This window comes from Pseudomonas sp. B3G-3, from assembly GCF_028640915.1.
Classification (GTDB): domain Bacteria; phylum Pseudomonadota; class Gammaproteobacteria; order Pseudomonadales; family Pseudomonadaceae; genus Aquipseudomonas; species Aquipseudomonas chlororaphis_I.
The window spans coordinates 1-55,999 of record NZ_JAQZAB010000054.1 but is presented as its reverse complement, the minus strand read 5'-3'; the positions used below and the strand labels follow the sequence as shown (position 1 = coordinate 55,999).

The 55,999-nt window shown below is 64.7% G+C and carries 49 protein-coding genes and 1 pseudogene (1 of these 50 cut by a window edge); 18 read left to right on the top strand and 32 right to left on the bottom strand.

All coding sequences use genetic code 11. The features are described 5' to 3' along the window. Together galU and gorA are read left to right on the top strand one after the other, a co-directional pair. On the top strand, positions 1-665 hold the 3' portion of the coding sequence (galU, locus tag PVZ80_RS00780) for a UTP--glucose-1-phosphate uridylyltransferase GalU (RefSeq protein ID WP_025129986.1). 175 nt of this gene lie to the left of the window's left edge; 665 of the gene's 840 nt are visible here — the last part of the coding sequence; the start codon falls outside the window, past its left edge; the stop codon is at positions 663-665. 131 nt (positions 666-796) lie between these two features. After that, positions 797-2,155, top strand: a complete 1,359-nt coding sequence (gene gorA, locus PVZ80_RS00775; RefSeq protein WP_273863313.1) for a glutathione-disulfide reductase — start codon at positions 797-799, stop codon at positions 2,153-2,155. Here gorA and PVZ80_RS00770 read toward each other — a convergent pair. Further along, positions 2,152-3,186, bottom strand: coding sequence for a DNA-binding protein (locus PVZ80_RS00770; RefSeq protein WP_028682534.1), 1,035 nt, complete (start codon positions 3,184-3,186; stop codon positions 2,152-2,154). The genes gorA and PVZ80_RS00770 overlap by 4 nt on opposite strands. Before the next feature lie 179 nt (positions 3,187-3,365). On the opposite strand from PVZ80_RS00770, the gene PVZ80_RS00765 reads away from it, so the two are divergent. The 3 genes from PVZ80_RS00765 to ahpF all read left to right on the top strand — a co-directional run bounded on the left by PVZ80_RS00765 (position 3,366) and on the right by ahpF (position 6,708). Further along, positions 3,366-4,304: a site-specific integrase gene (locus PVZ80_RS00765; RefSeq protein ID WP_038632844.1), complete on the top strand. Its 939-nt coding sequence runs from the start codon at positions 3,366-3,368 to the stop codon at positions 4,302-4,304. 151 nt (positions 4,305-4,455) lie between these two features. Beyond that, entirely contained in the window at positions 4,456-5,019 is a 564-nt protein-coding gene (gene ahpC, locus PVZ80_RS00760) for an alkyl hydroperoxide reductase subunit C (protein WP_273863312.1), read from the top strand. 123 nt (positions 5,020-5,142) lie between these two features. After that, a complete protein-coding gene (gene ahpF / locus PVZ80_RS00755; protein WP_009049338.1) occupies positions 5,143-6,708 on the top strand; it encodes an alkyl hydroperoxide reductase subunit F in 1,566 nt (521 codons plus the stop codon). A 150-nt stretch (positions 6,709-6,858) separates the two neighbouring features. Here the strand turns inward: ahpF and gloA are convergent, their stop codons facing one another. Further along, complete coding sequence (gene gloA, locus PVZ80_RS00750; RefSeq protein ID WP_009049337.1) at positions 6,859-7,380, bottom strand: lactoylglutathione lyase; 522 nt, start codon at positions 7,378-7,380, stop codon at positions 6,859-6,861. Positions 7,381-7,580: 200 nt separating this feature from the next. Here gloA and PVZ80_RS00745 point away from each other — a divergent pair, with 200 nt between their 5' ends. Next, positions 7,581-8,108, top strand: coding sequence for a DUF4946 domain-containing protein (locus PVZ80_RS00745; protein WP_009049336.1), 528 nt, complete (start codon positions 7,581-7,583; stop codon positions 8,106-8,108). 223 nt (positions 8,109-8,331) lie between these two features. Here the strand turns inward: PVZ80_RS00745 and PVZ80_RS00740 are convergent, their stop codons facing one another. The 3 genes from PVZ80_RS00740 to PVZ80_RS00730 all read right to left on the bottom strand — a co-directional run bounded on the left by PVZ80_RS00740 (position 8,332) and on the right by PVZ80_RS00730 (position 11,465). Beyond that, a complete protein-coding gene (locus PVZ80_RS00740; RefSeq protein ID WP_009049335.1) occupies positions 8,332-8,697 on the bottom strand; it encodes a histone-like nucleoid-structuring protein, MvaT/MvaU family in 366 nt (121 codons plus the stop codon). A gap of 245 nt (positions 8,698-8,942) precedes the next feature. Next, positions 8,943-10,481: an EAL domain-containing protein gene (locus tag PVZ80_RS00735; protein ID WP_028682537.1), complete on the bottom strand. Its 1,539-nt coding sequence runs from the start codon at positions 10,479-10,481 to the stop codon at positions 8,943-8,945. Between the two features lie 108 nt (positions 10,482-10,589). Beyond that, positions 10,590-11,465, bottom strand: coding sequence for a LysR family transcriptional regulator (locus PVZ80_RS00730; protein WP_273863311.1), 876 nt, complete (start codon positions 11,463-11,465; stop codon positions 10,590-10,592). Positions 11,466-11,544: 79 nt separating this feature from the next. Here PVZ80_RS00730 and PVZ80_RS00725 point away from each other — a divergent pair, with 79 nt between their 5' ends. From PVZ80_RS00725 to hpaR, 3 genes are all read left to right on the top strand, one after another. Beyond that, a complete protein-coding gene (locus PVZ80_RS00725; RefSeq protein ID WP_135006667.1) occupies positions 11,545-12,492 on the top strand; it encodes a DMT family transporter in 948 nt (315 codons plus the stop codon). Between the two features lie 252 nt (positions 12,493-12,744). Further along, positions 12,745-13,821, top strand: coding sequence for a 4-hydroxyphenylpyruvate dioxygenase (hppD, locus tag PVZ80_RS00720; RefSeq protein WP_038578556.1), 1,077 nt, complete (start codon positions 12,745-12,747; stop codon positions 13,819-13,821). A 144-nt stretch (positions 13,822-13,965) separates the two neighbouring features. Then, positions 13,966-14,388: a homoprotocatechuate degradation operon regulator HpaR gene (gene hpaR, locus PVZ80_RS00715; protein ID WP_007921772.1), complete on the top strand. Its 423-nt coding sequence runs from the start codon at positions 13,966-13,968 to the stop codon at positions 14,386-14,388. A 123-nt stretch (positions 14,389-14,511) separates the two neighbouring features. Here hpaR and rarD read toward each other — a convergent pair whose 3' ends face one another. The 3 genes from rarD to PVZ80_RS00700 form a co-directional block, all read right to left on the bottom strand. Continuing rightward, on the bottom strand, positions 14,512-15,393 hold the full coding sequence (gene rarD, locus PVZ80_RS00710; protein ID WP_009049329.1) for an EamA family transporter RarD: 882 nt from the start codon (positions 15,391-15,393) through the stop codon (positions 14,512-14,514). A 185-nt stretch (positions 15,394-15,578) separates the two neighbouring features. Beyond that, complete coding sequence (locus PVZ80_RS00705; RefSeq protein ID WP_273863310.1) at positions 15,579-16,586, bottom strand: aldo/keto reductase; 1,008 nt, start codon at positions 16,584-16,586, stop codon at positions 15,579-15,581. Between the two features lie 103 nt (positions 16,587-16,689). Further along, positions 16,690-17,589 (bottom strand): LysR family transcriptional regulator, encoded by a 900-nt coding sequence (locus tag PVZ80_RS00700; protein ID WP_273828294.1) that lies wholly within the window; start codon positions 17,587-17,589, stop codon positions 16,690-16,692. Between the two features lie 161 nt (positions 17,590-17,750). Here PVZ80_RS00700 and PVZ80_RS00695 point away from each other — a divergent pair, with 161 nt between their 5' ends. Continuing rightward, positions 17,751-18,161: a hypothetical protein gene (locus tag PVZ80_RS00695; RefSeq protein WP_009049326.1), complete on the top strand. Its 411-nt coding sequence runs from the start codon at positions 17,751-17,753 to the stop codon at positions 18,159-18,161. A 258-nt stretch (positions 18,162-18,419) separates the two neighbouring features. Here the strand turns inward: PVZ80_RS00695 and PVZ80_RS00690 are convergent, their stop codons facing one another. After that, positions 18,420-20,321, bottom strand: coding sequence for an acyl-CoA synthetase (locus PVZ80_RS00690; RefSeq protein WP_038632834.1), 1,902 nt, complete (start codon positions 20,319-20,321; stop codon positions 18,420-18,422). A gap of 216 nt (positions 20,322-20,537) precedes the next feature. Then, positions 20,538-21,848 (bottom strand): MFS transporter, encoded by a 1,311-nt coding sequence (locus PVZ80_RS00685; protein WP_041983437.1) that lies wholly within the window; start codon positions 21,846-21,848, stop codon positions 20,538-20,540. Positions 21,849-22,029: 181 nt separating this feature from the next. Between PVZ80_RS00685 and PVZ80_RS00680 the strand changes: the two genes are divergently transcribed. Both PVZ80_RS00680 and PVZ80_RS00675 read left to right on the top strand, forming a co-directional pair. Next, complete coding sequence (locus PVZ80_RS00680; protein ID WP_273863309.1) at positions 22,030-23,175, top strand: sugar diacid recognition domain-containing protein; 1,146 nt, start codon at positions 22,030-22,032, stop codon at positions 23,173-23,175. A gap of 251 nt (positions 23,176-23,426) precedes the next feature. Continuing rightward, entirely contained in the window at positions 23,427-24,569 is a 1,143-nt protein-coding gene (locus tag PVZ80_RS00675) for a glycerate kinase (RefSeq protein WP_198918992.1), read from the top strand. Between the two features lie 152 nt (positions 24,570-24,721). On the opposite strand, the gene hpaI is transcribed toward PVZ80_RS00675, so the two are convergent. From hpaI to PVZ80_RS00635, 8 genes are all read right to left on the bottom strand, one after another. After that, a complete protein-coding gene (gene hpaI / locus PVZ80_RS00670; RefSeq protein WP_101282635.1) occupies positions 24,722-25,522 on the bottom strand; it encodes a 4-hydroxy-2-oxoheptanedioate aldolase in 801 nt (266 codons plus the stop codon). 11 nt (positions 25,523-25,533) lie between these two features. Continuing rightward, complete coding sequence (gene hpaH, locus PVZ80_RS00665; RefSeq protein WP_273863308.1) at positions 25,534-26,337, bottom strand: 2-oxo-hept-4-ene-1,7-dioate hydratase; 804 nt, start codon at positions 26,335-26,337, stop codon at positions 25,534-25,536. A gap of 2 nt (positions 26,338-26,339) precedes the next feature. Continuing rightward, a complete protein-coding gene (locus tag PVZ80_RS00660; RefSeq protein WP_273863307.1) occupies positions 26,340-27,647 on the bottom strand; it encodes an MFS transporter in 1,308 nt (435 codons plus the stop codon). 168 nt (positions 27,648-27,815) lie between these two features. Continuing rightward, a complete protein-coding gene (locus PVZ80_RS00655; protein ID WP_009049318.1) occupies positions 27,816-28,205 on the bottom strand; it encodes a 5-carboxymethyl-2-hydroxymuconate Delta-isomerase in 390 nt (129 codons plus the stop codon). Between the two features lie 90 nt (positions 28,206-28,295). Continuing rightward, positions 28,296-29,153: a 3,4-dihydroxyphenylacetate 2,3-dioxygenase gene (gene hpaD, locus PVZ80_RS00650; protein ID WP_016702468.1), complete on the bottom strand. Its 858-nt coding sequence runs from the start codon at positions 29,151-29,153 to the stop codon at positions 28,296-28,298. A 155-nt stretch (positions 29,154-29,308) separates the two neighbouring features. Further along, the gene (gene hpaE / locus PVZ80_RS00645) at positions 29,309-30,769 is read right to left on the bottom strand and encodes a 5-carboxymethyl-2-hydroxymuconate semialdehyde dehydrogenase (RefSeq protein WP_273863306.1); all 1,461 of its coding nucleotides are present in this window, start codon (positions 30,767-30,769) and stop codon (positions 29,309-29,311) included. After that, positions 30,770-31,570 (bottom strand): fumarylacetoacetate hydrolase family protein, encoded by an 801-nt coding sequence (locus PVZ80_RS00640; RefSeq protein WP_016702470.1) that lies wholly within the window; start codon positions 31,568-31,570, stop codon positions 30,770-30,772. 9 nt (positions 31,571-31,579) lie between these two features. After that, complete coding sequence (locus PVZ80_RS00635; RefSeq protein WP_273863305.1) at positions 31,580-32,263, bottom strand: fumarylacetoacetate hydrolase family protein; 684 nt, start codon at positions 32,261-32,263, stop codon at positions 31,580-31,582. A 224-nt stretch (positions 32,264-32,487) separates the two neighbouring features. Between PVZ80_RS00635 and hpaA the strand changes: the two genes are divergently transcribed. Both hpaA and PVZ80_RS00625 read left to right on the top strand, forming a co-directional pair. Further along, the gene (gene hpaA, locus PVZ80_RS00630) at positions 32,488-33,399 is read left to right on the top strand and encodes a 4-hydroxyphenylacetate catabolism regulatory protein HpaA (RefSeq protein WP_009049313.1); all 912 of its coding nucleotides are present in this window, start codon (positions 32,488-32,490) and stop codon (positions 33,397-33,399) included. A gap of 71 nt (positions 33,400-33,470) precedes the next feature. Further along, positions 33,471-34,565, top strand: a complete 1,095-nt coding sequence (locus tag PVZ80_RS00625; protein WP_273863304.1) for a DUF1176 domain-containing protein — start codon at positions 33,471-33,473, stop codon at positions 34,563-34,565. Between the two features lie 6 nt (positions 34,566-34,571). Here PVZ80_RS00625 and PVZ80_RS00620 read toward each other — a convergent pair whose 3' ends face one another. From PVZ80_RS00620 to PVZ80_RS00595, 6 genes are all read right to left on the bottom strand, one after another. Beyond that, complete coding sequence (locus PVZ80_RS00620; RefSeq protein ID WP_101282629.1) at positions 34,572-35,546, bottom strand: bifunctional helix-turn-helix transcriptional regulator/GNAT family N-acetyltransferase; 975 nt, start codon at positions 35,544-35,546, stop codon at positions 34,572-34,574. A 239-nt stretch (positions 35,547-35,785) separates the two neighbouring features. Next, positions 35,786-37,465: a GMC family oxidoreductase gene (locus PVZ80_RS00615; protein WP_101282628.1), complete on the bottom strand. Its 1,680-nt coding sequence runs from the start codon at positions 37,463-37,465 to the stop codon at positions 35,786-35,788. A gap of 32 nt (positions 37,466-37,497) precedes the next feature. Then, positions 37,498-38,799 carry a carbohydrate porin gene (locus PVZ80_RS00610; RefSeq protein WP_101282627.1) on the bottom strand — a complete coding sequence of 434 codons (1,302 nt, stop codon included), beginning with the start codon at positions 38,797-38,799 and terminating at the stop codon, positions 37,498-37,500. A 168-nt stretch (positions 38,800-38,967) separates the two neighbouring features. Then, on the bottom strand, positions 38,968-40,032 hold the full coding sequence (locus tag PVZ80_RS00605; RefSeq protein WP_028682551.1) for a 2,3-butanediol dehydrogenase: 1,065 nt from the start codon (positions 40,030-40,032) through the stop codon (positions 38,968-38,970). Further along, complete coding sequence (locus tag PVZ80_RS00600; protein WP_150085430.1) at positions 40,029-41,294, bottom strand: MFS transporter; 1,266 nt, start codon at positions 41,292-41,294, stop codon at positions 40,029-40,031. The genes PVZ80_RS00605 and PVZ80_RS00600 overlap by 4 nt, the downstream gene beginning before the upstream one ends. Before the next feature lie 39 nt (positions 41,295-41,333). Next, positions 41,334-41,867 carry a 2,4'-dihydroxyacetophenone dioxygenase family protein gene (locus PVZ80_RS00595; protein WP_009049306.1) on the bottom strand — a complete coding sequence of 178 codons (534 nt, stop codon included), beginning with the start codon at positions 41,865-41,867 and terminating at the stop codon, positions 41,334-41,336. A gap of 285 nt (positions 41,868-42,152) precedes the next feature. Between PVZ80_RS00595 and PVZ80_RS00590 the strand changes: the two genes are divergently transcribed. Then, the gene (locus PVZ80_RS00590) at positions 42,153-43,115 is read left to right on the top strand and encodes an AraC family transcriptional regulator (protein ID WP_009049305.1); all 963 of its coding nucleotides are present in this window, start codon (positions 42,153-42,155) and stop codon (positions 43,113-43,115) included. A gap of 113 nt (positions 43,116-43,228) precedes the next feature. Here the strand turns inward: PVZ80_RS00590 and PVZ80_RS00585 are convergent, their stop codons facing one another. The 6 genes from PVZ80_RS00585 to hpaB all read right to left on the bottom strand — a co-directional run bounded on the left by PVZ80_RS00585 (position 43,229) and on the right by hpaB (position 50,217). After that, positions 43,229-44,347, bottom strand: a complete 1,119-nt coding sequence (locus PVZ80_RS00585) for a class II histone deacetylase (RefSeq protein ID WP_009049304.1) — start codon at positions 44,345-44,347, stop codon at positions 43,229-43,231. A gap of 147 nt (positions 44,348-44,494) precedes the next feature. After that, complete coding sequence (locus PVZ80_RS00580) at positions 44,495-45,655, bottom strand: MFS transporter (protein ID WP_028682553.1); 1,161 nt, start codon at positions 45,653-45,655, stop codon at positions 44,495-44,497. A gap of 39 nt (positions 45,656-45,694) precedes the next feature. Further along, positions 45,695-46,570, bottom strand: a complete 876-nt coding sequence (locus tag PVZ80_RS00575) for a transporter (RefSeq protein ID WP_053269205.1) — start codon at positions 46,568-46,570, stop codon at positions 45,695-45,697. A 136-nt stretch (positions 46,571-46,706) separates the two neighbouring features. Then, the gene (locus PVZ80_RS00570; protein WP_273863302.1) at positions 46,707-47,684 is read right to left on the bottom strand and encodes a helix-turn-helix transcriptional regulator; all 978 of its coding nucleotides are present in this window, start codon (positions 47,682-47,684) and stop codon (positions 46,707-46,709) included. A 291-nt stretch (positions 47,685-47,975) separates the two neighbouring features. Further along, complete coding sequence (hpaC, locus tag PVZ80_RS00565) at positions 47,976-48,488, bottom strand: 4-hydroxyphenylacetate 3-monooxygenase, reductase component (RefSeq protein WP_009049300.1); 513 nt, start codon at positions 48,486-48,488, stop codon at positions 47,976-47,978. A gap of 166 nt (positions 48,489-48,654) precedes the next feature. Then, complete coding sequence (hpaB, locus tag PVZ80_RS00560; protein WP_009049299.1) at positions 48,655-50,217, bottom strand: 4-hydroxyphenylacetate 3-monooxygenase, oxygenase component; 1,563 nt, start codon at positions 50,215-50,217, stop codon at positions 48,655-48,657. A gap of 373 nt (positions 50,218-50,590) precedes the next feature. On the opposite strand from hpaB, the pseudogene PVZ80_RS33900 reads away from it, so the two are divergent. From PVZ80_RS33900 to PVZ80_RS00550, 3 genes and pseudogenes are all read left to right on the top strand, one after another. Then, positions 50,591-51,358 (top strand): annotated as a pseudogene (locus PVZ80_RS33900) (MCP four helix bundle domain-containing protein); the annotation flags it as partial. Continuing rightward, a complete protein-coding gene (locus PVZ80_RS33895) occupies positions 51,353-52,216 on the top strand; it encodes a methyl-accepting chemotaxis protein (RefSeq protein ID WP_371919074.1) in 864 nt (287 codons plus the stop codon). The pseudogene PVZ80_RS33900 and the gene PVZ80_RS33895, both read left to right, overlap by 6 nt. A 37-nt stretch (positions 52,217-52,253) precedes the next feature. Then, positions 52,254-53,450, top strand: a complete 1,197-nt coding sequence (locus PVZ80_RS00550) for a pyridoxal phosphate-dependent aminotransferase (RefSeq protein WP_028682555.1) — start codon at positions 52,254-52,256, stop codon at positions 53,448-53,450. 155 nt (positions 53,451-53,605) lie between these two features. Here the strand turns inward: PVZ80_RS00550 and PVZ80_RS00545 are convergent, their stop codons facing one another. After that, entirely contained in the window at positions 53,606-54,598 is a 993-nt protein-coding gene (locus PVZ80_RS00545) for a 2-hydroxyacid dehydrogenase (RefSeq protein ID WP_273863301.1), read from the bottom strand. 19 nt (positions 54,599-54,617) lie between these two features. Further along, positions 54,618-55,913: an MFS transporter gene (locus PVZ80_RS00540; protein WP_135006651.1), complete on the bottom strand. Its 1,296-nt coding sequence runs from the start codon at positions 55,911-55,913 to the stop codon at positions 54,618-54,620. Between the last annotated feature and the right edge of the window lie 86 nt (positions 55,914-55,999).

The window sequence follows — 55,999 nt, the reverse complement described above, 5'->3', positions numbered from 1 at the left end:
AGCGCGCCCTGGAAGACCACTTCGACATCAGCTACGAGCTGGAAAACCAGATCAAGGGCACCGACAAGGAAAAATACCTGGTCGGCATCCGCAAGCTGCTGGACGAGTGCTCGTTCTCCTACACCCGTCAGACTGAAATGAAAGGCCTGGGCCACGCGATCCTGACCGGCCGTCCACTGATCGGCGACGAGCCGTTCGCCGTGGTCCTGGCGGACGACCTGTGCGTGAACCTGGAAGGCGACGGCGTCCTGACCCAGATGGTCAAGCTGTACAAGCAGTATCGCTGCACCATCGTCGCGATCCAGGAAGTCGACCCGCAGGAAACCAACAAGTACGGGGTGATCGCCGGTGACCTGATCGGTGACGACCTCTACCGCGTGCGCAACATGGTCGAGAAGCCGAAGCCGGAAGACGCTCCGTCGAACCTGGCGATCATCGGTCGTTACATCCTGACCCCGGACATCTTCGGCCTGATCGAACAGACCGAGCCAGGCAAAGGCGGCGAGATCCAGATCACTGACGCCCTGATGAAGCAGGCGCAGGACGGTTGTGTGATTGCCTACAAGTTCAAGGGCAAGCGTTTCGACTGCGGTGGCGCCGAAGGCTACATCGAAGCGACCAACTTCTGCTTCGAACACTTCTACAAGACCGGCAAGGCTTACTGATAGCCCGCTTGGTCCTTGTACTGAAAAGCCACCTTCGGGTGGCTTTTTCGTTTTATGCCCCTATGTAAATCCTCTAGCGCTGACCGCATGCGCATCTGCGGTTATGCTGTCAGCCTGCCTGGGAGAGTGAAATGGCCTACGATTTTGATCTTTATGTAATTGGCGCCGGTTCCGGCGGTGTGCGTTCGGCGCGGTTCGCCGCGGGCTTTGGCGCGAAAGTCGCGGTCGCCGAAAGCCGCTATCTGGGCGGTACCTGTGTCAACGTCGGCTGCGTGCCGAAAAAACTGCTGGTGTACGGCGCCCACTTCGCCGAGGACTTCGAACAGTCCGCAGGCTTCGGCTGGAGCCTGGGCGAGGCCGATTTCGACTGGGCCACGCTGATCGCCAACAAGGATCGCGAGATCAATCGCCTGAACGGCATCTATCGCAATCTGCTGGTCAACAGCGGCGTGACCCTGCACGAAGGCCACGCCAGGCTGATCGACCCGCACCAGGTGGAGATCAATGGCCAGCGCTACAGCGCCAAGCACATCCTGATCGCCACCGGCGGCTGGCCGCAGATCCCGGATATTCCGGGGCGCGAACACGCCATCAGCTCCAACGAGGCGTTTTTCCTCAAGGAACTGCCCAAGCGCATCCTGGTGGTGGGCGGCGGTTATATCGCGGTGGAATTCGCCGGGATCTTCCACGGCCTGGGCGCGGACACCAAGCTGCTGTATCGCGGTGAGCTGTTCCTGCGTGGCTTCGACGGCGCGGTGCGCAAGCACTTGCAGGAAGAGCTGACCAAGCGTGGGCTCGACCTGCAGTTCAACGCCGATATCGAGCGTATCGAAAAGCAGGCCGATGGCAGCCTGAAGGTCACCCTCAAGGATGGTCGCGAGCTGGCCACCGATTGTGTGTTCTACGCCACCGGCCGGCGGCCGATGCTCGACAACCTGGGGCTGGAAAATACCGGGGTGAAGCTCGACAAGCGTGGCTTCATCGAGGTCGATGAGCAGTACCAGAGTGCCGAGCCGTCGATCCTGGCGATTGGCGACGTGATCGGGCGTGTGCAGTTGACGCCGGTGGCCCTGGCAGAAGGCATGGCCGTGGCGCGGCGTCTGTTCAAGCCGGAGCAGTATCGTCCGGTGGACTACAACATGATCCCGACCGCGGTGTTCAGCCTGCCGAATATCGGCACCGTCGGCCTGACCGAAGAGCAGGCGCGTGAAGCCGGGCACAAGGTGCAGATTTTCGAAAGCCGCTTCCGGCCGATGAAGCTGACCCTGACCGAGTGCCAGGAGCGCACGCTGATGAAGCTGGTGGTGGATGCCGACACCGACAAGGTACTGGGCTGCCATATGGTCGGCCCGGACGCTGGCGAGATCGTCCAGGGCCTGGCGATTGCCTTGAAGGCCGGCGCCACCAAGCGTGACTTCGACGAAACCATCGGGGTGCACCCGACGGCCGCCGAAGAGTTCGTCACCATGCGCACGCCGGTCGCCGGTTAAGCCTGTTCTGGCGGCTCCGGCCGCTGTTCTTCTGTTGCTGGCTGCGCCTCGGCCTTTGCGGCGGTAGCCAGTTGCAGGGCCTCCAGGCTGGCCTCGGCCTTGGCGGCGCGCAGTTCCAGTTGTCGGTTGTCCTGCAGCTGTTGCTCCAGGTTCTGCTTGAACTCATGACTCTCCAGCAAGGCGACGCGCAGGCGTTCCTGGAGGAGGGTGTGTTCGCTGTTCAGGCGGCTGGATTGCTCCATCAACTGGCCAAGCTTGCTGTCGGTCTTCTGTGCCTGCTCCTGCGCCTGGCGCAGCTCCTTCTGGGTGGCGCGCTGCTCGCTGGTCAGGCGTTCGTTGTCGCGGTGCAACTGGGTGATCTCGTCCTGGCGCACCAGGGCGCTTTGCTGGGCCTGGCGCAGTTCCTGTTGCACCTGTTGTAGCTGGCCTTCATGGCGGCGCTGATCCTGTTCGCGCTGTTCCTTGACCGCGCTGCGGTAGTGCTCGAGGGCGTCCCGGGCGTGCAGGTGCTTTTCTTCCAGCGAGCGAATCTGCTCGTCCTTGTCTTTCAGGCGCAACTCGAAGTCCGCCAGGGCCTGGTTCAGCCCGGCATTGCGCGTCTGTTCGCTCTGCAGCATGGAGCGGGTCTCCTGCAGCAGCGCGCTTTCGCTGGCCAGGGCTGACGTCTGGGTCTGCAGTTGTTGCCGAAGTTGGGCCTGTGCCTGCTCGGCTGTGGCCTGCTGCGCCACCAGCTCCCGATTCATTTCCTCCACCTGTGCCTGTGCCTGCTCCACAGGCTCCTGGGCTTGTTCGCGCAGGCGTTGGGCCATGCGCTGGACCAGTTCCGTCAGCTCTTCTTCCAGGGCTTCCTGGGGCGCGGCGCGGCGGGCTTCGCTCTGCTCCAGCTCCTTCAGGTAGCGATGGATGGTGGTCTTCGAGCCGGTATTGCCCATTTCGATGCGCACCGCATCGATGCTGGGGTGTTCGCCGCGGGCGAGGATTGCCGAACGGGCGATTTGCACCACCGCCTTGTTAACGCCGCCACGAGCCATGGGATCTCCTACGATTACGTACTTTTTTACGTGGTATGTATAAAGTGTAATTGTACAATAAAAACAAAGATAAATATTCGAATTATTGACATGGGATATACTGGTATTACCCCGTGTCATAGCTAGATCGCCCTGTTTCAGCCCGCCATTTCCGTACCGCAACACGAGTCGAGCAAGCCATGAGTGAACTGGATCGTTACCTGCACGCCGCGACCCGCGACAACACCCGGCGCAGTTACCGGGCAGCCATCGAGCATTTCGAGGTGACCTGGGGCGGGTTTCTGCCGGCGACCAGCGACAGCGTGGCGCGTTATCTGGTGGCGTACGCGGGGGAGCTGTCGATCAACACCCTGAAGCTGCGGCTCTCGGCCCTGGCGCAGTGGCACAACAGCCAGGGTTTCGCCGACCCGACCAAGGCGCCAGTGGTGCGCCAGGTGTTCAAGGGCATTCGCGCGCTGCACCCGGCCCAGGAGAAACAGGCCGAACCCTTGCAGTTGCAGCATCTGGAGCAGGTAATCGCCTGGTTGGAGCAGGAAGCCAGCCAGGCCCGGCTCGATGACAATCAACCGGCCCTGCTGCGCGCGCGGCGTGACAGTGCGCTGATTCTCCTGGGGTTCTGGCGCGGCTTTCGCAGCGATGAGCTGTGCCGGCTACAGATCGAGCATGTGCAGGCGGTGGCGGGTTCCGGCATCAGCCTGTATCTGCCCCGCAGCAAGAGCGACCGCGACAACCTCGGCAAGACCTGGCACACCCCGGCGCTGCGCCGGCTATGCCCGGTCCAGGCCTATATCGAATGGATCAACGTCGCCGCCCTGGTGCGCGGTCCGGTGTTCCGTGGCATCGACCGCTGGGGCCATCTGAGCGAGGAGGGCCTGCACGCCAACAGCGTGATCCCGTTATTGCGCCAGGCGCTGGAGCGCGCCGGGGTCGCCGCCGAGCAATACACCAGCCACTCCTTGCGCCGCGGATTTGCCACCTGGGCCCATCGCAGTGGCTGGGACCTCAAGTCGCTGATGAGCTATGTCGGCTGGAAGGACATCAAGTCGGCTATGCGTTACGTCGAAGCCAGTCCGTTTCTCGGCATGGCCCTGACCCAGGAAAAGCCGGTCGCCGAGTAAATACGCATTTCTTCTATTAATACTGCGCTCTAATAGCGAAACCTAATCAGCAGCATCAGCTTTGCCAATGAGCCTCGGCTGGGATCATTGGTTAGGATTCTCCCCATCAAGTTTTCAACCCAAGTTTTTACCCACTGATGGAGAATCACCGATGCCTATCATCAACAGCCAAATCAAACCGTTCAAAGCAACCGCTTTCAAAAATGGCGAGTTCATCGAAGTGTCGGACGCCACTCTGAAAGGCAAATGGTCCGTCGTGTTCTTCTACCCGGCCGACTTCACCTTCGTTTGCCCAACCGAGCTGGAAGACCTGGCAGACAACTACGCCGAATTCCAGAAACTGGGCGTGGAAATCTACAGCGTTTCGACTGACACCCACTTTGCCCATGCCGCCTGGCACAACACTTCGCCAGCCATCGGCAAGATCCGCTACACCATGATCGGCGACCCGACCCTGGCCATCTCCCGCAACTTCGACGTGCTGATCGAAGAAGCCGGTCTGGCTGACCGTGGCACCTTCGTGATCAACCCGGAAGGCCAGATCAAGATCGTTGAAATCAACGACGGCGGTGTCGGCCGTGACGCTTCCGAGCTGCTGCGCAAGATCAAGGCCGCTCAATACGTCGCTGCCCATCCAGGCGAAGTCTGCCCAGCCAAGTGGAAAGAAGGCGAGGCTACCCTGGCTCCTTCCCTGGACCTGGTCGGCAAGATCTAAGCCTGTGACTCGCTACAGCAGGGCGGACCGCCGCACCTAAGTCAGCTGCACCGCCCTCAAGAACGCCCGGGCGAGATTCGCTCGGGCGTTTTTTTTCGATCTGAATAAAAGGAAATCGCCCGTATGTTGGACGCCAATCTTAAAGCCCAGTTGAAGTCATACCTGGAACGGGTCACCCAGCCGATCGAGATCGTTGCCTCTCTCGACGACGGTGCGAAATCCCAGGAAATGCTCGAATTGCTGAAAGACGTTGCCAGTCTTTCCAGCCAGATTACCTTGCTCGACAACGGTAACGATGCACGTAAACCATCGTTCTCGATCAATCGCCCGGGTGCCGACATCAGCCTGCGTTTCGCCGGCATCCCCATGGGCCACGAATTCACTTCCCTGGTGCTGGCCTTGCTGCAAGTCGGCGGCCACCCCTCGAAAGCCAGTGTCGAAGTGATCGAACAGATCCGCGCCCTCAAAGGCGAGTTCAACTTCGAGACTTACTTCTCGCTGTCCTGCCAGAACTGCCCGGACGTGGTCCAGGCGCTGAACCTGATGGCGGTGCTGAACCCGAACATCCGCCACGTCGCCATCGACGGCGCGCTGTTCCAGGACGAAGTCAACGATCGCAAGATCATGGCGGTCCCCAGTGTCTACCTCAATGGCGTGAACTTCGGCCAGGGCCGCATGGGCCTGGAAGAAATCCTCGGCAAGCTCGACACCGGCGCCATCGAGAAGCAGGCGGAAAAAATCAGCGCCAAGGACGCCTTCGATGTCCTGGTGGTCGGCGGTGGCCCGGCCGGTGCGTCGGCGGCGATCTACGCGGCCCGCAAAGGCATCCGCACCGGTGTCGCGGCCGAGCGTTTCGGCGGCCAGGTGCTGGACACCATGGCGATCGAGAACTTCGTCTCGGTCCAGGAAACCGAAGGGCCGAAACTGGCCAGCGCCCTGGAAGAGCACGTTCGTCAATACGACGTCGACATCATGAACCTGCAGCGCGCCAGCGCGCTGGTGCCGGCCAAGGAAGTCGGCGGCCTGCACGAAGTGCGTTTCGAAAGCGGCGCGAGCCTCAAGGCCAAGTCGCTGATCCTGGCCACCGGTGCCCGCTGGCGCGAGATGGGGGTGCCCGGCGAGCAGGAATACAAGGCCAAGGGCGTGTGCTTCTGCCCGCACTGCGACGGTCCGCTGTTCAAGGGCAAGCGTGTGGCGGTGATCGGTGGTGGTAACTCCGGCGTCGAAGCGGCCATCGACCTGGCGGGTATCGTCAGCCACGTGACCCTGCTGGAGTTCGACAGCAAGCTGCGCGCCGACGCCGTGTTGCAACGCAAGCTGTACAGCCTGGCGAACGTCAAGGTGATCACCAGCGCGCTGACCAGCGAAGTCAAGGGTGACGGCCAGAAAGTCACCGGCCTGGTGTACAAGGACCGCGATTCGGGCGAGTTCAACACCGTCGACCTGGAAGGGATCTTCGTGCAGATCGGTCTGCTGCCGAACACCGACTGGCTCAAGGGCACTGTCGAGCTGTCGCCCCGTGGCGAGATCATTGTCGATGCCCGTGGCGAGACTTCGCTGCCCGGCGTGTTTGCCGCCGGTGACGTGACCACCGTGCCGTACAAGCAGATCGTGATCGCGGTAGGCGAGGGCGCCAAGGCTTCGCTGAGTGCCTTCGACCACCTGATCCGCACCTCCGCGCCGGCCTGAGTCGACAGCGGAAAAAACAAAACCCCATGAGCCTTGGCTCATGGGGTTTTTTGTTGGTGGCTTCTGTAGGAGCGAAGCTTGCTCGCGATCAACGATAACGCGGTGAGTCAGGCAAACCGCGTTGTGCCTATCGCGGGCAATACAGGTGGGTTACAGCGGCGCTGGCTGGATGATCTCCACCCAGTAGCCGTCCGGGTCCTTGATAAAGGCCAGGCTCTTCATGCGGCCGTCGTTCAGGCGCTTCTGGAAATCGCAGCCCAGGGCTTCGAAGCGCTCGCAGGCGGCGACGATATCCGGCACCGAAATGCAGATATGGCCAAAGCCGCGCGGGTCGGTGTTGCCGTTGTGATAGGCGAAAGCCGCGTCGTTCTCGGTGCCGTGGTTGTGGGTCAGCTCGAGGATGCCAGGGATCGATTTCATCCATTCGGTACGGGCCGCGGCGTCGGCCGGGATCTGCGCCTTGTCCACCAGGGCGAGGAAGTACAGGCTGAATTCGGCTTCGGGGAAGTCGCGTTTTTCCACCAGCGAGAAACCCAGGACGCGGGTGTAGAAATCCAGGGACTGGGTGATGTCCTTGACCCGCAACATGGTGTGGTTGAACACAAAGTTGGTAGTGGCGGTGTCAGGCTGGGCAGTCACGCCGGGGAAAGTATTGAGTTCGTGCAGGCTCATGGGCCCTCCGGAAAAGAAGTGGGGCAAACGGCGCTCGCGCTGACGAGCAGTCCCTTGGCTTGCAGGGCTTCGGGCGTCCTTGCGGTCGGGCAATGATACGCAAGAGCGGCAGGGCGCACCAAACACAAAGCTACGAACCTGTTGCTCGATACTCCTGCCAGCCTCAGACTTCAGGGCCCGCCCCCTACGTGTTCATGACCATGCGCTTATCGTTCAAAACCCTGTGCCTGCTTGCGTCCTGGCTTCTGCTTCCGGCCCTGGCCGAGGCGGCGGACCCGGTGATCACCTGGCCCAGCGGCTGGCAGATCGAAGAGTTGCCACAGGCGCAAGAACAACCGGCCAAGGTATTCCGCCAGCGCGCGGTGAAGAACGATGCCGGCGGTACGCCGTTGATGGTCATGGAGTTGACCATGACTCAAGTTGAAAGCGGGCATCAGGTCAATTTGCAGGCGGTCTTGCTGGAGATGCGCAAGTCGGTGCAGAAGGACTTTGGGCGCGGCGGTTATCAAAGTGTGTGCACGCGCATTCATGACACGACATTGAGTCGTCTGGCGGCGCTGGAAACCACTTGCACCATTACCGAAAACGGCCGCCATGTGTTGTCGCAAACACTGGTGGCGGCTGTCGATGGCGATAAGGCCTATGTATTGTCTTATGCCGGACAGGCTGCGGTTTATGCCGAAAGCCAGGAGGAAATCCGCGGGGTGCGAAGTAGCCTGAAACTTTAACAGGACGATTGTGCTACGTCGGCCAGCGCGTTTCGCGCCTTTGAACTAAATACAAAGTTGTAGGATCGGGCAGGGGGATTGGGGGGGCAGCTGCAGTTTCGGCTGGGTGTTTATTGCCGCTCAGGCAATCTATGGGCTGCAACTTATTCGATTTCGAAACAAACAGCCTTCGTTTAAAGGTAAAGACCCTGCATAGGCAGGGTCTTTTATATACATCGGTTACTTAACTGCGCAGCCAGGAATCTACAGTGGCAGCGCCGTACTGTTCTTTCCAGGCTTTAAGGCCGCGATGATTGCCGCCCTTGGTTTCGATCAACTCGCCGGTGTGCGGGTTCTGATAAACCTTGACCACGCGTGCACGACGGGTTTTCGGCGCGCCCGAGAGCGGCAGAGCGGATTTGCCCGGATGAGGATCGAGAATGGCGATAATGTCGCGCAGGCTTTTGCCGTAGGTCTTCATCAGGCCCTGGAGCTTTTCCTCGAACTCGATTTCTTTCTTGAGTCCGGCGTCGTTCTTCAGGGATTCCAGCTGGGCGAGCTGTTCTTGAAGGGCCTTTTCTGCTGCACGAAATTCAGCGAGTCTGGACAATATCTTTACTCCAATAGTGTATTTGGCTGATACCAACCGCAAACAAAGCTATAAGCCAAGAGCCTTAGAACGACTCGATTATAATGGCCCACCTGCGAATCTTGTACAGGCTGGAAAAATTGTAGTAGTTAATCTGGCGCAAGTAAATCATGGCGTTGTTGGTGCACACAATTTGTCATCTTCTGATTCAAATTGGTGCGTGAAACAATTGCCGAGTTCAATAAATTTTCATCAGAAATGGCTATTTAATGGCGCGCCAGCGCTTGTAGGAAATCTTCCCCGGGCATCGGTCTGCCGAATAAGTAGCCTTGTAGGAAATCGACTCCATGGGCGGCCAGATAGTCCTGTTGTTCCGCTGTTTCCACACCCTCGGCGACTATCCCCAGTTCGAGTTTGCCCGAGAGTTCGATGATGCTGTCGAGTATGTGGCGGGACAGGGCGTCAACCCCAATCATGGCCACGAAGCTCTGGTCGATCTTCAGATAGTCGACATTGAACTTGCGCAAGTAACCCAGGCTTGAATGGCCGGTGCCGAAGTCGTCGATGGCGATCATCACCCCCAACTTGTGCAGTTCCTCGAACAGGCTGTGGGTGATCGCGGTCGGCTCCACCAGTTCGCGTTCGGTCAACTCCAGGACCAGGCGCACCTTGCCCGGCGGGAACAGGTCGAGAAACTCCCGGCAATCCTCGAGCAACTCCAGGTCCTGGCAATGGCTGGCGGTGATATTGATGCCGATATGAAAGTCGTCGATGAAGGTATGGGCATGAGGCGCCAGCAGCAGGGCGGTCTGCTGCATCAGCGAACGGGTCATGGGCACGATCAGGCCGGAATGCTCGGCGAAGGGAATGAACAGGTCCGGACGCACCAGGCCTTCACGAGGGTGTTTCCAGCGCATCAGTACTTCGATGCCGGCCCACTGCTTGGTGTCGCCACGCACCACGGGCTGGAAGTACGGGATGAACTCGGCCGCTTCCAGGGCGCGTTGCAGTTCATGACTGGGGGACGACGAGCGCTTTTGCAGCCAGTGGCCAAGGACCGCCGCCAGCACCCCGAAAAAGATCAGCAGGCTGAACAGGGCAGGGTACTGGGACTTCATGTAGAGCCAGATATCGCCCTCGGGGAACCCCGCGTTGACGCTGTAGGGAAAGCGCGAAGAGGCCATCCGATAAGGGGCTACCGGGGGCGGCGGGGCGACGGATTCGTGGACCTGGCCATCGTCGGCCAGCCAGTAGGGGCCCACTTGCAGTTGCAGCTCGGCAAAGCGGCTGATCAGGCGCAAGGCGTTGCTCAGGTGATAACCGTCGATGCTGGCCAGGACCGCGCGTTCGCCCTCTTGCAGGCGATAGACCAGCAGCGCGGTGTTGGGCGTGACCGGGTTGCCGTCCATCAACCACAGCTTGCCGTCGACATAGTTGGCCGGGTCCAGCTCGAACGAGGACGGGCCGAGCAGCGAGCTGCAGTAATTGTCATTGCGCCACACCAGATTGGTCGAGCGCACGAACGGGCGGCGAGTCACCTGTTCGCGCAGGGCCAGTTGCCGGAAATCGTCGCAGGGCTGGCCGACTTGCGCCATCAGCGACCGGGCGGCGATGTCGGTGTTGTCGAGCATCAGGTCGAACTGGCGGATCGCTTCCTCGGCGGTCTGCTGGCTGCTGTGGATCAGCGCGCGCTCGGCCTGCATATAGAGGATGACCACGCCCAGCGCTACCGGCAGCAAGCCGATCAGCAGGGTCCACAGATTGCGGGTAGAGCGTTTCAGCGGGCCTTTGGCGGTCAATGGCATGGAGGAAAAACCTGTGGCGAAATGGAGGCCAGAAAACACTCAAAAGCCGCTGGACGGTACGGCGGCATCCGGTCCATGGGCATGATAGACGGTGGCCCCGGGTTGCGCTCAGTCACGGCGATACAGACTCCGCGCCTGCTCGATAAAGGCCAGGGTCGCCGGCGACGCCTGCCGCCGGTCCAGCACCGCCAGCCCTACCTGGCGCCGGGCGGGGGGTGACAGCGCCTTGACCCGATAACGCGGGTCGTTGGCCTCGGGCAGCGACAATTGGGCGACCAGGGTCAGGGCATCGCCGCGGGCCACGGTCTCCAGGGTGCTGAGCAGCTGCGAGCTGCGATAGCGGATGTTGGGGCTGAGCCTGGCCGCGAGGAACAGCCGGGAAACCAGCTCGGCGGAACCGGCCTCGGTGAGGATGAACGGGTCGTCGCACAGCTCGGCAAGGCTCACCGAGTCCTTGGCGGCCAGCCCATGTTGGCTGGGGATCAGCGCCACCATCTGGTCTTCCACCAGGGCGAAGCAGTCGAAGCGCTCCTGGGGCAGCACCACGAAGCCGACATCGATGCGCCGTTCCTCCAGCCATTGCAGCACCTGGCGGTCGGGCCCCTCGTCGATGTGCACCTCGATACCGGGATGGGCCTCGCGGTAACTCCGGAGGATCGCCGGAAGCAGCTTCATCGACGAGGTCGGGCCGAACGAGCCGATGCGCAAGGTGCCGCGTTTCATGCCGCGGGCATCGGCGGCTTCCTGTTCCATGGTGGCGGCCAGGCCGAGGATGGCGCGGGCTCGCAGTAATAGTTGCTGGCCGATATCGGTGAGTTCCACCAGCGACTGATGCCGGCGGATCAGTTCGACCCCGAGTTCCTGCTCCAGGGACTTGAGCGCGTGGGACACCGCCGACTGGCTGATGCCCAGGCGGCTGGCGGCGCTAGTGAAACCGCGCAGCTCGGCCACCAGGGAGAAGATCTGCAGTTGGCTCAGGGTCATGAGTAAAAGCTCATTTTACGATGATCGGGCATTAGTCGAAGAATACCCGAACCTTCCTTGATCCGCGCCTCGGGGCCTTATGAAAACTGTCGATCAAACCTGTGCCGGGCCTTCCGATCTGCCGGTGTATTGCAAGCTGGCGGCGGTCACCATGATCTGGGGCGGCACCTTTGTTGCCGGGCGGCTATTGGCGGGTACCTTGGAGCCTTTGCTGGCCGCCAGCCTGCGTTTTCTCCTGGCCAGCCTGGCCTTGCTGCTGTTCCTGGCGATCGCCCGGATTGCCCTGGTGCGCCCGAGCCTGGCGCAGTTCGCCCAGCTGGCGGTGCTGGGGTTTTTCGGGATCTTTTTCTACAACCTGTGTTTCTTCGAGGGCCTGCAGTCGATCAATGCCTCGCGCGCCTCGTTGATCGTCGCGCTCAATCCGGCGGTGATTGCCCTGGCGTCCTGGGCGCTGTTCAAGGAGCGCTTGAGCGGCGCCAAGCTGTTCGGCATTGCCTTGTGCCTGGGGGGCGCGGGGGTGGTGATCCTCAGTCGTGACCCGGGGGCCTTGTCCAGTGGAGCGGGCAGTGGGCGCGGGGACCTGCTGATTTTCGGCTGTGTGCTGGGCTGGGGCGTCTATTCGTTGTTTTCGCGCAACCTGAACCAGACCCTGGGCCCGTTGCAGACCGTGACCTATTCGATCCTGCTGGGCACGGCAATGCTCTGGAGTACCACCGCCCTGCGCGGCGAGGTGCGCCTCGAGGCACTGGCGAGCCTGACCCTGGAGCAGGGCCTGAGCCTGCTGTACCTCGGCGTGCTGGGCTCGGCCCTGGCCTATATCTGGTATTACGACGGCCTGCGCAAGATCGGCGCGACCCGTTCGGGAGTGTTTATCGCGCTCAATCCGCTGACCGCGGTGATCCTTGGCGCGCTGCTGCTGGACGAGCGCCTGAGCCTGGCCATGTGCCTGGGCGGCGTGCTGATCCTGTGGGGCATTTACCAGTGCAACAAACCCCTTGCGAGCCTGGAAAAAAAGCGGATTTTATAGAGAGTGCGGACAAACAGTTTTACGCTGTGTAGAATCTGGTTACGCATACAATAATAAAGTCTTCTGGCAGCAGAAGCCTCGCCCCCCAGCCGGTAAGACAGGGTCGACATGAAGATTCTCGGGTTTCAACTGATTTACGGTGATTTCCTCGCGCGCAGCGTGCGGGGCATCTCTTGCGCGCCACCTGCCTGCCTCAGCATTGCTAGCCACTAACGATCCGTTAATTTCTAAAAGCATGATGAGGCGCCAACCATGGCAGATATCTTCGAAAACCCGATGGGCCTGATGGGCTTTGAATTCATCGAATTCGCATCACCTACCCCCAACACCCTCGAGCCGATCTTCGAGATCATGGGTTTCACCAAGGTCGCGACCCACAGGTCCAAAGACGTGCACCTGTATCGCCAGGGTGCGATCAACCTGATCCTCAACAACGAGCCCCACAGCGTCGCTTCGTACTTCGCCGCCGAGCACGGCCCGTCCGTGTGTGGCATGGCGTTCCGCGTCAAGGATTCGCAAAAGGCCTACAAGCGCGCCCTGGAACTGGGTGCCCAGCCGATCCACATCGAAACCGGCCCGATGGAGCTGAACCTGCCGGCGATCAAAGGCATCGGCGGCGCGCCGCTGTACCTGATCGACCGCTTCGGCGAAGGCAGCTCGATCTATGACATCGACTTCGTCTACCTCGAAGGCGTGGACCGCCATCCGCAGGGCGCTGGCCTGAAGATCATCGACCACCTGACCCACAACGTGTATCGCGGGCGCATGGCCTACTGGGCCGGCTTCTACGAGAAGCTGTTCAACTTCCGCGAGATCCGTTACTTCGACATCAAGGGCGAATACACCGGCCTGACCTCCAAGGCCATGACCGCACCCGATGGCATGATCCGCATCCCGCTGAACGAAGAGTCATCCAAGGGCGCCGGGCAGATCGAAGAGTTCCTGATGCAGTTCAACGGCGAGGGCATCCAGCACGTGGCCTTCCTCACCGACGACCTGGTCAAGACCTGGGATCAGCTGAAGAAGATCGGCATGCGCTTCATGACCGCGCCGCCGGACACCTACTACGAAATGCTCGAAGGCCGCCTGCCGAACCACGGCGAGCCGGTGAACGAGCTGCAGTCGCGGGGCATCCTGCTGGACGGTTCCTCGGAAGAGGGCGACAAGCGCCTGCTGCTGCAGATCTTCTCGGAAACCCTGATGGGCCCGGTGTTCTTCGAATTCATCCAGCGTAAAGGCGACGATGGTTTCGGCGAGGGCAACTTCAAGGCACTGTTCGAATCGATCGAACGCGACCAGGTCCGTCGTGGCGTGCTGTCCACCGACTAAGCCGCGGCCTGGCTGACGATCAAGCCCGGTCGGGGAATTCTCGACCGGGCTTTGTTTTGCCTGTCGGTTGGCGATTGTGAATGTGTTAATGTTCAGCCTTTGTGGCGCCGAGCGTCGCCATCCAGCCCTGTGAACGACCCGCACATGACCAACCCAAGACCTTCCCTGACATTGACCCTGCTTCAGGCCCGCGAAGCGGCCATGGCATTCTTTCGCCCGTCCCTCAACCAGCACGACCTGACCGAGCAGCAGTGGCGGGTGATCCGCATCCTGCGCCAGAACGGCGAGCTGGAAAGCCATCAGCTGGCGAAAATGGCCTGTATCCTGCCGCCGAGCATGACCGGCGTGTTGACCCGCCTGGAGCGCGACGAATACGTCAGCCGGCGTAAATCCCCCGAGGACCAGCGCCGCCTGTTCATCACCCTGACGGAAAAGGGCGAGGCCTGTTTCGAGTCCATGAGCGGCGATATGGAAATCAACTACCAACGCATCCAGCAGCAGTTCGGCGAAGAGAAGATGCAGGCCCTGCTGGCCCTGCTCAACGAGCTGAAGCAAATCAAACCCTGACCCGATCTTCTTCTGTAGGAGCGAGGCTTGCCCGCGATGCCGGCAACGCGGTGCAACAGGTGATCCGCGTCGCATTCATCGCGAGCAAGCTTCGCTCCTACAACAGCAACAGCAACAGCTGGTTCAGCTTCTGCGCTGGCGCATCAGATGCTTGAACCCCTCGTACACCAGCACCAGTACCGCCAGCCAGATCGGCAGGTAGGTCAGCCATTCCCCGGCCTGGATGCTTTCTCCCAGCAACAGGGCCACGCCCAGCAGCAACACCGGTTCGACATAGCTCAACAAGCCGAACAGGCTGAAGGGCAGCAGGCGGCTGGCGATGATATAGGCCACCAGCGCCGAGGCACTGATCAACCCCAGCAACGGAATCAGCAGGTACAGCCAGGGGTGTTGATCGACCACGGCAAAACCCTGCTCGCCGCCTTGCACGAACCACAGCGCGATTGGCAGCAGCAGGGCCATGTCCAGCCACAGGCCGCCCAGGTTGTCGGAGGCCAGGCGTTTGCGCAGCACGAAATAGACCGGATAACCGATGGCCACCAACAAGGTCGCCCAGGAAAAACTGCCCACCTGATACAGCTCGTTGAGCACCCCCAGGGTCGCCAGGCCGGCGGCGATCTTTTGCAGCCGCGACAGCTGTTCGCCGTAGACGATGCGTCCGGTCAGGACCATGGTCAGTGGCAGCAGAAAATACCCCAGCGACACATCCAGGCTGTAGCCATTCAACGGCGCCCACATGAACAGCCACAGCTGCACCCCGAGCAGCGCCGCGGACAGCGGCAGCGCCAGCAGCAGAAGCGGTTGGCCCAGCAGTCTCTTGAGGATCGCCCCGACATGCCGCCATTCGCCGCTCAGCAGCATGAACACGGTCATGCACGGCGCGGTGAGCAGCATGCGCCAGCCGAAAATCTCCACCCCGGTCAGGGGCGCCAGCAAGGAGGTGTAGAAATACATGACGGCAAACAGCACCGACGCCAAGACCGATAGAGCAATACCTTTAGACAAGCTGTCCTCGTGTGACCTGAACCAGGCAAATGGGATGGAGGGAAAAACTGCGGGGAATATAGAGGGTTTGGCGCGAGACGTTTACTCGGATTTATCGCAAGTTGCGGGAAAATATCCCGTTTGCCGCCACTCACCGGCAGTGGGGCAGCGGGTGGCCCGCGGAAGGGGCCACCGCTGTGGGGAGATCAGCGTGGCGTGCGTCCGGAGACGAAGTGGCTGACGTCGTTGAAGCCCGGGGTCGAGGCATGCCCCGGAGTGACCAGCGAATCGATGAAGGCCTCATCCTCGGCGCTGATCTTCACCTCCAGCGCCTTGGTGTAGGCGTCCCACTGTGCCTCGGTGCGCGGGCCGACGATCGCCGAGCTGACTGCGGCATTGTTCAGCACCCAGGCGATGGCGAACTCGACCATGCCGACCCCGCGGCCCTGGGTGTACTGCTGGATCTGCTGGGCGATGCGCAGCGACTCGACGCGCCATTCGGTTTCCAGGATGCGTTTGTCCTGGCGCCCGGCGCGGCTGTTGCTGTCGGGGGCGACATCCGGCGCGTACTTGCCGCTGAGCACGCCGCGGGCCAGCGGGCTGTAGGGCACCACGCCGAGCCCGTAGGCCTGGGCCGCGGTGATCTGCTCGGTCTCGGCCTGGCGGTTGACGATGTTGTACAGCGGCTGGCTGATCACCGGCCGGTCGACGCCGAGCCGGTCGGCGATGCGGATCACCTCGGCGATGCGCCAGCCGCGGTAGTTGGACAGGCCCCAGTAGCGGATCTTGCCCTGGCGCAGCAGGTCGCCGATGGCCGACACCGTGACTTCCAGCGGCGTGTTGTGGTCTTCGCGGTGCAGGTAGTAGATGTCGATGTAATCGGTGCCCAGGCGGGTCAGGCTGGCGTCGATGCCGTTGAAGATGTGCTTGCGGCTCAGGCCGCTGCGGTTGGGCACGCCATCGGCGGGGCCGAAGCCGACCTTGGTCGCCAGCACCCATTGGTCACGCTGGCTGGCGATGGCTTCGCCGACGATCTCTTCGGAACGGCCGCCGGTGTAGACGTCGGCGGTGTCGATGAAGTTGATGCCCTGGTCCCAGGCCTTGTCGATGATGCGCAGGGAGTCCTCGGTGCTGGTCTGTTCGCCGAACATCATGGTGCCGAGGGTCAGGGGGGACACGTGCAGCCCGGAATGGCCGAGGATGCGATAGCTCATGTACGAAATCCTTGTGCGTGAGGTAAGGCCGGCGCGACAGCGGCCAGCGACCGGTCATGGGACGCCCATCAAATACCAGAACGGGCGTAGGGAGCAATCTGAATTATCCCGCCAGCAGTTGGCAGCGAGCCTGCAAAAAGCCTTGCAGCACCTTCACCCGTTCCGAGACCTGCAAACGGTGCGGGCACAGCAGGTTGAGCGGCACGCTTTCACCCTGCCAGTCGCTGAGCAGAGGCATCAGGCGCCCGGCGCGAATGTCGCTGGCCACGTCGAGCCAGGCCTTGTAGGCAATGCCGTGGCCGGCCAGGGCCCAGCGTCGCGCCACTTCGCCGTCGTCGCTGAGGTAGTCGCCGCGCACCTGGACTTCCTGCACCTCGCCATCCCGGCTGAAGTGCCAGCTGTTGTAGGGGCGGCCGTTGCGCAGATAGATCAGGGCGCTGTGCTCGCTCAGCTCGGCGGGGGTCTGTGGCGTGCCGTGGCGCGCCAGGTAGTCGGGGCTGGCGCAGGCCAGCCGGTGATGCCGGGGCAGGATCGGCAGGGCCACCAGGCTGGAGTCGCTGGGCACGCCGAAGCGCAGGGCGACGTCGACGGTCTCGCGGAACAGGTCGCTGTGCCGGTCGTTGAGCAACAATTGCAGGCGGATATGCGGGTGTTCGCGCTTGAAGTCGTCCAGCCAGGGCAGCAGCAGGTTGCGCCCGAAATCCGACGGCGCCGCCAGTTGCAGCACACCGCTGAGGCCCTGGCTCTGCTGCTTCAGGGCCTGCTCGCCTTCCGCCAGGGCCGCCAGTGCCACGCGCACGCTGTCCAGGTAGCGCCGGCCTTCTTCGGTGAGGCGCATGCTGCGGGTCGAGCGCGCCAGCAGGCGCATGCCCAGGCGGGTTTCCAGGCGCTTGAGGGCGATGCTGGCGGCGGCGGGGGTCAACTCCAGGCTGCGGGCGGCGGCGGAAATGCTGCCGGAGTCGGCGGTGCGGACGAAGACTTCAAGGTCGAGAATCGAGCTCATTGCTAAAAATCCTTTAAAGATCCTTGCGTTTTACCGGGATTTTTCCTCGATTATCAAGCTGTGAATATGCAGTCACTTCCATCGCACAAGGGTGACTCTATGAAACTGCTCAGTACTTTCTTGCCGAATTGCACGGTCGTTATCGGCGGTGGAGGTGCGTCATGACCTGGCATTTCGATCATCTGGCCTTCAACACCGCCGAGGGCGACGCCTTGCAGCAGGCCTTCCAGGCCTTGCTCGGGCTGCAGGCCGGACGGCGCCCGCCGTTTCCCTTTCCCGGGCGCTGGCTGTACCAGGACGGGCAGGCGCTGGTGCATGTGATCGAGCAGCCGACCTTCGCCGAGACGGCGCTTAGCCATATCGCCTTCAGGACCGAGGAGGATGCCGCAGTGGTGTTGCAGCGGGTTCAGGCCAGCGGCCTGCCGCATCAGGTGGCGCAGGTGCCACAGGACGGCACCTGGCAGATTTTCGTGCAGATGCCGGGTGGCCTGGTGTTGGAACTGGATGCGCCGGCGGGCGCCGACCTGCATCCGGGGTATCGCTATGAAGCGGATGGCGGCGCGCCTGAATGAAACATGGCCGCACCAATACGGGGGGCGCAAGCATCTGGTCCGTCAGCGCAGAAGCCGAAACTGTAGCCGCTGCCGCAGGCTGCGATCGAGGCCGCAGGACTCGCCATCAGCCATGACGCGGTCTGTCAGTAAAACGGCTTCTCTCCGGTCACGGCCGCTTCGCACGGAGTGCCGCCCAAACCGATCGCAGCCCGCGGCAGCGGCTACAGGTGAATGCCTTGCAGCGCGGCGACCCCGATGGCCGGGGCCGCCGGCGACTCAGGCCGAATGCAACTGGTAGCGCACCGCGTAACCGCTCAGGCGCTGGTCCAGGGCCGCGCGGCGGGTCGCATCCAGGTCAGGCACATGGATATCCACCCGTTGCCCGTGGCGCTCGTCGCTGACGGCCTCGACGCGGATGCCGTCGGCAACCTGGCGCACCTCGTCTTCGAATACCCGGCGAATGGCGTCCAGGCGCAGGGCCGGCTTGAAGGTCTTGCCCACAGCCGTCAGGGGGATCTGCTCGAGCAGCCAGACGTCCTTGGGCAGCGCGGCCCGTTCATGGATATGCCGCGCGGCGTGCTCCAGCAGCTCGGCCGGATCGGCGCTGGCGCCGGCCTTGAGCTGGACGTACACCACCGGCAGCTCGCCAGCCTTGATGTCCGGCTTGCCCACCGCCGCGGCCATGGCCACGGCCGGGTGGCGGTGCAGGGCTTCTTCGATCATCTGCGGGTCGATGTTGTGGCCGCCGCGGATGATCAGGTCCTTGCTGCGCCCGGTCAGCCAGATGTAGCCGTCGCGGTCGATGCGCCCCAGGTCGCCGGTGTTGAACCAGCCGCCGTCGAGCCACAGGCCCTGGTTCTTGTCGGCCTGCAGATAGCCCTTGAACACCGTCGGCCCGCGCAGGCAGACATTGCCGGGCTCGTCGGTGGCGGCATCGCGCAGGTAATGGCCGTCGCTGTCGAGCACGGCGATCTTGACCTCGCAATACGGCAGGCGCAGGCCGATGGAGCCGATCCGGCGCTCGCCGTCCCGAGGGTTGCAACTGGTGGCGCAGGTGCTTTCGGTGAGGCCGTAACCTTCGATGATCTTCAGCCCCGAGCGCGCCTCGAACTGACGGATCAGTTCCACCGGCATGGGCGCGGCGCCGCACACCGCAAAGCGCAGGCTGGAGACATCGATGCCGTCGTTGGGTACCTGCAGCAAGGCGGCAAAGATGGTCGGCACACCGCTGAAACAACTGATCCGGTAACGCTCCACCAGGTGCCAGAAATCCTTGATCAGCGTCGGGTTGCGGTAGCCCTGGGGCCCGGCCAGCAGTACCCGGGCGCCGCGGTGGAAGGCGGCGAGGCCAGTGAGTATCACCCCGTTGACGTGGAACAGCGGCAGCCCGCAGAGCAGCACGTCGTGGCTGCTGTAATCGCCATGCAGGCCAATGATCTCGGCCATCGCCACTTCATTGAGGTGGCTGTGGGGTGCCAGTTTCGGCGTGCCGGTGGTGCCGCCGGTGTGGAAGTACGAGGCGATGTCGTCCGGCTGGATCACCCGGCCGCTTTCCAGGTGGTCGGCGGGGCAGGCGGCGAGCAGGGTGTCGAAGTCCAGCACGCCCTCCGGCATCGCCGGGCGCTGGCTCTTGATCGCGCTGCGTTGCGGCTCGGGCAGCAGGTTGGCCAGGTCGATGGTGACGATGGCTTCCAGCTCCGGCAGACGCTCGCGCAGGTTGGCGACCTTTTGCCAGAGGTCGGTGCCGGGGAAGGGCGCCAGGGTCACCAGCACCGTGGTGCCGGATGCGCGGACCAGTTCGGCGATGTGTTCCGGCTCCAGCAGCGGGTTGATGGCGTTGACGATCCCGGCGGCCTCGCCGCCCCAGATCACGTAATGGGTCTGCGGCAGGTTGGGCAGCAGGAAGGACACCGCCTTGCCCGGGCGGATGCCCAGCCGGTGCAGGGCGTTGGCGGTGCGGGTGACCTGGGCGAACAACTCGGCGTAGCTGATGTTCCAGGGCTGGTCCTGGATGCTGCCCTGGGGCAGGAAGGTCAGGGCGGTGCGCTCGCCGAAACGGCTGGCCGAGCGTTGCAACAGTTCATAGGTGCTGGCGGGAAGATTGCGCTGGGCCAGGGGCTGCTGTTGTTCGAGGGCTTGGATGTCGCTCAGGCGGGCGAGGGAGATGGGCGCGGTCATGATCGTGTGGGTCTTCCTTCGGTAAGGTCTGCGAGGGAGGTCATCAATCGATCCAGCCAATGGAAAACTGCCGCGGCCGGACGTCTGTCCGATATACCACGGGTGTGCTCGGGTGGGCTGTTGCTTTTTGTAGCGAGGCGGTGACAAACCCGTGGTTTGTCCCGGGAAGCCGGGCCCGCCAAAGGGCAGGCCCGGTGGCAGGCTCGGAGGCGTGATTCAGCGTTTCAACGTGCGGGTCATGCGCAGGGCCAGCAGGCTACCCGCGACGATGACACCCGCCAGCAGGTACAGCGCGGCATCGGTGGAGCCGGTGCTGTCCTTGACCCAGCCGACGATGTAGGGGCTGAGGAAGCCGGCCATCTGGCCCATGGAGTTGATCAGTGCCAGGCCACCCGCAGCGGCGCCGGCGCTCAGCAGCGCCGTCGGCACCGGCCAGAACATCGGCAGGCCGGTGAGGGCGCCCATGGTGGCGAGGGTCAGGCCGAGGATGGCGACGGTCGGGTTGGCGGCGAAGTTGACCGCGATCAGCAGGCCGATGGCGCCCATCAGCATCGGTACCACCAGGTGCCAGCGGCGTTCCTGGCGCAGGTCGGCCGAGCGCCCGACCATCAGCATGAACAGCGCCGCCAGCAGATAGGGAATGGCGCTGAGCCAGCCGATCACCAGGTTGTCGCTGAACCCCAGGTTCTTGATGATCGACGGCAGCCAGAAGTTGATGGCGTACACGCCGCTCTGGATACAGAAGTAGATCAGGCCGAAAGCCCAGATGGCCGGGTTCTTGAACACCGCGGTTAGGGAGTCGCCAGTGGTCCGCGGCTTGCGCGCGGCGTCTTCGGCCTGGTCGGCTTCCAGCAGCGCGCGTTCCTGCGGGCTCAGCCACTTGGCGTGGGCGAAATTGTCATTGAGCAGGAAGTACGCCAGGGCGCCGAGGATCACGGTAGGGATGCCCTGCAGCAGGAACATCCACTGCCAGCCGGCCATGCCGCCCTGGCCCGCGGCGAAGTGGTTGAGGATCCAGCCGGAGAACGGGCTGCCGAGCAGGCCGGACACCGGGATCGCCGACATGAACAGGGCCATGATGCGGCCGCGACGGAAGCTCGGGAACCACTGCGAGAGGTACAGCACCACGCCGGGGAAGAAGCCGGCCTCGGCGGCGCCGGTGAACAGGCGCAGGGTGTAGAACTGGGTCGGCGTGGTGACGAACAGCAGGCAGGTCGACAGCGTGCCCCAGGTGATCATCATCAGCGCGATCCAGCGCCGCGGGCCGAATTTGTTCAGCGCCAGGTTGCTCGGCACGCCGCACAGCACGTAGCCGATGAAGAAGATCCCGGCACCGAGGCCGTAGACGGTTTCGCTGAATTTCAGGGCATCGAGCATCTGCAGCTTGGCAAAGCCGACGTTCACCCGGTCGAGGTAGTTGAACAGGTAGCAGATGAAGATGAAGGGGATCAGGCGCAGGGTGATGCGCTTGTAGACGGCGTTTTTATCGTCATCGGTGGCCAGGGTGGCAGCGGCGCTCTGTGACATGGCGTGTCTCTCTTTATTATGATTTTTTGCGATGCGAGGTTAACGTTGATCGCCCCGAGAGTCTCGGTCACCCCATGGGCCGCTGTCTTTGTGCCGGCGCACAGGGTTTGCCGGCATCCCCTGTGCCGGTGAACAAGCCTTTGTCATTGCCCCGAGCCCGCTTTCCTAGGATCACGCCGCTATGTTCGAACTGGATCACGACCTGGCGCAGGATATCGTCGACCGGACGATGGCCATCCTGCCCTACAACGTCAACGTCATGGACAGCCAGGGCCTGATCCTTGGCAGCGGCGAGCCCGAACGCATCAACACCCGTCACGAAGGCGCGCAGCTGGTGCTGGCCAACGGCCGGGTGGTGGAGATCGACGCGCAGACCGCCAAGCACCTCAAGGGCGTGCAGCCGGGGATCAACCTGCCGCTGCTGCACGACCAGCGGCTGATCGGCGTGCTGGGCATCACCGGCGAGCCGGAACGGCTGCGCACCTATGCCGAGCTGGTACGCATGACCGCCGAGATGCTGGTGGGCCAGCGCCACCAGCAAGCGGAACAGCAATGGCGCCGCCAGCGTTGCGACGACCTGCTGGCGCTGCTGCTCAGCGACAGCGGGGATTCGCCGCGGCTGGTGGACGAGGCGCAGCAGATGGGGCTCAAGCCGCAGCTGCCGCGCACGCCTTATCTGTTCGAGCTGGGCCCGGACCGGGAAGGAGCGGCGCAGGGCGCGGGGCAGACAGTCGAAGCCTTGAGCGCCTGGCTGATGTCGCGTTATCCGGACAGCTGGTGCGTCAGTTCGGCCAAGTCCTCGTTGCTGTGGTGCCGGCCGGCGACCCTGAGCGTCGACAACCCGCGGCTGCTGGAAAAGCTCGACAGCCTGGGCTGGAACATCCTGCGCATCGCCGTGGGCGGCCAGGCCGATGGGCTGGCAGGGCTGCGCCGTTGCTACCGGCGGGTCGGCGACTTGCTCGCCTATGGCCGTGACGTGCTGCCCCAGTCGCGCTTGCTGACCCTCAACCGTTTCCGCCTGCCGGTGATGCTCTGGCGCCATCGCAATGACGATGCCCTCGACGAGTTGCTCAGCCCCTTGCGCAAGGTCATCGCCAAGGACAGCAATGGCCAGCTGCTGGCGACCCTGCGCAGCTGGTGCGACCACGACGGCCAGAGCCAGGCCTGCGCCGACGCCCTGGGTATCCACCGCAACAGCCTGCGCTACCGCATGGAGCGCATCGCCGAACTCAGCGGCGTCGACCCGCTCAAGCTCGACGGCATGCTGGCGCTGTACCTGGGGGTGCAGCTGTTGCCGCAGACCGATGCGCCCGCCACCACGCCTTAAAACCTTGCGCCCACCCCTGTAGGAGCGAGGCTTGCCCGCGATGGCCACGCCGCGGTGAGTCTGATGCACCGCGGTGCCTTGATCGCGGGCAAGCCTCGCTCCTACAGAAGATTGCATCGGCGCGGTTTTCGCGGCTTCGCTCCTATGATTGTGACAATGAACAATAAAGCCGCCCCACACTTGTGCAGCCGACCGGGGTCAAGGTCGCGGCCAACTGGCAGCATGGGCGCCATAAGAACCGGAGATAGCCCATGAAAATCATCATCGCCCCCGACTCCTTCAAGGACAGCCTGAGTGCCTCTGGCGTGGCCAGCGCCATCGCCGACGGGCTGGCGCGGGTGTGGCCGGACGCGCAGCTGATCCAGCGTCCGATGGCGGACGGCGGCGAGGGCACCGTGGAGTCGATCCTCGATGCCTGCGAGGGCCAGTTGCGCACCACCCGGGTCCAGGGGCCGCTGGGGGCACCGGTGGACGCGCGCTGGGGCTGGCTGCCGCAGAGCCAGACCGCGATCATCGAAATGGCCGAGGCCAGTGGTCTGCAACTGGTGCCACCGGGCCAGCGCGATGCCTGCACCAGCAGCACCATCGGCACCGGCGAGTTGATCCGCGCGGCCCTGGATGCCGGTGCGCGGCGGGTGATCCTGGCCATCGGCGGCAGCGCCACCAACGACGCTGGCAGCGGAGCCTTGCAGGCGCTGGGCGTGCGCCTGCTGGATGGCGATGGCCAGGCTCTGCCGCTGGGCGGGCTGGCCCTGGCGCGGGTGGCGCGGGTCGATCTGAGCAACCTCGACCCACGGCTGGCCGAGGTGCGTTTCGAGATCGCCGCCGACGTCAACAATCCTCTCTGTGGCCCTCACGGCGCCTCGGCGATTTTCGGCCCGCAAAAGGGCGCGTCGCCGCAGCAGGTCGAACAGCTGGACCGCGCCCTCGGCCAGTTCGCCGACCAGGCCGCGCGGGTGTTGGACAAGGACGTGCGCGACGAGCCGGGCAGCGGTGCCGCCGGTGGCCTAGGGTTCGCCGCCAAGGCCTTCCTCGGCGCGCGGTTTCGTCCGGGGGTGGAAGTGGTGGCGGAGCTGGTGGGGCTGGCCGAGGCCGTGCAGGGCGCGGACCTGGTGATTACCGGCGAAGGTCGCTTCGACGCCCAGACCCTGCGCGGCAAGACCCCCTTTGGCGTGGCGCGCATCGCCAAGCAGCACAATGTGCCGGTGATCGTGATCGCCGGGACCCTGGGCGAAGGCTACGAGCAGATGTATGAGCACGGCGTGGATGCGGCCTTTGCCCTGGCCGCCGGCCCCATGACCCTGGAGCAGGCCTGTGCCGAAGCGCCGCGCTTGCTGCGGGACAGGGCCGCGGATATCGCCCGGGTCTGGCGCCTGGCGGCGCGCCAGGGCTGAGGCCATCGCGGGCAATCGAGCGTCGACCGGCCGCTCCTACAGGATTGTGTCCTCCCCATTTCGCGGATCGACACAGGCTTCTGTAGGAGCGAGGCTTGCCCGCGATCAGCTCTACCTGACACCCCGCGCCGTCAGGGATCGCCCACAGAACTTCAGTAAACCCCACCACCCGAGGTAGGCGCCGCCACTTCCTTGTACTGCCCCAGCAATCCCTGCAGCCCCTTCATCAGCACTGTGGTGTCCACCCCCACCGCGACGAAGTTCGCCCCCAGTTCGATATAGCGCTGCGCCAATGTCCGGTCGGCACTGAGGATTCCGGCCGCTTTGCCGGCCTTGCGGATCCGCGCGATGGCGTCCTCGATCGCCGCGACCACCTCGGGATGCCCCGGGTTGCCGCGATGGCCCATAGACGCCGAGAGGTCGGCCGGGCCGATAAACACACCATCGACCCCGTCCAGGGCGGTGATGGCATCCAGGTTGGCCAGGCCTTCGAGGTTCTCGATCTGCAGCAGCAGGCACATCTGCTCATCGGCCTGGTCCAGGTAGCCGGGGATGCTGTTCCAGCGCGAGGCCCGGGCCAGGGCGCTGCCGACGCCACGGATGCCCGCCGGCGGATAACGCATGGCGCGCACCAGCTGTCGGGCCTGCTCGACGCTTTCGACCATGGGGATCAGCAGGGTCTGGGCGCCGATATCCAGCAGTTGCTTGATCAGCGCGATGTCGCCCACCGGCGGGCGGATGATGCCCTGCACCGGGTAGGGGGCGATGGCCTGCAACTGGCCGAGCAGGCTGTTGAGGTCGTTGGGCGCGTGTTCGCCGTCCAGCAGCAGCCAGTCGAAACCGGCGTTGGCCGCCAACTCCGCGCAATAGGCATTGGCCAGGCCCAGCCACAGGCCGATCTGCGGCGCGTCTTGCCGCAGGCGTTGCTTGAAATGATTGATCGGCAGTTGCATGAGCGTGCTCCTCAGACAAAACCGCAGGCAATGCTGCCGAGCTGGTCGTAGTCGACGTGGAAGGTGTCGCCGGGGCGGGCGGCCACCGGGCGGGTGAAGGAGCCGCCGAGGATGATCTGCCCGGCTTCCAGGCCGACGTCGTAGGCCGCCAGCTTGTTGGCCAGCCAGGCCACGCCCTTGGCCGGGTGGTTGAGCACCGCGGCGGATACCCCGGATTCCTCGATCACCCCATTGCGGTACAGCACCGCCGGCACCTTGCGCAGGTCGATATCGCCAGGGCGCACCGCGCGGCCGCCCATGACCACCCCGGCGTTGGCGGCGTTATCGGAGATGGTGTCGAACACCTTGCGCGTGGCCTGGGTCCGCGGGTCGACCTGCTGGATGCGCGCGTCGATGATCTCCAGGGCCGGGATCACCCACTCGGTGGCGTCGAGCACATCGAACAGCGTGCAATTCGGGCCCTTGAGCGGCTTGCCGAGGATGAACGCCAGCTCCACCTCGACCCGCGGCACGATAAAGCGCTGGAAGGGAATGTCGCTGCCTTCCTCGAACAGCATGTCGTCCAGCAGGGCACCGAAGTCCGGCTCGGTGATGTTCGACGACACCTGCATGGCCCGCGAGGTCAGGCCGATCTTGTGCCCGACCAGCTTGCGCCCGGCGCGGATCTTGTGTTCCACCCAACTGCGCTGGATGGCGTAGGCGTCCTCGATGGTTATCTCGGGAAACTCCAGCGACAGCTGGGGGATCTGTTCCCGGTTGCGTTCGGCGGCGTCGAGGCGGGCGGCGGCCTGCTGGATATCCGAAGTGCTGAGCATGGTTACTTCTCCTGGGGATTGACGATAAGGGCCGGCACCCGCAGCACCAGCCAGGCGCCGCCGGCGATCAGCAGGGCCAGGGCATAGAGGGCGAGGCTGGCGCTCTGGGTGGCGTCGCGGACCACGCCGATCAGGTAGGGCGCGAGGAAGGCGGCGATGCTGCCGAAGGAGCTGATCAGGGCGATCCCCGCGGCCTGGGTGTTGCTGGCGAGAAAGGCCGGCGGCAGTTGCCAGAACATTGGCAGCGCGGCGCTGGCGCCCATGCCGGCCACCAGCAGCCCGGCCATCACCAGCCAGGCATTGTCCGGGGCCAGGCCGGCGACGATCAGGCCGACGCTGGACATCAGCAGCGGCACGCTCAGGTGCCAGCGCCGTTCGCGCAGGCGGTCGGAAGAACGGCCGACGCCGATCATGAACAGGCAGCCGGCCAGGTACGGCAGGGCGCTGAGCAGGCCGACGCGGCTGTCGCGGGCGATGCCGGCGTGGTGGATCAGGGTGGGCATCCAGAAGGCGATGGTGTTGACCGCCAGCATCACCGCGAAATAGATGCACACCAGCAGCCAGATGTGCCTGTCCTGGAGGATGCCGGCGAAGCGGGTGATCGGCTTGTGCTGTTCTTCCTGGCTCAGGGCCGCGTGCAGTTGCTGCTTTTGTTGGTCGCTCAGCCAGGCGACGCTGTCGATGCTTTCCGGCAGCGCCTTGAGTACCACCAGGCCAAGCAGGACCACCGGCAGGCCTTCGATCAGGAACATCCATTGCCAGCCACGCATCCCGCCCAGGTCGTGGAAACTTTCGAGAATCCAGCCCGACAGCGGCCCGCCGATCACCCCGGCCATGGGCACGGCGATGGCGAACAGCGCGGTCACCTGACCCCGGCGGCTGGACGGGAACCAGCGATTGAGCAGCACCAGGATGCCGGGGAAAAAACCGGCCTCGGCCACCCCCAGCAGAAAGCGCAACAGGTAGAAGCCGGCGGCGCTGTCCACCAGCAGCATGGCGCTGGACAGCAGGCCCCAGACCACCATCAGGCTGGCGATCCAGCGGCGCGGCCCGACCCGGTCCAGGGCCAGGTTGCTGGGCACGCCGAACAGCGCGTAGGCGATGAAGAACAGGCCGGCGCCAAAACCGTAGACGCTGTCGCTGAAGCCCAGGTCCTGGGTCATCTGCAGCTTGGCGAAGCCGATATTGATGCGGTCCAGGTGGGCGAAGATGTAGCAGGTGAACAGCAGGGGCATCAGCCGCCAGGTGATCCGCCGATAGGTGTCGGACGTCTCCGCGGCGCTGGGCAGGGCAAGGGTCGAGCTGGACATGGGCGGGTCTCTTTTATTGTTCTTGTCGATAGGGCTCGGACCTTTAGCCGCTGCCGCAGGCTGCGATAAGCCCCGAAGAGGCTTCCAGCAATCTCAAGAGCACGACTGCTTCGTCGGAAGTGCCGCCCAAGCCGATCGCAGCCTGCGGCAGCGGCTACAGGTCACAGGTCACGCTTGGCGCTTGAGAAACTCATGCACGTTGTTGTGCTTGAAGTTCAGCTCGGCATCCAATTCGCTCATCTCGAACGACAGCGCCAGCAGGCGCTGGGCCTGGAGCTCGGCGAAGTGCGCCTTGATGATCTCGAACAAACCCTCGGCGACCTTGCGTCTGGTCGCCAGGTCGCGCCCGGCGCCGACTTGCAGGCGCATATGGACGAAGGCGTAGTCGTGCTTGCCGTCGGCCATGCGCCAGGTGTCCAGGCGCACGCCGCGGCTGCGGATGCCGCCGAGCGGGAACACGCCGCTGGCTCCGAGGTAGTCGTGGACCTTCTCGAACAGCCCCGGCAGGTCGGCGGCCTGCTCGATGTTGTCGGTGTATTCGGCGATGAAGTGCGGCATGGGGGCCTCCTTTGGAGGCAGCTGCAAGCCGCAAGCTGCAAGCGGCAAGAGGGTTCTCTTGTGGCTTGTAGCTCGCCGCTTGCCGCTGCTTCATATCTCAAAAATGGCGTTGATCTGGCCGGTGCCGGAGCTGCCGAAAGGCGCGGTGACAATCTCCGCCGGCCGGTTGTATTCGGGGCCGCCGAGCAGGCCCAGGAGCATGGCGGTGTCGTGCATCCGGCCTTCGCCGAAGCAGTGTTCGGCGTAGTCCGGGAGCATCGAGCAGAACTCGCGGAAGCGCCCCTGTTGCCACAGCTCGACCACTCGCAGGTCCATCTGCTTGTCGAATTCGCGGGTCCAGTTATGGATGTTGGCTTCGGCCTCGCGGTCGTCGGAGAAGCGGTGCGACAGCGAGCCGGAGGCCAGCACCAGGACCTTGCGGTCGCTCTTTTCGATGGCCCGGCGCACCGCGGCACCGAAGGTGAAGCTGTCTTCGAGCTTGTGCCAGGCACACCAGGCGGCGATGGAAATCACCTGGAAATGCTGCTCCGGCGGTACGTCCATGTGCATGTAGCGCATCGGCACCAGGGTGCCGTATTCCAGCTCCAGGCTGGGGATGTTGTGGGCGAGGGTGCGCACATCGGCGGCATTGGCTTCGGCGGCAATCAGCTCGCCCAGTTCCGGGCAGCCGTTGTAGTCGTAGTCCATGTTCTTGATGAAGTGCGGCAGTTCGTTGCTGGTGTAGGTGCCCTCGAAGTGCTCGCCACAGTTGATGTGGTAACCGCTGTTGACCAGCCAGTGCACGTCGAACACCACCGCGGTGTCGGCCCCCCGTTCACGGGCGCGGCGGGCGATTTCCTTGTGCCCGGCGATCGCCGCTTCGCGACAGCCGTGGTGCTTGCCCGGCAGTTCGGACAGATACATCGATGGAACGTGGCAGACCTTGGCGGCCATGACGACTTCGCCCATGGTGCTTCTCCTGAAACATCTTATTGTTCGACCTTGTAGCCGCTGCCGAAGGCTGCGATCGACTGCGTAGCAGTCGTAACCGGGACACCTCGATCGACTGTGAACAAGGCGCCGGATCGCGGCGCGCGGCCACGGCTACAGCGGATTTTTCAACCTTACACGCCCCAGCGCGGGATGTGGTGGCTGCCCATGGAGATACAGATGTTCTTGATCTCGGCAAACACCTCGAAGCTGTACTCGCCGCCTTCGCGGCCGGTGCCGGAGCCCTTGACCCCGCCGAACGGCTGGCGCAGGTCGCGCACGTTCTGGCTGTTGATGAACACCATGCCGGCCTCGATGCCACGGGCCAGGCGATGGGCCTTGCCGATGTCCTGGGTCCAGATGTAAGAGGCCAGGCCGTACTCGGTGTCGTTGGCCAGTTGCAGGGCCTCGGCCTCGTCCTTGAACGGGATCAGGCAGACCACCGGGCCGAAGATCTCTTCCTGGGCGATGCGCATCTTGTTGTTCACATCGGCGAACACGGTCGGCTGGATGAACTGGCCACGGGCGAGGTGTGCCGGCAGGTTGGCCGGACGCTCCAGGCCACCGGCGAGCAGGGTGGCGCCTTCCTCGATGCCGATGCGGATATAGCCGGTGACCTTGTCGTAGTGGGCCTGGGTGATCATTGAGCCGACCTGGGTCTTGGGATCGGTCGGATCACCGACGATCAGCCGCTTGGCGCGGGCGGCGAACTCGGCGACGAACTGCGGGTAGACGCTTTCCTGGATGAAGATCCGGCTGCCGGCGGTGCAGCGTTCGCCGTTGAGCGAGAAGATGGTGAACAGCGCGGCGTCCAGGGCGCGCTGCAGGTCGGCGTCTTCGAAGATCAGCACCGGCGACTTGCCGCCCAGCTCCATGGAGTACTTTTTCAACCCGGCGGTCTGCATGATCTTCTTGCCGGTGGCGGTGCCGCCGGTGAAGGAAATCGCCCGCACGTCCGGGTGGCGTACCAAGGCATCGCCGGCGGTGGTGCCGTAGCCCTGGACGATGTTCAGCACACCATTGGGAATGCCGGCTTCGACCGCCAGGCGCCCCAGTTCGTTGGCGGTCAGCGGCGACAGCTCGGACATCTTCAGCACCGCCGTGTTGCCCAGCGCCAGGCACGGCGCGGTCTTCCAGGTGGCGGTCATGAACGGCACGTTCCACGGCGACACCAGGGCGCAGACGCCGACCGGCTGGTACAGGGTGTAGTTGAGCATCTGGTCGTCCACCGGATAGCTGTGGCCATCCATGCGGGTGCAGACCTCGGCGAAGAAGTCGAAGTTGTGCGAGGCGCGGGGGATCAGGACGTTTTTGGTCTGGTGGATCGGCAGGCCGGTGTCGAGGGTTTCCAGCTCCGCCAGGTGCGGCACGTTCTGGTCGATCAGCTCGCCCAGCTTGCGCATCAGCCGTGCCCGTTCTTTCGCCGGAGTATTGGCCCATTTCGGAAAGGCATCCTTGGCCGCCGCGACCGCCTGGGCGATTTCCCCGGCACCGCCGCTGGCGACTTCACCGATGGCTTCGCCAGTGGCCGGGTTGTAGTTGACGAAAGTGTCTTGGCTTTCGACCTCGCGGCCGTTGATCCAGTGTTTGATCATTTATGCGTGCTCCTTGGCCGCCAGTTGCGTGTCGTGTTGTGCCTTGATCCTGAAGAACTCCGCCTCGCTGACGATGCGGTTGACCAGCCGGCCGACGCCTTCGACTTCCACCACCACTTCATCGCCGGGCACCACGTCGGACAGGCCTTCGGGGGTGCCGGTGGCGATCATGTCGCCGGGTTGCAGGGTCATGAAGCTGGAGAGGTATTCGATCAGGTAGGGAATGTCGAAGATCATGTCGGCGGTAGTGCCTTCCTGGCGCAGCTCGCCGTTGACCCAGGTGCGCAGCTTCAGCCGGTTCGGCTCGGGCACGTCGGCGACGTCGACTATCCATGGCCCGACCGGGGTGGTGGCGTCGCGGTTTTTCACCCGCAGGTTGGGCCGGTAGTAGTTTTCCAGGTAGTCGCGGATCGCGTAGTCGTTGCAAACCGTGTAGCCGGCCAGGTAGTCCAGGGCATCCTCGCGCTTGACGTTGCGCGCGGTCTTGCCGATCACCGCCACCAGTTCGCACTCGTAGTGCATGTAGGCGACGTTGTCCGGGCGCCAGGTGACCTGGTTGTGGCCGGTGTAGGTGCCAGGGGACTTGATGAACACCAGCGGCTCGGTCGGTGGCTTGAAGGCCAGTTCGGCGGCGTGGTCGGCGTAGTTCAGACCCAGGGCGAACATGCTGCCGGTGGCCGGGGGCAGCCACTCGACCTGATCCTCGGCGAGCACACGGCCATCGGCCAGTTTCACGCTGTTGGGCGCGTTGACCAGCACATCGTGGACCTGGCCTTGATAACGGATGCGGGCGTGTTTCATGGCGGCTCCTTATTCGGCGGCTGTTTCGGCGGCTGTTTCGGCAACAACGTGATTGGCGAGACGGCCCAGGCCGCTGATCTCCACTTCGATACGGTCGCCGGGCTTGACGTCGATCCGGCCTTCGGGGGTGCCGGTGATCAGCACGTCGCCCTCGTGCAGGGTCATGAACTCGCTGATTTCGGCGATCAGCTGGGGAATGCCGCGCACCAGATTGGCGGTGCTGTTGCGTTGCAGCAGTTCGCCGTTGACCCACAGCTTCAGTTCCAGCTCATGGGGATCACGCACCTGGGCCGCCGGCACCAGTTCCGGGCCGAAGGAACAGAAGCCGTCGCGGCACTTGGCCTTGACGGCGGGGCGGTAGTAGCTGTCTTCCGGCAGGCTGAATTCATTGACGATGGTGTAGCCGGCCACATGCTGCAGGGCGTTTTCCACGCTGACCCGGCTTGTGCGCTTGCCGATCACCACGCCCAGCGCCGGGCCCGGTTGCAGGCGCTCGACACCCTGCGGATAGATCACGGCGCCGCCGTGAACGTTGCGGGTGTTGGGGGTCTTGATGAACAGCACCGGCTTGACCGGTGGCTTCTGGTAGGGCGGCTGGGTGAAGGATTCCAGGTGGCTGCGCAACAGGCCCTGATAGTTCAGCGCGACGCCGAACAGGGTGCCGGTGGCGACTTCATGCAGTGCACGGCTCATTGTGGTTTTCTCCTGAGCATCGCGGAAGACGAGGTGATTTCGTTAATGTGTTAACGTTATATTTAATATGTTAACGATCGTCAAGCGCCGACCCTGACCCGTTTGCCGAGTACTGGTGAACAGGCCGCGAATCACGCAGGATGTGGGCGCTTGCCGCGGGTAAAAATAAAAAAGCGCTGCGGCGAAATAGAAAGCGCCGCGAGCAAAAAAAGAGACACGCCACCATGAGCGATCGCCAGCCGATCCCCAACATCAACATCGGCCAGGTCTACGACCAGCGTTACGCCGACTCGCAGGTGCATTACGACAAGCTGAGCAACCTGGCCGGGTTCTTCGGCCGCAACATGCCGGTGCACCGCCACGACCGGTTTTTCCAGGTGCACTACGTGAAAAGCGGCGCGGTGCGGGTTTACCTCGACGACCAGCAGTACCTGGAATCGGGGCCGATGTTTTTCCTCACGCCACCAACCATTGCCCATTCCTTCGTCACCGAGGCCGACAGCGAAGGCCACGTGCTGACCGTGCGCCAGCAACTGGTGTGGGAGCTGATCGAAGCCGACAGCCGTCTGGCCAGCGGCCCCCAGGTGGCACCGGCCTGCGTGGCCCTGGCGCGCCTGGACCCGGGATTCGCCGGCGAGGCGCGGCGCCTGGCGTTGCTGTTCGATGAGTTGCAGGAGGAAGTCACCGGGCAGGGCGCCGGGCATGCGCCGGCGCTGGAAGCCCTGACCCGCTTGATCCTGATCAGCCTGCTCAGGCTCTCGGCCAATTCCCTCAAGGCGCGCCCGGCCCGTCACGAAGACCTGCAGATCTTCCATCGCTTCAACGAACTGATCGAAGCCCAGTACCTGGAGCATTGGCCGCTGTCGCGCTATGCCGGGCAGATCGGCGTCACCGAGGCGCGCCTCAACGATGTCTGCCGGCGCATCGCCGACCTGCCGTCGAAACGCCTGGTGTACGAGCGGCTGATGCAGGAGTCCAAGCGCCTGCTGCTGTTCACCGCCAGCTCGGTGAACGAAATCTGCTACCAGCTGGGGTTCAAGGACCCGGCGTATTTCAGCCGGTTTTTCCAGCGCTACGCGAAGATGACGCCGGGGGAATACCGGACGCGCCAGGGCGCGGCGAAGCCCTGGTCCTGAAGGCAAAAAAACTGGGAGGGCAGGGGCGCTGCATGGGACAATCGGCGCTTTTGCCCGACAAGGAAAGTCCTATGTTGCAGCGCACCCTGATGGTCCTTTTGCTGACGGCCAGCGCCGCCCAGGCGCTGGCGCAGAACGCCGCGGAAAAGGTGCCCTTGCTACGCCAGACCAAGGAATGGATCACCGGCTGTGACAACCTGCGCGGCTGCCACGCCCTGAGCGCGCCCAACGGCGAACACGGCGTGCAGTACAGCAGCCTGACCCTGCACATCCAGCGTCGCGCCGGCCCCGACGGTCCGCTGGAGATACGCCTGGACCAGCGCGGCGAACCCGCCGAGCTGTCGGCCTTGCGCCTCGACGGCCAGGCGCTGGAGCCGCAACTGCTGGATGCCCTGGTGCTGTTGCCGGAGAAGAAGGGCGCGCAGACCCAGGTCACCCGCTATGAAATCGCCGACCCGACCCGGGCCCGCCAGTGGCTGGAACGCCTGCGCAATGCCGAAGAACTGAAGCTGGCGGGAGACGACGAGGCCCGGGTGCCGTTGTCCGGTCTGTCGGCGGCGCTGCTGCTGATGGACTCGGTGCAGGGCCGGGTCGATGGCGTGACGGCGCTGTGGCGGCCAGGCCAGCGTCCGGCCAGCGAGGTGCCGGCGCGGCCGCTGCCGGCCCAGCTGCGGGCTTATCCGGGGGCTCCGGAACTGACGGAGGCGGAACGCACGCGGATCTCGGCGGCCGCCGTGAAACTCGCCACGCCGGGTACGCCCAACGACGATGAAGACTATGTGGCCGAGCCCCAGGTCGAGGTCTATCCGCTGACCGCGCAACGGGCGTTGACGGTGGTGCTGAGCGAGTGCGCGGCCTACAACTGCGACTACCTGATCAGCAGCTGGTCGCGCAGCAATCCGCCGAAGCTCGAGGCGCTGCGCCGGCAAGCCGTGCCCATGAACAACGCGGACGGCTCGGGCGGCGCCCACTACGAGCCCAAGACCGGGGTGCTGAGCACCTTCTATCTGGCCCGTGGCATTGGCGACTGCGGTGAAAGCGGGCGCTGGCTGTTCGACGGCGAAGGCTTCCAGCTCAGCGATTACCGGCAGATGCCGACTTGCAACGGCCTGTCCTCGGAAGACTGGCCGCGGCTGTGGAACATCGCGCCGCCGGCCAACCGCTGAGGCGTTTCAGGCCAGGCCTGGATGGCGGCGCTCGAACTTCTGTTCCAGCACGGTCTTGCCCCATTGCGCCGCCGGCTGTTCCTCCACCAGCTGGAAGCCGAAGGCTTCATACAGATGCCGGGCGGCGTCCAGGCCGCTGAAGGTCCACAGGTAGCAGGAGGTTGCCCCCACCCGGTCGCAATGCTCCAGCGCCGCCTTGAGCAGCAGGCGGCCGGTGCCGGTGCCACGGGCCGCCTCGTCGAGGATAAACCAGCGCAGATGGGCACTCTTGTCGGCCTGCTTGTGGTCCGGGGCGCCGCCGAGATCGATGGCGATCGAACCGACGATCTGCTCGTCCAGCACCGCCAGCCAGATGCCGTTATCCGGGTGGTCCAGGCGCTCGCTGAACTCCGCCAGACCGGCCGCGACGCGCTGTTCAAAGAACTGCCCGAAACCCACCAGGCGTGAGTAGTAGTGTGCATGCAGCTCGGTGATGCGGCCGATCATGCCCGGCCGATAGCCACGCTGCACGCTAGGGATTGCCGCGGCGATCTGCGCCTGGCCCAGGCGGCAAGCCTGCAGCGCCTGGCCATAACTGCGCAGTCCGGCGACCACCTGGCTTTGCTCGCGCGGCGCAAGCAGGCGCAGCGCCTGTTGCACCTGGGCGCTGCCAAAGGCATGAATGGCGGCGACCTGTTTGCGTCCGCTGGCGGTCAGGCCCAGGAGTTTTTCCCGGGCATCGCTGGGGCTGGGGCTTTCCTGGATATCGCCGCGTTCGATGAGCTTGGCCAGCAGGCGACTGACCGAGGACTTTTCCAGGTTCAGGCTCTTGCCCAGCTGGGCGGCGGTGAGCGGGGCGTACAGATCGAGTTCGATCAGCGCATGCACCGCCGAAGGCGCAAGGTCGGAGCCGGCCAGGGTGGCGCCCATGAAGCCCAGCTCGCGCACCAGTTTGCGCGATTCGTTACGGACCTGATCCACCAGCGGCGACGGGGAGGACATGGCGAGGCTCCATATATGGTTGTTCGATACAACTATATGTTCAGGCTGCGGCAAAATCCATAGGGACGCGGGCTTCTGGGTCAACACCGATCAGTCGAGCGCAGGTGATCCCCTGTAGGAGCAGCCGGTCGACGCTCGATTGCTCGCGATGATCGTTAACGATAACGCGTACCGACTGGCTAAACGCGGCGCTCTCAAGTCCATCGCGAGCAAGCTTCGCTCCTACAAGTGGCCGTCTTTCAGCCAATGGCCAGCGTGGATGCCTGTTCCTCCAGGCGAGCGGGAACCTGAATGCTCAGCGGCGCCTTACCCAGCACCAGGTCCGCGGCCTTTTCGCCGATCATGATCGCCGCCGCATTGGTATTGCCGGTGGTCAGGCTCGGCATGATCGATGCGTCGGCCACTCGCAGGCCCTGCACGCCGTGGACCCGCAGCTGGTCGTCGACCACCGCCTGTTCGTCGTGGCCCATCTTGCAGGTGCCGACCGGGTGGAACACGGTGCCCAGGCTGTCGCGGATCCACTGCTCGATCTGCGCCTGGCTCTCGACGTGCGGGCCGGGCACCAGCTCGCCCTTGAGCCGCCGGGCGAAGGCCTGGCTCGCCGCCAGCTGGCGCACCAGGCGCACGCCCGCCACCAGCTTGCGCAGGTCCTCCGGGTGGCTGAGGAAGTTGCTGTCGATGATGGGCTTGTCATGGGGGTCGGCGGAATTGAGCCGGACCTGGCCACGGCTTTGCGGGTGCATCACGGCGATGTGCAGGCTGACGCCATGGCCCAGCGGCACCAGGCGCTGGGGCTGGTTCTTCAGCGCCGGGGCGACGATCAGGCCCAGTTCCGGCGCGGCGTCCTCGGCCTGCAGGCGCAGGAAAGCGCCGGACTCCACGGTATTGGAAGTCAGCGGACCGCTGCGCCGGCTCAGGTACTGCCAGGGCGAACGGGCCAGGGGCAGCAGGCCCTTGGCCGACACACCGTAGGTCAGCTCGCTGTCGCAGCGGTACATCAGCACCACGTCCTGATGGTCCTGCAGGTTGTGGCCAACCCCCGGCAGTTCATGGCGCTGGGCGATGCCATGGCGCTCCAGCTCGGCGGCCGGGCCGATGCCGGAGAGCAACAGCAGCTGCGGCGAGTTGATCGCCCCGGCGCTGAGGATCACTTCGCGCCGGGCCTGGAGCTGGAACACCGCGCCGTCCTGGCTGACCTCGACGCCGCAGGCGCGGTTGCCGTCCAGCAGCACGCGGTGGGTCAGGGTCGAGCTCAATACGCTGAGGTTGGGCCGCGGCAGCGCCGGGTGCAGGAAGGCCCGCGCGGCGCTGCAACGTTCGCCGTTGATCTGGGTGACATGGAAGGGGCCGTAGCCTTCCTGCTCCTCGCCGTTGAAGTCCGGGTTGTAGCGCCAGCCCAGTTCCTGGGCGGCCTGGTAGAACACCTCATTGATCGGGCTCGGGCTGCGTTGCGCGGCGACGTTGAGTTCGCCGCCTTGCCCATGCCAGGGCGAGGCGCCGGGCTCGAAGTGCTCCGAGCGCAGGAAGTACGGCAGCAGTTCGTCGTAGCTCCAGCCCTGGTTGCCGGCCGCGGCCCAGCGGTCGTAGTCGCTGCGGTGGCCGCGGATGTAGATCATGCCGTTGATCGCGCTGGAGCCGCCCCAGAGCCGGCCGCGGGGGCAGGGGATCGGACGGTCGCCGCTGGCGGCCTGGGCGCTGAACTGGTGCATCCAGTTCCACCTCGGGTTGGCGATCAGCCGGATGATGCCCGCCGGGGTGCGCACATAGGCGCCGGGAAACAGGCTGCGATCGCTGGGGCCGGCTTCGATCAGGCAGACGCTGAGCTGCGGATCGGCGGACAGCCGGTTGGCCAGCACGCAACCGGCCGAGCCGGCCCCGACCACGATGTAGTCGAACGAACGCGGGGCAGAGTCAGTCATGGGAGATACCTCGTTGGCAGTGAGAAGCAGGTTCACAACCCCAGCGCCGCGCCGACGTCGTACATGACTTGCAGGCCGACGACAAAACCGTTGCCGCTGAGCTCGCGGGCCTCGGGGTTGTAGAAATTGTCCGGGTTGATCAGGTACTGCACGCTGGGCTCGAGCGCCAGGTGCCGGGTCAGGGCGAAGTGGCCGTTGGCCTCGATGGCGTAGACATTGCGTTCGCCCAGACTGGGGTCGCCGCCATTGGCGATCCGCGCCTGTTGCTGGAAGCGCAACTGGTGGTCGTTGAGGCGCAGGTAGCTGGCCTTGAGGTTGAGCTTGTCCTGCGGCCGGTCGAAGGGCGCCAGGTAAGTCAGGCCGATTTCGGCGAAATGGCTGAAGGGCTGCTTGTCGTCGGCCGCCAGCGACAGCGAACCGAACGCCAGCAGCGCCTGGGGCGCGGTGCCCTGGCCGCCGTCGGCCCGCCAGAAACCTTGCTGGAACTTGAAGAAGGCGCCGCCGGTGCCGTGCTCGCTGGCGCCGGTCAGCGGGTCGTACTGCCTGGAGGTGTTGTAGTAGCCGTTGAGTTCGTAGTGGGCGCTATAGGCACCGTCGTGCTTGCTGCCGATGCCCAGCAGCAGGCTGGTGCCGCTGGCGTCGTCGGTGCTGAAGTCCAGGCCCTTGCGTTTTTTCAGGTAGTCCACCGGGTTCGATTCGAAGGCGCCGGCATGCACATACAAGCCCGGCGTCGGCAGGTACTTCAGGTAGCCGCCCCAGCTGCCGTAGGGCGGCGGCAGGATGCCGGTGGACGAATCGATGATCGGGTCGTTGCAGGTGACCACGGTTTCGCAGTTGTAGATATAGAAGTAGCGCCGGGCGTTGGTGCGCCCCAGGCTCATGTCGACTTGGCCGTCGAGCCAGGTCTGCTGGTAGGTCAGCAGGCTCAGCTGGTTGCTGGTGATGTCGTTGTGGATCGGCGCGCCAGCGAAATAGCTGCCGGCGGCGCCTTGCCAGTTGCGCGAGGTCGGCTGGCCGGTGGCGGTGTCGAGGATGAAGAAGGTTTCCTCGAAATGAACGGCCGCGCCTTCGAGGCCGGCAAGGGTATCGAGGTCGAAGTCGGCGCCGACGAACAGGTCGCCGCTGTTGCCGAAGCTGTGTTCGCGCGGACCGGTGTCGAGGTTGTTCATCGACAGGCTCCAGAACTGCACATGGGGGCGGATACCGTAGCCGGCCAGTTGCTCGCCGAGCCCGGCCAGCGGGCCTTCGCGGCTGGGTGCCGGAGTCCCGGCCTGGCACAAAGGGGTGAACAGGACAGCCGCCAGCAGCGGGCACAGCAGGGGAGTGCTTTTCATGGTCGGTACTCGTTTCTTGTTGTTTTTGTAATGAGTTGTTCAGGTCTGTAGCCGCTGCCGAAGGCTGCGATCGGACGCGCAGCGTTCGCCAACGGGTTACCAGGAGGCTGCCGATGGTGCTGGCGAGGACTGCGTCCTCGATCGCAGCCTGCGGCAGCGGCTACAGGGTCACGCCTTGGCCAGTTCGGGGTTGGGGTTGACCAGCACCTTGATCTGGCTCTTGTCCCGCAGCAGCGCTTCGAAGCCATGCTCCACGGCCTGGTCCAGGGTCACGCAGCGGGTCACCGCGCGGGTCAGGTCCAGGCGGCCGCTGGCCAGCAGTTCGATCAGCGGCGGGTAGGCGTTGCGATAACCCACGCTGCCGAGCAGGCGCAGTTCGTTATTGACCAGGTGGAAGGCATCGACGCTGACCTCGCCCATCAGCCCCACCAGCACCACCTCGCCGCCCTTGCGCAGGGCATGCAGGGCCAGGCTCAGGGTCTGCTGGCTGCCGGCGGCCTCGAAGGCCGTGTCGACGCCACCGCCGCTCAGTTCGTGCAGGCGTTGCGACAGGTCGGCGGCGTGGCCGTCGAGCACTTCCTGGGCGCCGAAGTCGCGGGCCAGCCGCCGGCGTTCCGGGCTGATGTCCACGGCGAAGATCCGCTCCACGCCGCGCAGCCGCGCCAACAGGATCAGCAGCAGGCCGATGGGGCCGAGGCCGAACACCACGCAGCTGTCGCCGGCCAGCAGGCTGCTCTGGTTCAGCGCGTGAAAGGCCACCGCCGCCGGCTCCAGCACCGCGGCCTGCTTGAAGCTCACCGAATCCGGCAGCGGGTGCAGCATGTACGCCGGCACCAGCACCTGTTCGGCGAAACCGCCGTCGCCCATCAGGCCAATGAAACCCATGGACTGGCAGAGGTTGTACTGGCCGGCGCGGCAGTACTGGCAATCGCCGCAGCGATACTCCGGTTCCACCGCCACCCGGCTGCCGATCCGCACCCGGTCGACGCCTTCGCCCACCGCCAGGACCTGGCCGCAGAATTCGTGGCCGAGGGTCAGCGGCGCGCGGCAACCGGACAGCGGGTGGGGCTCTTGCTGGGGAATCGAGTGCGGGCCGTCGGCGTATTCGTGCAGGTCGCTGCCGCAGATACCGCAGTAGGCCACCTGGACCAGCACCTCGCCCGGGCCGGGCTGTGGCAGTTGCAGATCGCTCAGGCGCAAGTCGCGGGCGGCATGCCAACGCAATGCTTTCATGGCTGGTTTCCTTGCAGGACGGAAGAGGGGGAAGGTTCGGCGCGGCGCCCGCGCGCGAGGACCGCCGGCGCGGTTTCCTTGAGGAACAGCGCCAGCAGCGCGGCCAGCAGGGCGCCGCCGCAGGAGATCCACATGACGATGGACAGGCCGAAACGGTCGGCGGCGAAGCCGGCGATGGTCGGCGAGACGAAGCCGCCCACCAGCTCGCCGATGCCCATGATCATGCCCAGGGCGGTGGCCATGACTTCCCGGGGCACGGTTTCCGCCGGGATGGTCGCCATGAACAGGGTGAAGCAGCCAAGGCCCGTGTAGGTCAGCAGCATCAGCACGCCCATCAGCAGCGGGCTGTTGGCGTAGAGCAGGGCGATCGGGCAGCAGGCGGCGATCAGCGAGAACAGCACCAGGGTCGGGCGCCGGCCGAAGCGGTCGGAAATCGCCGCCACGCCGAAGCCCCACAGCACCCAGGCGCCGCCCAGGCAACTCATCACCGTGCCCATGCTCGCCGGGCTGTAGCCGCGGACCTTGACCAGGAAGGTCGGGGTAAAGGAAATGAGGATCACGAACCAGGTGAGGAACACGCAACTGATCAGGGTGCAGAGCACGATGTTGCGGCTTTTCAGCAGGGCCAGGCGATTGACCGGTGCTTTGTCGTTGTCGCTGGTGGTTGCTGGCGCCGGCGCGTCGTTGCGCACGTAGCGCCAGATCAGCAGGGCGATCAGCAATCCGGGGATCAGCGAGACGATAAAGGCATGGCGCCAGCCGTAGGCCTCGGCCAGGCCGATCAGCACCGGCGGGCCGATCACCGCGCCCAGCAGCCCGGCCGCCGAGCCTTGCAGCAGGCCCATGTTCAGGCCCCGGCGATGGGGCGAGGAGGCCTCTACCATCAGCGATTGCGAGAGCGGCAGGATCGGCCCTTCGGCCAGGCCCATGATGCCGCGGAACAGCAGCAGGCTGAGAAAGCCGGTGACCAGCCCCGACAGCGCCGAGCACAGGGAAAACAGGATTACCGCGACGATCAGCAGCGGCTTGCGCTTGCCACGCCGGTCCGACCAGGCCCCGACCAGCGCGCCGGACACCGCCCAGGCCAGGGCCAGGACCGACGACAGCATGCCCAGGTGGCTGTTGCTCAGTTGCAGCTCGTCGGCCATGAACGGAAACAGGAAGGACAGGGCCAGGCGATCGAAAAAGACGAAACCGAACGTCAGGAACAGCACGCCCAGCAGGATGTTCTCGTAACCGGCTTTATTGTTGTTGTAAGCCATGGTCGTTCTCCGCGGGAGGGACAGGTGAAAGTCGCGAGCTCAGCGAAACAGCGTGTCGATATAGGCCGCGCCGAGGCCGATCTTTTCGTAGTGCGCGCGGCACATGGCGATATAGGAGTGCACGTCGAAATAACCCTCCGGCTCGCCCTGTTCGTCGAGCCAGATCAGCGGGCCCTTGACGATGAAAAACGCGCGCATCGGTTGCTCGTGCTCGTAGGCCACCAGGGTGTGGCCTTCGCCCGGGGTCTCGTAGACGAAGTCGCCGGCGGTGGCGGTCCAGTCGTGCTCCAGGTAGCCCCACTTGCCGGACAGGGTGTAGGCGAACACTTCGTGGGGGTGGTAATGCCGGTTCACCAGCCCGGCGCTGCTGGCCATGAGGATGTCGCACCAGCGGTTCTCGCTCGGCGAGATCCACAGCGGCCGCGAGGACACGGTTTCGGTGAAGGGCACATAGAGCTTCAGGTCGTCGCTGGCGGCATTGGCCAGGTAGACCTCGGGCTTGGCGTCCGGCTTGAAGCAATTGGCGATCGGTTGCAGGTCTTTCCAGAATTCACGGCTGGCGGCTTCGGGCATGGTCGGCCTCTATTCGTTGTGGGAGTCGAGGCGACTTTAGGCGCGGCGCGCAGGCGGGGTTTTATCGAATCGGACAGGATTGTTGACTGGATCGGACGAGCGTTTTCCTACAGGTTTCAGGGACGCCGTTTACCCTGGCAATCGACTTGTGCCCACTGCGTTTCACGTTGACAGGGCATAAGCTTCATATATTAATGAACGGCCGCGGCGGGTATGTTCTGCGGCCTCGGGATCCGGTCACTGCCTTGCCGACCGGCGAATTTTCTGCCCATGAGAAGAATAAAAATGTCTCCATGCGCCTTGCTCGAAACCCGGCATGCCTGCACCCAGGACATCGCCCTGGATCAGCGGCTGGCCTTCTGGGAGGACTACAACGCCTCCACCCTGGTCGGCCTCAAATGCAGCTCCTTTTGTGAAAGCGGTTTTGCCGCCAGCCAGGACAACCTGCAGCTGGAGGGCATGCGCCTGGCGCAGATCGAGGGCAACGAGCACGTGGTCGAGCGTGACAACTCGATGATCCGCTCGGTGCCCAAGGAATCGGTGTTCGTGTCCTTCGTCACCGGCAGCGGCTCGTTTTTCTATCAGGACGGTGCCTGTCAGTTGCTCGAACCGGGCGAGCTGATCGTCTACCGCACCGACAAACCCTATCTGTTCGGGTTCTCCGGGCCGATGCGCCAGTTCATTTTCGACATTCCCCAGGAACTGTTCGCCGAACGCTGCCTGAAGCGTTTCGACCGTCCGCTGAAGATTGGTGGGCAAAGCGGCGTGCAGCGCCTGTTGCTGCGCACCCTGGGCGAACGCACCCGCGGCTTTTTCCAGCAGCCCCTGAGCCAGGACGCCGGCGGTTATCAGGACCAGGCGCTGGAGCTGCTGGGCAGCCTGATCGCCGGGCAGGTGGGCGAGCGGCGGATCAATGCGCTGAGCGCCTCCTACCTGCTGGCGGCCAAGCAGTGCATCAACGAACAGTTGGCCGACCCGGAGCTGAGCTGCGAGCGGGTGGCCGCGCAAACCGGCATTTCACCGCGGCACCTGAGCCGGCTGTTCGCCCTGGAAGGCACCCAGCCCAGCCGCTTTATCCTGGAAAAACGCCTGCAGCAGGCCCATGACCTGCTGGGCAGCCCGCGGGGAACAGGCCTGGATATCGGCGAAATCGCCTACCGCCACGGCTTCACCAGCCAGGCCCACTTCGCCCGGGCGTTCAAGGCCCATTACGGCCAGACCCCAAGCGAAGTGCGCGCCTCCCTGTAGCCGCTGCCGCAGGCTGCGATCGGCCTGGGCGGCACACCGACGAAGCGGGCGCATGGTCTCAAGATCGCTGAAGGCCTTCGGCCTTATCGCAGCCTGCGGCAGCGGCTACAGGGTCAGTGGTCGTTGAGGAAGGTTTGCGCCAGATCGTCGATCAGTTGGCGCTGAAAGGCCTGGAACCCAGGATTGGGCTGCTGCATCTGCACGAATTCCAGCATCGGATCGGTCACCGCGGTCCTGACGCCGGCCAGTTCCTCGACCGTCGCCAGCCCGCAGAAGGGCACATAGGCCTCGGAATAACCACCTTCATGCACCAGCACCAGGCGCCCCTGGCACAGACGCTCGGCGGCTTCGCGCACCTGGCGGGTCATGGCGCGGAACGAGTCGCTGTGCAGCAGCATCCGCGCCAGCGGGTCGACCGCGTTGGCGTCATAGCCGCAGGCAACGATGATCAGCTCCGGCTCGAAGCGCTCCAGGGCTGGAATCACGATGCGTTGCAAGGCATGCAGGTAGGCATCGTGGCCGCTGCCGGGCAGCAGCGGGATATTGAGATTGGCCCCCAGCCCGGCACCGCGACCGCGGTCCTGCTCGCCGCTGTAGCCGGGCGGGAAGCAGCCGTCCTGGTGCAGGGAAATGGTCAGCACGTCGCCGCGCTCCTCGAAGATCGACTGGGTGCCATTGCCGTGGTGCACGTCCCAGTCGATCACCGCGACCTTGCCCAGGCCGCGCCTGGCCTTGGCCGCCTCGATGGCGATGGCGATATTGGCCAGGAAGCAGAAGCCCATGGCGCCGTCGGCCAGGCAATGGTGTCCCGGCGGGCGGGACAGCGAGTAGGCGTTGTCGGCTTCGCCGCCGAGCACCGCATCCACCGCGGCCATGGCCAGGCCGGCGGAGAGTCGGGCGATCTCGTAGCTGCCCGGGCCGATCGGCGCTTGCGGGCCGAGTTCGCCGCCACCGGCCTCGCTCAGGGCCTTGAAGCGTTGCAGGTACTCGGTGCTGTGCACCCGCAGCAGGTCCTCTTCGCTGGCGGGCATGGCGCTGCGCACCTGCAACTGGCGGGTCAGGCCGGAGACGTCCAGCAGGCTTTTCAGGCGGCGCTTGGTTTCCGGCGATTCGGCGTGCCCGGCCGCGGCGGGCGGTTGCACCCAGCCGCCGACCGGCAGCGTCAGCGCATGTGGCCCGGCGCTGTGCCAGAGGCTGAGTTCATCGAAGAAAAACGCGGTTTTACGGGTCATGGGCATCTCCATCTATGGGGGAATCTGTAGCCGCTGCCGAAGGCTGCGATCGACCGGAACGGTCGCTGCGATCTCCCGGGCGCCAGAGGTCCTTCGGACCTATCGCAGCCTTCGGCAGCGGCTACAGGGGTTCAGGGGTTCAGGGGTTCAGGGATTGCGCCGGCAGCCGAGGATCAGCGCCAGCGACAGCAGGGTCAGGCAGGCGCCGCCGATCAGCAGGGGCTGGAAGCCGCCGCTGCCTTCGATCAGCCGGCCGGCCAGCGCGGGGCCGATGGCCAGGCCGCCGCCGATTACCAGGTTGGAGGCGTTCATCAGCTTGCCGGACCGGTCGAGGTCGGCCAGGCAGGCGAGGATCAGCGGCAGGATGAAGGTCCAGGTGAACTTGAAGACCAGGGCGGCGAGGGCGAAGCGCGCCAGGGTCGGCGCCCCCAGCAGCAACAGCACCGAGCCGGCCATCAGGCCGTAGCCGAGCAGCAGCAACGGCAGGCGCGGCAGGCGATTACCGATCAGCGAGGCGCAGCCGGCGCCGACGATGCCCATGACCGTGGCGACGGCCAGCAGCTCGCCGCTGGCTTGCGCGGAGATGCCGGCCTTGGCGCTGATCGAACCGATAAAGGTCCAGACCCCGCTGAGGCTGATATAGAAACCGAGGATGCCGAGAATGCCGCACAGCCCCTTCCACTGCGGCACGGCGGCGGCCTGCTGTGCGGTTTTTTTGACCGGCGCACCCTGGGGAAAGTAGCGCGCCAAGGGCAGGCACAGGCTCATCAGCAGCGCCAGCAGCAGGTAGCAGGCTGCCAGGCCGTAGTGCTCGAACAACCGCGGCAGAATGCCCAGGCCAATTGCCCCGACCACCAGTTGCCCCATGACCCACAGGCCATAGGCCCGGCTGGGGTTGGCGGTGGAAGCGGCGCAGGACAGGCAGATGATCATCAGCGAACCGCCGGCCAGAGCACTGCAGAAACGCAGGGCCAGCAGCGCGGCATAACCCTGGGCCCAGATCGACAGCAGGTTGGCGACGATGAACAACGCCCCGGCCAGCAGCGCCGCGCGGCGCCAGTCGACGCGCTTGAGCCACCAGAAGGCGGGCAGGGTGGCCAGGCTCATGGCCCCCAGCTCGGTGGAGAACAGGTCGCCGATCTGCGACGGGCTCAGTTGCCATTGGCTGGCCAGTTGCGCGGCCACCGCCGGGGCGGTCATGAGGATGGTCGGGGTGATGGCGGCGAACAGCACGATGGCCGCCAGCAAGGCCAGGGGGGACGCGGTGTTCGGCTGGTCGCCGGTGAGCGCCTGGCTCTTGTCGATCATGGGGGTGGTCATGGTGGGATAGCTCCGGGAAAAAGCGCTTCAGAACACATGGACCAGACGCAACAAGGCGTCGGTCCCGTGGTAGCCATTGCGGGTGGCGACGTTTTGCGAGAGGCCGAACATCAGCTGGTTCTGCTTATCCAGCCAATGACCGACCTCGAAGCCGACCTGGGTGTAGCGCTTGTGGGTGTCGTCGATGCGCTGGTCGTTGATCCGCAGCTCGCCGCCGTCGGCATGGATCAGCCGCAGGGCGCCGTAGGTGCTGGTGGTGAAGTCGTAGGAGGCGAAGGCTTGCAGGCGGTACAGCGGGTCCTGCTTCAGGTCGCTGCCGAAATAGTCGTCGTTCTTGGCGTAGAGCTGGGCTTCGAGGTTGGCTTCCAGCACCCACTTCTCGCCGACGCCCTGGGTGTAGTTGTAAACGAAGGTCGCGCCCCAGCGGTTGGCGCCCGGCGAGACATCCGGATTGTCGCTGTGGTATTCGCCCACCGGCAGGGTGATCAGGGTCAGCAGGCCGCTGTAGGTGCGCGAAGCCGGGTCGTTGATGAAGAACAGGGTGCCGCCGACCTGCGGGTCGCCGAAGCCGCTTTCCCCGGTGTGGCGGGCGCCGCCGGGCAGGCGCGCGTCGATATCGGCGAAGGGCACGATGAATTGCGGGGTGCACAGGGTGCCGCAGATATCGCTGAAAAATACCTGGCGATAGGCCAGGGCGTTGACCTTCAGCTCGGCCTTGCCGGTGCTGTCGGCGGGGCCGTGGAAATCGTCGGCGCGAGTCGCCGGCAGGTACAGCACGCCGAGGCTGGTGCCCGGGGGCGCGCCGAAGAAGTCGCGGGCGTTGAGGTCGGCGGCGCTGGCGTTCAGGCTCAGCAGGGCGCCGGTGAAGGCCAGGGCGGTGCGGCGCGCAAGCGTTGTGGTCATGGGCGTAACCTCTCTTTTTTGAGTTGTTGTGCGGCGAAGCGCTCGCCGGTACGCGGCAGTGGCTGAAAAAAGGGCAAAAGCGTCCCGTGGCCGTCAAAACGACAGCGCGAAAGTCAGTCAGGAAAGGGGTTAAGCGTCAGTCGGGTGGGGCGTGCAGCAGATGGGCGATGCGGGTCTTGTCCTTGACCCCGAGCTTGTTGTAGATGGCGCGGATGTGATGGCGCACGGTGTTCGGCGACAGGCCCAGCTCGCGGGCGATTTCCTTGTAGGTCTTGCCTTCGCCGAAGCCCAGGGCCACGTCGTTTTCCCGTGGGCTCAGTTGGGTCAGCAGTGTGCGGCCGCGGGCGGCGAGCAGGAACAGGTCGCCCACCGGCGAGGCCTCGACTTGCAGGTGGCGGCCTTCATACCCGCCGTCGACCACGGGCCCGGGCAGGCAGGGGCCGCTCCAGTCCGGCCACTCGCCGAGCAGCAGGTCGACGAAGCCGCGTTCGGCGCAATGCAGGGTGCCACGCTGGTCGCACACCGCCAGCGCCAGGTTGCGCGGGCTGGTGAGGGTTTCGCGCATGGCCACCAGGGTGCGGATCTGGTTGGCCGACACCGCCGCCACCAGATGCAGCATCAGGTTGTTCAGCAGCAGGCAGTCGTCGGCGTCGAAGCGTGTGGCGCCGGGGGCGCGGTACAGCGCCAGGTGGTCGCTGAGGTGGGTCTGCGGATCGATGTACACCACGCACAGCAGCTCGCCGATGTTGTAGGTCGTGCCCAGCCAGTTCAGGCCGGGACCGTTGGCCGGGTCGCCCATGTCGACGATCACCGCCTGGCCCGGGTGGGCATGGACCCGGCCGACAGTGACGTCGACGTGCTTGATCGACTGCCAGTCCGGCAGGTAGCTGGCGGGCAGGCGGTGGAGGTAGGAGCTGTGCTCTTCCGGCAGGCCGTCGATCAACGCGGCGCGGCCCCACCAGGCGCTGTCGAAGGGCAGCAACTGGCCGATGCGGTTCAGCGCATGCCCATGGAAATGTTCGATGTCCTTGTGCTGCGCCAGGCGCTGCAACTCCAGGGTCAGCGAGCTGAAGGCTTGCAGCAGGCTGGCGTGACCATGTTCATGACGGCTCATGGGGGGGTTCCTCTGTGCGACTTTCTTATTGTTTTCGTCACGGAGTCAGTAAGGACCGGAACGTCCAGGGACGTGGGCAGGGCCTGGGCACGAGTATCGTCGGGTTGGTGGGGGATCGCTATCCTACAGATGCAGGATAAAGGGGGGCTCTGGCGGGGGAAATTGGCTTCTGTAGGAGCGAAGCTTGCTCGCGATAAATCTGCAACGATAACGCGCGTTGGCGGGTGTATCGCCGCTGCGCGGCTATCGCGGGCAAGCCTCGCTCCTACAGAAAAGCAGCTGATCAACAGGTCAGGCCGCCTGGACGGCCCGCTGCAAACGGTGGAAACCACGGCTGAAATACACCAGCGAGTCGCCGTGTTCGCCTACGCAGATCTCATCCAGTTGCACCAGCATCACCGAGTGGGTGCCGATTTCCTGCACCTCGGTGATCCGTCCCTGCAGGCTGGCCAGGGCACCGTCGAGCACCGGCAGGGCGTCCTGGCCGTCGCGCCAGGGGTGCAGGCTGAAGCGCTGTTCCATCTCCACTCCGGTCATGCCGGCGAAGTGCCGGGCGACTTCTTCGTGTTCGCCGCAGAGCACGTTGATGCAGAGCTGGCCGTTGCGCTTGAACACCGGGTTCAGGGCGCTGTTGCGGTTGACGCAGACCATCAGGCTGGGCGGGCTGTCGGTGACCGAGCAGACCGCGGTGGCGGTGATGCCGCAGCGTCCGGCCGGGCCGTTGCTGGTGATGACGTTGACCGCCGCGGTCATGTGCGCCATGGCGTTGCGAAAGGCTTGTTGCTTGGGATCAAGTTGAGTCATGAGAGATTCCTTTCCTCGGGATTGAACCACGGTATTTGCAGGAGCCGTCGCTCGACGCTCGATTGCTCGCGAAAAACCTCAAGCCAACGTGGAGTCGCAGATGCCGCGCGTCATCGTTCACGTCTTATCGCGAGCAAGCTTCGCTCCTACAGAAGCGAGGCAGTGGTTACTGGCGGATGCGGTCGAGCATGTTGATGTCGTCCGGATTGGTCAGGTGTGGCACCGTCCAGCCGTCGAGATTGTAGTCGCCCAGGCATTTGTCCACCAATTCGGTCATGGTTTTCATCGAGCCGCTGGCCTGGGCATGTCGCAGGCACTGCATGCGGATTTCGTCCTGGCTGCCGGCGTAGTTGATTTCGTACAGCTCGTGGCGGCCGCCGAACTCGGTGCCGATCGCATCCCACAGCAGCTTGAGGATTTTGATCCGCTCCTCGTGGCCCATGCCCGCCGAGCCCCGGCAATAGGTGCTCAGGTACTGGTTGAGCATCGGGTCCTTGAGGTCGCGGGAGCCGGACGGCAGGTAGATCAGGCCGCTGGCCACCACCTGCTCGATGATCTTCTTGATGTCGGTGTAGGCCTGGGGCGCCAGTACCCGGTAGGCCTGCAAGGCCTGGGCGCTGGGCAGGAAGGCGCCGTTGAGCCATTCGCTGGCGTTGCCGTGCATGGCGTCGGTCAGCGACCAGAACAGGTTGCGCCAGGCCACCACCTCGCCGACCTGCGCCTGCACCCCGCGAAACTCCAGCGAGCCGGTGCACTGCAAGGCCTTGACCAGCAGTCCAGTGATGAAGTCGAGCTTGACCGCCAGCCGTGTACAGCCCTGCATCGGGAACAGCCGGCCGAAGCCGCCTTGCGGGAACCACTGCCGGCAGCGCTCGAAGTCGCGGTAGATCAGCACGTTTTCCCAGGGGATGAACACCTTGTCCATGATCAGGATCGCGTCGTTCTCGTCGAAGCGGCTGGACAGCGGGTAGTCGAACGGCGAACCGGTCATGCCCGCCTGCAGTTCATAGGACGGGCGACAGATCAGCTTCATGCCGCGGGTGTTCATCGGCGCGATGAACATCAGGGCGAAGTCGGTGTTGTCGCCCAAAAGCTGCGCCGAGCCCTGGCCGACGAAGTTGTAGTGGGTCAGGGCCGAGTTGGTGGCCACCACCTTGGCGCCGCTGACGATGATCCCGCCCTCGACTTCCTCGTCCACCGAGATGAACACGTCCTTGACCTGGTCCACCGGTTTGTCGCGGTCGATCGGCGGGTTGACGATGGCGTGGTTGAGGTACAGGCAGGCTTCCTGGATGCGCTTGTACCAGGTGCGGGCGTTGCCTTCGAACTGGCCATAGAACTCCGGGTTGGCGCCCAGGGCGCTGCCGAAAGCGGCCTTGTAGTCCGGGCTGCGGCCCATCCAGCCATAGGTCAGGCGCGACCACTCGGCGATGGCATCGCGCTGCTGGCGCAGGTCGTCGGCGCTTTTCGCCGAACGGAAAAACTTGTGGGTGTAGCCGCCGTTGCCGGTGTCGGTGTCCCAGCACAGCTTGTCCTTGGTTTCGGGGTCGTGCAGGGCGTCATAGAGGCGCGCCATGGAGGCGGCGGAGTTGCGGAACGCCGGGTGGCTGGTCACGTCCTTGACCCGGTCGCCATAAATGTAGATTTCGCGATCATCGCGCAGGCTGGCCAGGTATTCGGCGCCGGTCAGCGGGCGGTTGGTCTCGGCACGGAAGTCTTCGGGTTTCATCATCCACTCCAGTCTTTGTTGTTATGCGTTGTCTTTACGAGCTGGGGCCCATGATGGGCAGGACGGGGCGGCGACTGAATGGCTTTTCCGGCGAATGAATTGCACTTTTCATGGGGGGCATGGGGGGCATGGAGGCCGGTCATGGAGGCTGGCAGCGAGCTTGCCAGGCGATCTGTCTCAGCGGTGAAACACTCCCGGGCGACGAAAAATATTTTCACCGGGGCCTGCAAAAAACCTAAAGCGCTGCCGATATCGCTATTAGGCCCACAGACCAACTACAACAGTGGCGCCCACCTGTCAGGCCGCCAGCCGCCGCTGGTGACGGGGTTCAGTGCATGGATGCTCGCAGTCCTCAATTCCCGAGAGTCATCCTATGTCCCTACGTAATATGAATATCGCGCCTCGAGCTTTCCTCGGTTTTGCGTTCATCGCGTTGCTGGTCATCGCGCTGGGTGTGTTCGCCGTCAACCGCATGTCGATCATCCGACAGGCTTCCCTGGAAATGGAAAGCAACCAACTGCCCAGCGTAGGGTTCCTCGGCAACGTCACCGAAAACGTCCTGCGCCTGCGGATTCTCTCGTTCCGGGTACTGGTCAACCGCGAGCCGGCCGGCCTGCAGGAAGCGCAGACGCGCATCGGCGTGCTGGTGGACAAGCTCAAGCAGGCCCAGGCCAGCTACGCCGCCTTGCCGGCGGGGGACGAGGAAGTGGCCCTGTACAAGACCTTCGCCGCCACCCTGGACAAGTACCTGCAGGCGCAGAACGACATGCTGGAGCTGTCGCGACAGAACAAGCTCGAGGAGCTGCGCAGCCTGATCAATACGCGGATCAAGGACGGCACCGACCAGATGGGCGAACAGCTGAACAAACTGGTAGCGATCAACAAGGCCGGGGCCACCCATGCCTCGGATATGGCCGGTGAGCATTACCGCAGCGCTATCACCGGCATCATCGCCGTGGCGGTGATCGCGGCCCTGCTCACAGTGGTACTGGCCTGGCTGCTGACCCGCAGCATCGTCACGCCGTTGAACCGCGCGGTGCTGGCCGCGCAGACCATCGCCGCGGGCAATCTGACCCAGGCCATCGAGGTCGACGGCAAGGACGAGCCGGCCCGCTTGCTCGCGGCGCTGAGCGACATGCAGGGCAACCTGCGCAAGACCATCGAGCAGATCTCCGGTTCGGCCACCCAGCTGGCCTCGGCCTCGGAAGAACTCAGCGCGGTCACCGAGGAAGCCTCCCGTGGCTTGCAACAGCAGAACAACGAAATCGAACAGGCGGCCACCGCCGTCAACGAGATGACCGCTGCCGTGGAAGAGGTGGCGCGCAACGCCGTGTCGACCTCCGAAGCCTCGCACCAGTCGACCCAGGCCGCCCGCGAAGGCCGCGACCGGGTGGTGGAAACCGTCGACGCGATCCAGACCATGACCCACGACGTGCAAAGCACTTCGGTGATGATCGAGGGCCTGGCCACCCAGGGCCGCGACATTGGCAAGGTATTGGACGTGATCCGCGCCATCGCCGAGCAGACCAACCTGCTGGCCCTCAACGCAGCGATCGAGGCGGCCCGCGCCGGTGAGGCCGGGCGTGGTTTCGCGGTGGTGGCCGACGAAGTGCGGGCCCTGGCCCATCGCACCGCGCAATCGACCCAGGAAATCGAAAAGATGGTCGCCGGCATCCAGAACGGCACCGGCGAGGCGGTGCAGTCGATGCAGCAGAGCAACCAGCGCACCCAGAACACCCTGGAAATGGCCCGCGCCGCCGGCGTGGCGCTGGAGCAGATCGCCGAATCGATCAACCTGATCAACGAGCGCAACCTGGTGATCGCCAGTGCTTCGGAAGAGCAGGCCCAGGTATCCCGCGAGGTCGATCGCAACCTGGTGAACATCCGCGACCTGGCCACCCAGTCGGCCGCCGGGGCCAACCAGACCAGCGCCGCCAGCCACGAGCTGTCGCGCCTGGCGGTGGATTTGAATGCGATGGTGGCGCGCTTTGTGATTTGAGTTAGGGTTGTTGGAATGCGTGCCCAAGGAGAGCGAGATGCGCTATTCAGCCCTGACCCAACGGATCGCCGGCGAAGGTGCCGCGGCCTGGCAGATTCACTACCGCGCCCTGGAGCTGCGCGAGGAGGGCGTCGATGTGCTGCTGCTGACCATCGGCGACCCGGATTTCGACACCCCCAGGCCGATCGTCCAGGCCGCCATCGATAGCCTGCTGGCGGGCGACACCCACTATTCGGAGGTGCGCGGCAACCGTTCGCTGCGCACCCGCATTGCCCACCGGCATGCCACCCGCAGCGGCCAGGCGGTGGACGCCGAGCACGTGGTGGTGCTGCCGGGGGCGCAATGCGCGGTGTTTTCCGTGGCCCAGTGCCTGCTCGACCCCGGCGACGAGGTGCTGGTCGCCGAACCCATGTATGTGACCTACGAAGGGGTGTTCGGTGCCTGCGGGGCCAAGGTGCTGCCGATTCCGGTGCGCCCGGAGAACGGCTTTCGCGTCGAGCCGGCGGCGGTCGCCGCGCGCATCACGCCCAAGACCCGCGCGCTGATGCTCAACAGCCCGAACAACCCCTCCGGCGCCAGCCTGTCCCGGGAAACCTGGCAGGCCCTGGCGCGACTGTGCATCGAGCACGACCTGTGGCTGATCTCCGACGAGGTCTACAGCGACCTGCTGTTCGACGGCGAACACATCAGCCCCGGCAGCCTGCCGGGCATGGCCGAACGCACGGCGACCATCAACAGCCTGTCCAAGTCCCATGCCATGACCGGCTGGCGGGTCGGCTGGGTGGTGGCGCCCCAGGCCCTGGCCGGGCATTTGAGCCATCTGGCGCTGTGCATGCTGTACGGGCTGCCGGATTTCGTGCAGAACGCCGCGGTGGTGGCGCTGGATGCCGACCTGCCGGAGCTGGAGCAGATGCGCGAGGAATATCGCCAGCGTCGCGACCTGGTGTGTGCGCAGCTGAGCCAATGCCCGGGGCTGAAACCGGTCAAGCCCGATGGCGGCATGTTCGTCATGGTCGATGTGCGGGAAACCGGCCTGGGCGCCCAGCAGTTCGCCGAGCTGCTGCTGGAAGGGCACGGCGTCTCGGTGCTCGCCGGCGAGGCCTTCGGCCCCAGCGCGGCGGGGCATATCCGTATCGGTCTGGTGGTGGATCAACAGCGCCTGGCGGACGCCTGCCAACGGATTGTGCGTTGTACCCAGGATCTGCTCGAAGGCCGATCTTCAAAACGCCGCTGACGGTGTGGCCGCCAAGGAAGCCTGTAGGAGCGAGGCTTGCCCGCGATGGTCGTTAACGATTACGCGGACTCACTGGATAAACGCGGCGCTCTCACGTTCATCGCGGGCAAGCCTCGCTCCTACAGGGGGGGGGGCAGGCCCGGCGAATGCAGGGCTCAGACCGCAGCCTTGCGGTGTTCCCAGGCCTGGGGGTTTACCAGATTGGCCGGGCGCTGGCCGGCCAGGGCCGCCAGCAGGTTGTCGACGGCGCAGCGGGCCATGGCCTCGCGGGTCTCGAAGGTCGCCGAGCCGATATGCGGGGTGGCCACCACATTGTTCAGCTGCAACAGCGGCGAGTCGTGGCCCAGGGGTTCACGCTCGAACACATCCAGCCCGGCCGCGCGAATCCGCCGTTGTTGCAAGGCCTCGATCAGCGCCTGTTCGTCCACCACCTTGCCCCGGGAAATATTGATGAAGATGCTTTCCGGGCGCATCAGGGCGAACTCTTCGCGGCCGATCAGGCCCTGGGTCTGGTCCGTCAGCGGCAGGGTCAGGCAGATGAAGTCGGCCTGTTGCAGCAGCTCCGGCAGGCTGCAGTAGCGGGCGCCGAAACGCTGCTCCACCGCCGGCTTCGGGCTGTTGCTGTGGTAGATCACCGGCATGCCGAAGCCGAAATGGCCGCGCTGGGCCAGGGCTTCGCCGATCCGCCCCATGCCGATGATGCCCAGGGTCTTGCCGTGCACGTCGCTGCCGAAATGCAGCGGGCCGATATTGCGGTTCCACTGGCCGGCGCGCACCAGGTTGGCCAGCTCCACCACGCGCCGGGCGCTGGCCAGGATCAGGGCGAAACCGGTGTCGGCGGTGGTTTCGGTGAGCACGTCCGGGGTGTTGCTGAGCAGGATGTGGCGTTGGGTCAGGTAGTCGATGTCGTAGTTGTCGACACCCACCGACACGCTGGCCACGGCTTCCAGGTACGGCGCCAGGTCCAGCAGTTCGGCATCCAGGCGCAGGCTGGCGCCGAGCAGGCCCTGGGCCGAGGGCAGGGCGCTGCGCAGCTTGGCCAGGCCCTGGGCGCCGAGGTCTTCGATCAGGGTCACCTGGGCCTGCTCATGCAGGCGGGCCATCAGCGGCGGCGAGAGTTTCTTGTACAGCACGACCTGTTTTTTCATGGGGTTCACCTTGTTCGATTCAGGAATGCGCCAGGCGGCGACGTACTGGCAGCGCGGTGCGCTTACGGTCGCTGGCGCCCGGGTTGAGGAAGATGGTCAGCAGCACCGACAGCAGCAGCGCGCCGCTCATCAGCAGGTAGGAGGCGCCCGGCGAGCCCGTGGCGCTGTTCAGGTAGCCCACCAGGTAGGAGCCGCCGAACGAGCCCAGGGCGCCCATGCTGTTGATCAGCGCCATGGCGCCGCCGGCGACATTGGCCGGGAGGATCTCCGGGACGATGGCGAAGAACGGCCCGTAAGGCGCGTACATGCAGGCACCGGCGATCACCAGCAGGGTGTAGGACCACCAGAAGTGCTCGGCGCCCAGCAGGTAGGAGCCGTAGAAGGCGAAGGAGGCGATCAGCAGCGGCGGCCAGACGAAACGCTTGCGCTTCTGGATCCGGTCCGAGCCCCAGGACACCCCGAGCATGGCGATCACTGCGGCCAGGTAAGGCAGCGCCGACAGCCAGCCGGCCTCGACCATGTCCATCTGCGCGCCGTGCTTGAGGATCGACGGCAGCCACAGCACGAAGCCGTAGACGCCGATGCTCCAGCAGAAGAACTGCAGGGCGAGGATGATCACCTTGGGCGAGCGGAAGGCTTCGGCGTAGTTCTTCACCGCCTTGATGCCCACCTGTTCGGCGGCCAGGGCGCTTTCCAGGTCGAGTTTTTCCTGGTCGCTGAGCCATTTCGCCGCGCTCGGGCGGTCATCGGCCAGGCGCCACCAGATAAAGGCCCAGAGCACCGCCGGCAGGCCTTCGATGATGAACATCCAGCGCCAGCTGAAATGCTCCACCAGGTAGCCCGAGACCACCGACATCCAGAGCATGGTCACCGGGTTGCCGAGGATCAGGAAGGTGTTGGCCCGCGAGCGTTCGGCCCGGGTGAACCAGTGGCACAGGTAGACCAGCATCGCCGGCATTACCGCGGCCTCGACCACCCCGAGCATGAAGCGGATGGCGATCAGCATGTAGGCGTTGGACACCACGCCGGTGAGGGTGGCCAGGCCGCCCCAGAGGATCAGGCTGACGAAGATCAGCTTCTTCACGCTGTGTTTCTGCGCGTAGATCGCCCCCGGTACCTGGAAGAAAAAGTAACCGAGGAAGAACAAGGCGCCCAGCAGGGACGACAGCCCCGGGGTGATCATCAGGTCGGCGGCCATCCCGGAGGCGGCGGCGAACCCGTAGTTGGCGCGGTCCAGGTACGCCAGGCTGTAGGTGATGAACACGATGGGCATGATGTACCACCAGCGGCGGGTGGCGAGTTTCAGCGTTTGCATAAGGGTGCTCCTGAGCTTGTTGTTTTTGTCGCAACAGGTAACGCGTTGGTTCAGTGGTTGTATGGGGTGTTCAAGGGCCGATCGCG

Coding starts and splice junctions, on each gene's coding strand:
- gorA (WP_273863313.1), top strand. CDS start 797: ATGGCCTACGATTTTGATCTTTATGTAATTGGCGCCGGTTCCGGCGGT.
- PVZ80_RS00770 (WP_028682534.1), bottom strand. CDS start 3,186: ATGGCTCGTGGCGGCGTTAACAAGGCGGTGGTGCAAATCGCCCGTTCG.
- PVZ80_RS00765 (WP_038632844.1), top strand. CDS start 3,366: ATGAGTGAACTGGATCGTTACCTGCACGCCGCGACCCGCGACAACACC.
- ahpC (WP_273863312.1), top strand. CDS start 4,456: ATGCCTATCATCAACAGCCAAATCAAACCGTTCAAAGCAACCGCTTTC.
- ahpF (WP_009049338.1), top strand. CDS start 5,143: ATGTTGGACGCCAATCTTAAAGCCCAGTTGAAGTCATACCTGGAACGG.
- gloA (WP_009049337.1), bottom strand. CDS start 7,380: ATGAGCCTGCACGAACTCAATACTTTCCCCGGCGTGACTGCCCAGCCT.
- PVZ80_RS00745 (WP_009049336.1), top strand. CDS start 7,581: ATGCGCTTATCGTTCAAAACCCTGTGCCTGCTTGCGTCCTGGCTTCTG.
- PVZ80_RS00735 (WP_028682537.1), bottom strand. CDS start 10,481: ATGCCATTGACCGCCAAAGGCCCGCTGAAACGCTCTACCCGCAATCTG.
- PVZ80_RS00730 (WP_273863311.1), bottom strand. CDS start 11,465: ATGACCCTGAGCCAACTGCAGATCTTCTCCCTGGTGGCCGAGCTGCGC.
- PVZ80_RS00725 (WP_135006667.1), top strand. CDS start 11,545: ATGAAAACTGTCGATCAAACCTGTGCCGGGCCTTCCGATCTGCCGGTG.
- hppD (WP_038578556.1), top strand. CDS start 12,745: ATGGCAGATATCTTCGAAAACCCGATGGGCCTGATGGGCTTTGAATTC.
- hpaR (WP_007921772.1), top strand. CDS start 13,966: ATGACCAACCCAAGACCTTCCCTGACATTGACCCTGCTTCAGGCCCGC.
- PVZ80_RS00705 (WP_273863310.1), bottom strand. CDS start 16,586: ATGAGCTATCGCATCCTCGGCCATTCCGGGCTGCACGTGTCCCCCCTG.
- PVZ80_RS00700 (WP_273828294.1), bottom strand. CDS start 17,589: ATGAGCTCGATTCTCGACCTTGAAGTCTTCGTCCGCACCGCCGACTCC.
- PVZ80_RS00695 (WP_009049326.1), top strand. CDS start 17,751: ATGACCTGGCATTTCGATCATCTGGCCTTCAACACCGCCGAGGGCGAC.
- PVZ80_RS00690 (WP_038632834.1), bottom strand. CDS start 20,321: ATGACCGCGCCCATCTCCCTCGCCCGCCTGAGCGACATCCAAGCCCTC.
- PVZ80_RS00685 (WP_041983437.1), bottom strand. CDS start 21,848: ATGTCACAGAGCGCCGCTGCCACCCTGGCCACCGATGACGATAAAAAC.
- PVZ80_RS00680 (WP_273863309.1), top strand. CDS start 22,030: ATGTTCGAACTGGATCACGACCTGGCGCAGGATATCGTCGACCGGACG.
- PVZ80_RS00675 (WP_198918992.1), top strand. CDS start 23,427: ATGAAAATCATCATCGCCCCCGACTCCTTCAAGGACAGCCTGAGTGCC.
- hpaI (WP_101282635.1), bottom strand. CDS start 25,522: ATGCAACTGCCGATCAATCATTTCAAGCAACGCCTGCGGCAAGACGCG.
- hpaH (WP_273863308.1), bottom strand. CDS start 26,337: ATGCTCAGCACTTCGGATATCCAGCAGGCCGCCGCCCGCCTCGACGCC.
- PVZ80_RS00660 (WP_273863307.1), bottom strand. CDS start 27,647: ATGTCCAGCTCGACCCTTGCCCTGCCCAGCGCCGCGGAGACGTCCGAC.
- PVZ80_RS00655 (WP_009049318.1), bottom strand. CDS start 28,205: ATGCCGCACTTCATCGCCGAATACACCGACAACATCGAGCAGGCCGCC.
- hpaD (WP_016702468.1), bottom strand. CDS start 29,153: ATGGGCGAAGTCGTCATGGCCGCCAAGGTCTGCCACGTTCCATCGATG.
- hpaE (WP_273863306.1), bottom strand. CDS start 30,769: ATGATCAAACACTGGATCAACGGCCGCGAGGTCGAAAGCCAAGACACT.
- PVZ80_RS00640 (WP_016702470.1), bottom strand. CDS start 31,570: ATGAAACACGCCCGCATCCGTTATCAAGGCCAGGTCCACGATGTGCTG.
- PVZ80_RS00635 (WP_273863305.1), bottom strand. CDS start 32,263: ATGAGCCGTGCACTGCATGAAGTCGCCACCGGCACCCTGTTCGGCGTC.
- hpaA (WP_009049313.1), top strand. CDS start 32,488: ATGAGCGATCGCCAGCCGATCCCCAACATCAACATCGGCCAGGTCTAC.
- PVZ80_RS00625 (WP_273863304.1), top strand. CDS start 33,471: ATGTTGCAGCGCACCCTGATGGTCCTTTTGCTGACGGCCAGCGCCGCC.
- PVZ80_RS00620 (WP_101282629.1), bottom strand. CDS start 35,546: ATGTCCTCCCCGTCGCCGCTGGTGGATCAGGTCCGTAACGAATCGCGC.
- PVZ80_RS00615 (WP_101282628.1), bottom strand. CDS start 37,465: ATGACTGACTCTGCCCCGCGTTCGTTCGACTACATCGTGGTCGGGGCC.
- PVZ80_RS00610 (WP_101282627.1), bottom strand. CDS start 38,799: ATGAAAAGCACTCCCCTGCTGTGCCCGCTGCTGGCGGCTGTCCTGTTC.
- PVZ80_RS00605 (WP_028682551.1), bottom strand. CDS start 40,032: ATGAAAGCATTGCGTTGGCATGCCGCCCGCGACTTGCGCCTGAGCGAT.
- PVZ80_RS00600 (WP_150085430.1), bottom strand. CDS start 41,294: ATGGCTTACAACAACAATAAAGCCGGTTACGAGAACATCCTGCTGGGC.
- PVZ80_RS00595 (WP_009049306.1), bottom strand. CDS start 41,867: ATGCCCGAAGCCGCCAGCCGTGAATTCTGGAAAGACCTGCAACCGATC.
- PVZ80_RS00590 (WP_009049305.1), top strand. CDS start 42,153: ATGTCTCCATGCGCCTTGCTCGAAACCCGGCATGCCTGCACCCAGGAC.
- PVZ80_RS00585 (WP_009049304.1), bottom strand. CDS start 44,347: ATGACCCGTAAAACCGCGTTTTTCTTCGATGAACTCAGCCTCTGGCAC.
- PVZ80_RS00580 (WP_028682553.1), bottom strand. CDS start 45,655: ATGATCGACAAGAGCCAGGCGCTCACCGGCGACCAGCCGAACACCGCG.
- PVZ80_RS00575 (WP_053269205.1), bottom strand. CDS start 46,570: ATGACCACAACGCTTGCGCGCCGCACCGCCCTGGCCTTCACCGGCGCC.
- PVZ80_RS00570 (WP_273863302.1), bottom strand. CDS start 47,684: ATGAGCCGTCATGAACATGGTCACGCCAGCCTGCTGCAAGCCTTCAGC.
- hpaC (WP_009049300.1), bottom strand. CDS start 48,488: ATGACTCAACTTGATCCCAAGCAACAAGCCTTTCGCAACGCCATGGCG.
- hpaB (WP_009049299.1), bottom strand. CDS start 50,217: ATGAAACCCGAAGACTTCCGTGCCGAGACCAACCGCCCGCTGACCGGC.
- PVZ80_RS33895 (WP_371919074.1), top strand. CDS start 51,353: ATGCAGGGCAACCTGCGCAAGACCATCGAGCAGATCTCCGGTTCGGCC.
- PVZ80_RS00550 (WP_028682555.1), top strand. CDS start 52,254: ATGCGCTATTCAGCCCTGACCCAACGGATCGCCGGCGAAGGTGCCGCG.
- PVZ80_RS00545 (WP_273863301.1), bottom strand. CDS start 54,598: ATGAAAAAACAGGTCGTGCTGTACAAGAAACTCTCGCCGCCGCTGATG.
- PVZ80_RS00540 (WP_135006651.1), bottom strand. CDS start 55,913: ATGCAAACGCTGAAACTCGCCACCCGCCGCTGGTGGTACATCATGCCC.